The sequence below is a fragment of the Streptomyces sp. NPDC021224 genome (assembly GCF_044332905.1).
In the GTDB taxonomy this organism is placed as follows: domain Bacteria; phylum Actinomycetota; class Actinomycetes; order Streptomycetales; family Streptomycetaceae; genus Actinacidiphila.
Window position 1 is genome coordinate 972,264 of sequence record NZ_JBIRPW010000001.1, and the last position, 57,671, is coordinate 1,029,934.

At 69.1% G+C, this 57,671-nt stretch carries 43 protein-coding genes and 2 pseudogenes (2 of these 45 cut by a window edge); 26 read left to right on the forward strand and 19 right to left on the reverse strand.

The genetic code is table 11. The features are described 5' to 3' along the window. From ACH4PY_RS04315 to ACH4PY_RS04335, 5 genes are all read left to right on the forward strand, one after another. On the forward strand, nucleotides 1-1,095 hold the 3' end of the coding sequence (locus ACH4PY_RS04315; RefSeq protein WP_398175712.1) for a CHAT domain-containing protein. Its footprint begins 4,284 nt before the window's first position; only the last 1,095 of its 5,379 coding nucleotides appear in the window; its start codon lies off the left edge, out of view; the stop codon is at nucleotides 1,093-1,095. A 28-nt stretch (nucleotides 1,096-1,123) separates the two neighbouring features. After that, on the forward strand, nucleotides 1,124-1,414 hold the full coding sequence (locus ACH4PY_RS04320) for a hypothetical protein (protein ID WP_398175714.1): 291 nt from the start codon (nucleotides 1,124-1,126) through the stop codon (nucleotides 1,412-1,414). Continuing rightward, on the forward strand, nucleotides 1,389-2,030 hold the full coding sequence (locus tag ACH4PY_RS04325; protein ID WP_398175716.1) for a hypothetical protein: 642 nt from the start codon (nucleotides 1,389-1,391) through the stop codon (nucleotides 2,028-2,030). The genes ACH4PY_RS04320 and ACH4PY_RS04325 overlap by 26 nt, the downstream gene beginning before the upstream one ends. A gap of 169 nt (nucleotides 2,031-2,199) precedes the next feature. After that, nucleotides 2,200-2,874: a hypothetical protein gene (locus tag ACH4PY_RS04330; RefSeq protein ID WP_398175718.1), complete on the forward strand. Its 675-nt coding sequence runs from the start codon at nucleotides 2,200-2,202 to the stop codon at nucleotides 2,872-2,874. A gap of 67 nt (nucleotides 2,875-2,941) precedes the next feature. Beyond that, entirely contained in the window at nucleotides 2,942-3,280 is a 339-nt protein-coding gene (locus ACH4PY_RS04335; protein WP_398175720.1) for a hypothetical protein, read from the forward strand. A gap of 142 nt (nucleotides 3,281-3,422) precedes the next feature. Here the strand turns inward: ACH4PY_RS04335 and ACH4PY_RS04340 are convergent, their stop codons facing one another. Further along, nucleotides 3,423-4,049, reverse strand: coding sequence for a TetR/AcrR family transcriptional regulator (locus ACH4PY_RS04340; RefSeq protein WP_398175722.1), 627 nt, complete (start codon nucleotides 4,047-4,049; stop codon nucleotides 3,423-3,425). Nucleotides 4,050-4,179: 130 nt separating this feature from the next. On the opposite strand from ACH4PY_RS04340, the gene ACH4PY_RS04345 reads away from it, so the two are divergent. Further along, nucleotides 4,180-4,926, forward strand: coding sequence for an SDR family NAD(P)-dependent oxidoreductase (locus ACH4PY_RS04345; RefSeq protein WP_398175724.1), 747 nt, complete (start codon nucleotides 4,180-4,182; stop codon nucleotides 4,924-4,926). Nucleotides 4,927-5,041: 115 nt separating this feature from the next. After that, nucleotides 5,042-5,422, forward strand: a complete 381-nt coding sequence (locus ACH4PY_RS04350; RefSeq protein ID WP_398175726.1) for a nuclear transport factor 2 family protein — start codon at nucleotides 5,042-5,044, stop codon at nucleotides 5,420-5,422. A gap of 104 nt (nucleotides 5,423-5,526) precedes the next feature. Here ACH4PY_RS04350 and ACH4PY_RS04355 read toward each other — a convergent pair whose 3' ends face one another. Continuing rightward, on the reverse strand, nucleotides 5,527-6,537 hold the full coding sequence (locus ACH4PY_RS04355) for an ADP-ribosylglycohydrolase family protein (protein WP_398175728.1): 1,011 nt from the start codon (nucleotides 6,535-6,537) through the stop codon (nucleotides 5,527-5,529). A 429-nt stretch (nucleotides 6,538-6,966) separates the two neighbouring features. Here ACH4PY_RS04355 and ACH4PY_RS04360 point away from each other — a divergent pair, with 429 nt between their 5' ends. Continuing rightward, the gene (locus ACH4PY_RS04360) at nucleotides 6,967-8,061 is read left to right on the forward strand and encodes a hypothetical protein (protein WP_398175730.1); all 1,095 of its coding nucleotides are present in this window, start codon (nucleotides 6,967-6,969) and stop codon (nucleotides 8,059-8,061) included. Between the two features lie 234 nt (nucleotides 8,062-8,295). On the opposite strand, the gene ACH4PY_RS04365 is transcribed toward ACH4PY_RS04360, so the two are convergent. Continuing rightward, nucleotides 8,296-8,823 (reverse strand): hypothetical protein, encoded by a 528-nt coding sequence (locus tag ACH4PY_RS04365; RefSeq protein WP_398175732.1) that lies wholly within the window; start codon nucleotides 8,821-8,823, stop codon nucleotides 8,296-8,298. Nucleotides 8,824-8,953: 130 nt separating this feature from the next. Between ACH4PY_RS04365 and ACH4PY_RS04370 the strand changes: the two genes are divergently transcribed. After that, nucleotides 8,954-9,277: a hypothetical protein gene (locus ACH4PY_RS04370; protein WP_398175734.1), complete on the forward strand. Its 324-nt coding sequence runs from the start codon at nucleotides 8,954-8,956 to the stop codon at nucleotides 9,275-9,277. A gap of 4 nt (nucleotides 9,278-9,281) precedes the next feature. On the opposite strand, the gene ACH4PY_RS04375 is transcribed toward ACH4PY_RS04370, so the two are convergent. Both ACH4PY_RS04375 and ACH4PY_RS04380 read right to left on the reverse strand, forming a co-directional pair. Then, complete coding sequence (locus tag ACH4PY_RS04375) at nucleotides 9,282-9,398, reverse strand: S1 RNA-binding domain-containing protein (protein WP_398175736.1); 117 nt, start codon at nucleotides 9,396-9,398, stop codon at nucleotides 9,282-9,284. Between the two features lie 445 nt (nucleotides 9,399-9,843). Next, a complete protein-coding gene (locus ACH4PY_RS04380; protein ID WP_398175738.1) occupies nucleotides 9,844-11,346 on the reverse strand; it encodes a SulP family inorganic anion transporter in 1,503 nt (500 codons plus the stop codon). A 253-nt stretch (nucleotides 11,347-11,599) separates the two neighbouring features. Between ACH4PY_RS04380 and ACH4PY_RS04385 the strand changes: the two genes are divergently transcribed. Further along, nucleotides 11,600-12,001, forward strand: a complete 402-nt coding sequence (locus ACH4PY_RS04385; RefSeq protein ID WP_398176088.1) for a MerR family transcriptional regulator — start codon at nucleotides 11,600-11,602, stop codon at nucleotides 11,999-12,001. 72 nt (nucleotides 12,002-12,073) lie between these two features. On the opposite strand, the gene ACH4PY_RS04390 is transcribed toward ACH4PY_RS04385, so the two are convergent. Further along, entirely contained in the window at nucleotides 12,074-12,289 is a 216-nt protein-coding gene (locus tag ACH4PY_RS04390; protein ID WP_398175740.1) for a hypothetical protein, read from the reverse strand. Between the two features lie 154 nt (nucleotides 12,290-12,443). Then, nucleotides 12,444-12,818 carry a MerR family transcriptional regulator gene (locus tag ACH4PY_RS04395; protein ID WP_398175742.1) on the reverse strand — a complete coding sequence of 125 codons (375 nt, stop codon included), beginning with the start codon at nucleotides 12,816-12,818 and terminating at the stop codon, nucleotides 12,444-12,446. A 64-nt stretch (nucleotides 12,819-12,882) separates the two neighbouring features. Between ACH4PY_RS04395 and ACH4PY_RS04400 the strand changes: the two genes are divergently transcribed. The 4 genes from ACH4PY_RS04400 to ACH4PY_RS04415 all read left to right on the forward strand — a co-directional run bounded on the left by ACH4PY_RS04400 (nucleotide 12,883) and on the right by ACH4PY_RS04415 (nucleotide 19,892). After that, nucleotides 12,883-13,218 (forward strand): putative quinol monooxygenase, encoded by a 336-nt coding sequence (locus ACH4PY_RS04400; protein ID WP_398175744.1) that lies wholly within the window; start codon nucleotides 12,883-12,885, stop codon nucleotides 13,216-13,218. 65 nt (nucleotides 13,219-13,283) lie between these two features. Further along, the gene (locus ACH4PY_RS04405; RefSeq protein WP_398175746.1) at nucleotides 13,284-14,129 is read left to right on the forward strand and encodes an MBL fold metallo-hydrolase; all 846 of its coding nucleotides are present in this window, start codon (nucleotides 13,284-13,286) and stop codon (nucleotides 14,127-14,129) included. A 622-nt stretch (nucleotides 14,130-14,751) separates the two neighbouring features. After that, entirely contained in the window at nucleotides 14,752-18,060 is a 3,309-nt protein-coding gene (locus ACH4PY_RS04410) for a type ISP restriction/modification enzyme (protein ID WP_398175748.1), read from the forward strand. Between the two features lie 179 nt (nucleotides 18,061-18,239). Then, complete coding sequence (locus ACH4PY_RS04415; RefSeq protein ID WP_398175750.1) at nucleotides 18,240-19,892, forward strand: N-6 DNA methylase; 1,653 nt, start codon at nucleotides 18,240-18,242, stop codon at nucleotides 19,890-19,892. A gap of 48 nt (nucleotides 19,893-19,940) precedes the next feature. Here the strand turns inward: ACH4PY_RS04415 and ACH4PY_RS04420 are convergent. Next, a pseudogene (locus ACH4PY_RS04420) lies at nucleotides 19,941-20,201 on the reverse strand (3'-5' exonuclease); the annotation flags it as partial. Nucleotides 20,202-20,329: 128 nt separating this feature from the next. Between ACH4PY_RS04420 and ACH4PY_RS04425 the strand changes: the two are divergent. Then, a complete protein-coding gene (locus ACH4PY_RS04425; protein WP_398175752.1) occupies nucleotides 20,330-20,866 on the forward strand; it encodes a hypothetical protein in 537 nt (178 codons plus the stop codon). Here ACH4PY_RS04425 and ACH4PY_RS04430 read toward each other — a convergent pair. Then, nucleotides 20,823-21,614, reverse strand: coding sequence for an IS5 family transposase (locus tag ACH4PY_RS04430; protein ID WP_398175754.1), 792 nt, complete (start codon nucleotides 21,612-21,614; stop codon nucleotides 20,823-20,825). The genes ACH4PY_RS04425 and ACH4PY_RS04430 overlap by 44 nt on opposite strands. A gap of 292 nt (nucleotides 21,615-21,906) precedes the next feature. Between ACH4PY_RS04430 and ACH4PY_RS04435 the strand changes: the two genes are divergently transcribed. Further along, nucleotides 21,907-22,104, forward strand: coding sequence for a hypothetical protein (locus ACH4PY_RS04435; RefSeq protein WP_398175756.1), 198 nt, complete (start codon nucleotides 21,907-21,909; stop codon nucleotides 22,102-22,104). A 61-nt stretch (nucleotides 22,105-22,165) separates the two neighbouring features. On the opposite strand, the pseudogene ACH4PY_RS04440 reads toward ACH4PY_RS04435, so the two are convergent. From ACH4PY_RS04440 to ACH4PY_RS04450, 3 genes and pseudogenes are all read right to left on the reverse strand, one after another. Then, nucleotides 22,166-24,028: pseudogene (locus tag ACH4PY_RS04440) on the reverse strand (UvrD-helicase domain-containing protein); the annotation flags it as partial. 33 nt (nucleotides 24,029-24,061) lie between these two features. Next, nucleotides 24,062-25,315, reverse strand: a complete 1,254-nt coding sequence (locus tag ACH4PY_RS04445; RefSeq protein WP_398175758.1) for an McrC family protein — start codon at nucleotides 25,313-25,315, stop codon at nucleotides 24,062-24,064. Further along, nucleotides 25,312-27,138: a DUF4357 domain-containing protein gene (locus ACH4PY_RS04450; RefSeq protein WP_398175760.1), complete on the reverse strand. Its 1,827-nt coding sequence runs from the start codon at nucleotides 27,136-27,138 to the stop codon at nucleotides 25,312-25,314. Before ACH4PY_RS04450 ends, ACH4PY_RS04445 begins: the two co-directional genes overlap by 4 nt. A gap of 324 nt (nucleotides 27,139-27,462) precedes the next feature. On the opposite strand from ACH4PY_RS04450, the gene ACH4PY_RS04455 reads away from it, so the two are divergent. From ACH4PY_RS04455 to ACH4PY_RS04475, 5 genes are all read left to right on the forward strand, one after another. Next, nucleotides 27,463-28,875, forward strand: a complete 1,413-nt coding sequence (locus ACH4PY_RS04455) for a sigma-70 family RNA polymerase sigma factor (protein ID WP_398175762.1) — start codon at nucleotides 27,463-27,465, stop codon at nucleotides 28,873-28,875. A gap of 71 nt (nucleotides 28,876-28,946) precedes the next feature. Beyond that, nucleotides 28,947-32,096 (forward strand): helicase-related protein, encoded by a 3,150-nt coding sequence (locus ACH4PY_RS04460; protein ID WP_398175764.1) that lies wholly within the window; start codon nucleotides 28,947-28,949, stop codon nucleotides 32,094-32,096. Further along, nucleotides 32,093-33,976: a DrmB family protein gene (drmB, locus tag ACH4PY_RS04465; RefSeq protein ID WP_398175766.1), complete on the forward strand. Its 1,884-nt coding sequence runs from the start codon at nucleotides 32,093-32,095 to the stop codon at nucleotides 33,974-33,976. Before ACH4PY_RS04460 ends, drmB begins: the two co-directional genes overlap by 4 nt. Beyond that, a complete protein-coding gene (locus tag ACH4PY_RS04470) occupies nucleotides 33,973-35,082 on the forward strand; it encodes a hypothetical protein (protein ID WP_398175768.1) in 1,110 nt (369 codons plus the stop codon). The genes drmB and ACH4PY_RS04470 overlap by 4 nt, the downstream gene beginning before the upstream one ends. Nucleotides 35,083-35,380: 298 nt before the next feature. Then, nucleotides 35,381-36,631, forward strand: coding sequence for a hypothetical protein (locus ACH4PY_RS04475; protein WP_398175770.1), 1,251 nt, complete (start codon nucleotides 35,381-35,383; stop codon nucleotides 36,629-36,631). A 217-nt stretch (nucleotides 36,632-36,848) separates the two neighbouring features. Here the strand turns inward: ACH4PY_RS04475 and ACH4PY_RS04480 are convergent, their stop codons facing one another. Next, nucleotides 36,849-37,262, reverse strand: a complete 414-nt coding sequence (locus tag ACH4PY_RS04480; protein ID WP_398175772.1) for an ATP-binding protein — start codon at nucleotides 37,260-37,262, stop codon at nucleotides 36,849-36,851. Nucleotides 37,263-37,510: 248 nt separating this feature from the next. Here ACH4PY_RS04480 and ACH4PY_RS04485 point away from each other — a divergent pair, with 248 nt between their 5' ends. Beyond that, entirely contained in the window at nucleotides 37,511-38,359 is an 849-nt protein-coding gene (locus tag ACH4PY_RS04485; protein WP_398175774.1) for a helix-turn-helix domain-containing protein, read from the forward strand. 10 nt (nucleotides 38,360-38,369) lie between these two features. Next, on the forward strand, nucleotides 38,370-38,561 hold the full coding sequence (locus ACH4PY_RS04490) for a hypothetical protein (RefSeq protein ID WP_398175776.1): 192 nt from the start codon (nucleotides 38,370-38,372) through the stop codon (nucleotides 38,559-38,561). A gap of 155 nt (nucleotides 38,562-38,716) precedes the next feature. Here ACH4PY_RS04490 and ACH4PY_RS04495 read toward each other — a convergent pair whose 3' ends face one another. From ACH4PY_RS04495 to ACH4PY_RS04515, 5 genes are all read right to left on the reverse strand, one after another. After that, nucleotides 38,717-39,253, reverse strand: coding sequence for a hypothetical protein (locus ACH4PY_RS04495; RefSeq protein WP_398175778.1), 537 nt, complete (start codon nucleotides 39,251-39,253; stop codon nucleotides 38,717-38,719). 115 nt (nucleotides 39,254-39,368) lie between these two features. Beyond that, nucleotides 39,369-40,073: a hypothetical protein gene (locus ACH4PY_RS04500; RefSeq protein ID WP_398175780.1), complete on the reverse strand. Its 705-nt coding sequence runs from the start codon at nucleotides 40,071-40,073 to the stop codon at nucleotides 39,369-39,371. Beyond that, nucleotides 40,057-44,229, reverse strand: coding sequence for an Eco57I restriction-modification methylase domain-containing protein (locus ACH4PY_RS04505; protein ID WP_398175782.1), 4,173 nt, complete (start codon nucleotides 44,227-44,229; stop codon nucleotides 40,057-40,059). The genes ACH4PY_RS04500 and ACH4PY_RS04505 overlap by 17 nt, the downstream gene beginning before the upstream one ends. After that, nucleotides 44,229-47,171, reverse strand: a complete 2,943-nt coding sequence (locus ACH4PY_RS04510; RefSeq protein WP_398175784.1) for a helicase-related protein — start codon at nucleotides 47,169-47,171, stop codon at nucleotides 44,229-44,231. Before ACH4PY_RS04510 ends, ACH4PY_RS04505 begins: the two co-directional genes overlap by 1 nt. Nucleotides 47,172-47,207: 36 nt before the next feature. Continuing rightward, a complete protein-coding gene (locus ACH4PY_RS04515) occupies nucleotides 47,208-53,558 on the reverse strand; it encodes a protein kinase (RefSeq protein ID WP_398175786.1) in 6,351 nt (2,116 codons plus the stop codon). Nucleotides 53,559-54,136: 578 nt separating this feature from the next. Between ACH4PY_RS04515 and ACH4PY_RS04520 the strand changes: the two genes are divergently transcribed. Genes ACH4PY_RS04520 through ACH4PY_RS04530 form a run of 3 tightly spaced genes read left to right on the forward strand, consistent with a single transcriptional unit; the run spans nucleotide 54,137 to nucleotide 57,638 of the window. Then, complete coding sequence (locus ACH4PY_RS04520) at nucleotides 54,137-56,083, forward strand: UvrD-helicase domain-containing protein (protein WP_398175788.1); 1,947 nt, start codon at nucleotides 54,137-54,139, stop codon at nucleotides 56,081-56,083. Between the two features lie 32 nt (nucleotides 56,084-56,115). Continuing rightward, on the forward strand, nucleotides 56,116-56,790 hold the full coding sequence (locus ACH4PY_RS04525; protein ID WP_398175790.1) for an HAD family hydrolase: 675 nt from the start codon (nucleotides 56,116-56,118) through the stop codon (nucleotides 56,788-56,790). Next, the gene (locus tag ACH4PY_RS04530; protein ID WP_398175792.1) at nucleotides 56,787-57,638 is read left to right on the forward strand and encodes a DUF1932 domain-containing protein; all 852 of its coding nucleotides are present in this window, start codon (nucleotides 56,787-56,789) and stop codon (nucleotides 57,636-57,638) included. Before ACH4PY_RS04525 ends, ACH4PY_RS04530 begins: the two co-directional genes overlap by 4 nt. 22 nt (nucleotides 57,639-57,660) lie before the next feature. On the opposite strand, the gene ACH4PY_RS04535 is transcribed toward ACH4PY_RS04530, so the two are convergent. Then, nucleotides 57,661-57,671, reverse strand: partial view of a guanylate kinase gene (locus ACH4PY_RS04535; protein ID WP_398175794.1) — the 3' end only. It continues 550 nt past the right edge of the window; 11 of the gene's 561 nt are visible here — the last part of the coding sequence; its start codon lies off the right edge, out of view — the gene reads right to left on this strand; it ends in the stop codon at nucleotides 57,661-57,663.

Genomic DNA, 57,671 nt, shown 5'->3' on the forward strand with positions numbered 1-57,671 from the left:
CAGTGGCGCTGCGACGCGCTCCTGGTCACCGGCGAGGGCGTCGATGTCGTCGCGCTGCCGGAACTCTCCATCGCCGCGTGCGTCGACCAGGCCAACGTGTACCTGGCCGCACTGCACGACCACGAAGCCGCCATCCACGAACTGCTCGCGGCACGCCGTGAAGCCCGGCGCACGGGCGGGTCGGCCGCCCACCGGCGCTACGACGCGGCCAAGGATGTGCTGACTGCCGCCTCCCGAGCCGTCGAAGAGGCCGTCACCCACTGCCTGCGATGGCTGTGGGACACGGTGGCGGGCCCCGTCGCCGAGTATCTGGGGGTGCGCCGGGGAGAGGAACGCAGAGTGTGGTGGTGCCCGACCGGCCCGCTCGCACTGCTGCCGCTGCACGCCGCCGGGCACCCCGGCGATCCCGAACGCACACTGCACGAACGCGTCATCTCCTCCTACTCGCCGACCCTTCGGGCACTGGTGGGCGCGCACCGCCCTCCCGCCACGGCACCGGCGGACGCGCGGATGCTCGTCGTCGCCCTGCCGGACGTTCCGGGCCTGCCGCCACTGCCGAACGCGGCGCGGGAGAGCGACCACCTGCGGGAACTCTTCCCGCCGTCCGATATCACGGTCCTGACGGGCGCCGCCGCCACCTGCGACGACGTCGTGGCCGCCCTGGCCGGACACCGGTGGGTGCACTTCAGCTGTCACGGGGTGCAGGACACGACGGCCCCGGCGGAGAGCTGCCTGCTGCTTGCCGACGGTCCGCTCACCGTGGGCCGCCTCATCTCCGAACGGCCGTCGGGGGAGTTCGCCTTCCTCTGCGCCTGCCGGACGGCGTCCGGCGGCCCCACCCTGCTGAACGAGTCGATCACGCTGGCCTCGGCCCTGCACCATGCTGGGTACCAGCACGTCGTCGCCACGCTGTGGCCGGTGTTCGACGCGGTGGCAGCGGATCTGGCCGCGGCGGTGTACGGCACGCTGACCGAGACGGGCAGCTTCCAGGCGGCCGGTTCCGCCAGGGCACTGCACACCGCCATGCGTGCGCTGCGTGCGCGTTACCCCCGACAACCGAGCGTCTGGGCCCCGTTCGTGCACATCGGAGTGTGAAGTGCCCCGGGGCGGGAGAGGAACACAGGTGCTGCCTTATACCGAGACCACGGACGCCACCTATCCGGAAGCCGCCGCGCGCACCTTCGTCGTCGAGAGCTACGGCGCCGGCGTCGACCTCCTGCGCGGCCCGTGCCCGCGGTGCTTCGCCTTCATCGACATCCCGTACTTCCGGGAAACGATCAAATCCGGCACGGCCTTCGGCGAGGAGCCGGACGACCCGCGCGGCGAGCCCGTGATCTGTACCTGCGACGAGGAGCACGAGGGCCGGCCGGCGGACAGGAAGGGCTGCGGTGCCTACTGGAACTTCGTCATCTGAGCCGGTCCGTCGCCCGCGCGCGGGCCGACCCGCGACCCCCGGGGATCTCGCCCGCGCCCTGCACCGCGACCGGCTCCTGCGCTCGGAACTCGACCGCGTCCGCTCGGCCGCCGTCGCCTGGCGCAACGGCCTGGGCGCACTGCTGGCCGGGCTCATCGGCTTCGGACTGATCAGAGGCCGCTCCGACATCGGTGAACTCACGCCGACGACGGGAGTCTGGGTCGGCGTCCTGCTGCTGGCAGCCCTGCTGGTGGGAGCGACCGGCGGCCTGATGCTGCTTCGCGCGGCCCACGGCCACCCCCACGCGGTGGCGACTGCCCGGCTGCCCCCGGCGGCGGTCCTCGACCACCAGGAGGCCGTCACCTCCGCCCGTCTGCTCCGCGCGGGCACCGCGGCCACCCTCACCTGCGCGGCACTGCTCGCCGCCGGCGTCGCGCTGACGTGGTACGGCCCGTCCCGCGCCGAGTCCCTCCAGATCGAACAGTCCGACGGCACGACCCTGTGCGGCCAGGTGATCCGCGCCGCCGACGGCACCCTCGTCCTCCACACCCCGTCCGGCGACCGCACCGTCGACCTGCGCGCGACGGTGGGCCTGAGAGCGGTTCCCTCGTGCTGACGCCCCGGCGCCGCGTTCGAAACCGAGGAGGAGTTTCAGGCACTGCCGGCGCGCCATCCGCGGGTGCTGGACTTCGGCACTCTCTCGGACGGCCGTCCGCTCAGACTGGTGCTGGTGGCGCGGGAGATGGGCTGTACCGACGAGCGCGGACGGCGGTTCCGTGTACGCGTTGGACCATCTGTTCGTCGACGCCGACGCGGTGCCTACGCTGGTGAAGGTCAACCGGGCGGCCGATACGCGCATCCGGCGGGAGGTGGTGGGTCAGATGCTCGACTACGCCGTCGAGCTGGCCCACTACCGGGGCGGAGGAGACCTCCGTGTCCTCGTCCCGCGCATCCACGGCGAGGTCGCGATCGGCGCCGAGTCCCCCGCAGCCCGTCGCGCGGCACAGCGGACCACGAGGGTCGACATGGACACGGTGACAAGGACTCGGCTCACACCGGACCACCGGCGGATCGTGACCGCGCTGCTCGATCATGCCTCGGCTCACGGGCGGCTCCAGGGCGGCACCGCCGAGTACCCCAGCGTATCCGTCTATTACCCGGCCTCCGGCCGTCTGGTGCCGGGCTGGACGATCTCCCTGCACGAAAGCCCCGCCAGGGAGGAGATCTCCTTCAGCTTCGGGTCGATCACCCACCAACTCGGTGTCGAGAGCCCAGCCGCGTTCGCTGCCTCGCTTCCTGCGACGCCTCTCCTGGCGAAGGGGCTGGATGCGCAGAGGGAAAGGAGCTACAAGGGGTGGCTGTCCGTCCCGTCGACCGACTTCGCCGACGAGCCGGCCGCGGTGGACGTGATCCTGGCCGCGATCCGGGGACTCCGGGCCGACAGCGGGTTCGCCCCGTGAGCCCGCGGCCCGGCCTGCCACGGAGCGCCGACGGCCTGCCCCCGACGCCCGGGTGCCGGGGCACGTCATGAGGGCCACGGACGATGACGAGGCAGCCAGGGTCCTGACGTATCTGGCGGTGATCCAGATCCGGACCATGGCCCGGCGGCGGGAGCCCTTCCACCCGTGGATGGGCGACGACTACATCGCCTGCATCGCCTGGCTTGCCGATCTCGTGCACAACCTCGCAGGACCCCGGGCACGACCGAAGCCGTGGCACCTCCGCCGGAAGCGCCGCCATCCCGTGGCGGAGACCTGGGCGGTCGCGGGAGAGACGGGCCGGAAGTGGATCCTCGACAGCCTGGAGAAGGAAGGACTCGGATGGGACCCGCCGCAGGGGCTCGGCCGAGGCGACGGCCGGCCGTGAGCGGGGCCGGTCGCCGACGTCGGCGACCGGCCGCTGCCTGGCGGACCGGTGGAGACCCGTCCCGTCCCCACCGAGGGGGCTCCTCCGGGGCAGAGGGCGCGCTCACCGTGTGCGGGGTGGGCGGGCGCGCGCCGCCCGTGGGCTAACCGGGAGCCCCGGCCCGGTCAGGGAGCGCGGCGCCGCCCGGCACCGCGCGCAGGGCGACGTCGACGGTGGCGTGCAGTGCCTCGCGCCCCGCGCCGGCGGCCGCATGGACGGCGTTGCCCTCGCTGACGACCATGACGTACCGGGCCAGGGCGACCGGGTCGGTGCCCGCGGGCAGGTCGCCCTCGGCGGCCGCGCGGGCGAGGCGGCCGGCCAGCGCCTGCTCACCCGCCAGCCGCCTGCCGGCGAGGAAGGCGGCGATGTGGCCGCCGTCGCCGCCCTGGGCGAGGGCGCCCTGCACGGACAGGCACCCGGGGGGCCGGTCGGGGCGGGTGAGCGCGTCGGCGTTGGCCCGGAGGAAGGCCTCGACGACCGCGTAGGCGGTGGGCTCGGCGAGCGCCTCGCGGGCGTAGGCCATCTCCGCCTCCGCGTAGCGGTCGACGGCCCGGTGGAACAGCGACTCCTTGTTGCCGAAGGCCGCGTACATGCTCGTCCGGTTGATGCCCATGGCCGCGGTGAGGTCGCTCAGGGACGCACCCTCGTACCCCCGGCGCCAGAAGACCTCCATCGCCCGGTCCAGTGCCGCGTCCGCGTCGAAGCCCCGTGGCCTGCCGCGCTCCGCCATGGTGACCTCCGCGCCCTCGTCCTCGGCCCGCTCAAATATTAACCGACCGGTACGGAAATAGTGCGGGCGGTGCCCCGGTTATTCAGTACCGAACGGTGCGGAAATCGCGCCACGACCGAGGAGTACGACCATGGGACAGCTCGACGGCAAGACCGCCCTCGTGACCGGTGCGACCTCCGGCATCGGACTGGCCGCCGCCCGGCGGCTCGCCGAGGAGGGCGCGCACGTCTTCCTCACCGGCCGTAGGCAGCAGGCGCTGGACGAGGCGGTGGCCTCGATCGGCGACCGCGCCACCGGAGTGCGCGCGGACGTCTCGAACCTCGACGACCTCGACCACCTGTTCACGGCGATCGGGCAGGACGCGGGCCTGGACGTCGTGTTCGCCAACGCCGGCGGCGGCGAGTTCGCGGCGCTGCCCGACATCACCTGGCAGCACTACGCCGACACGTTCCACACCAACGTCGGGGGCACCCTCTTCACCGTGCAGAAGGCGCTGCCCCTGCTGCGGCCGGGGGCCTCGATCATCCTGACCAGCTCCAACATCGACACCAAGGGCGCCGCGTCGTTCAGCGTCTACGCCGCCACCAAGGCCGCGATCCGCTCGTTCACCCGCAGCTGGGCCGCCGAGCTGGTGGACCGCCGGATCCGGGTCAACAGCATCGCCCCCGGCCCGATCGAGACACCGGGACTGAGCGGCCTGGCCGGTGACCCCGCCGCGGCCGAGCAGCTGCTGAAGGGCCTGGCCGCGGGAGTGCCGATGCACCGCCTCGGCAGCCCGGAGGAGATCGCCGGGACGGTGCTCTTCCTCGCCTCCGACGCCAGCAGCTACATGACCGGCGCCGAGATCTACGTCGACGGCGGCGCGAGCCAGATCTGACCCGGCCGCGCCGGCGGGCCACCCTCTGACCTGCCCCGTAGCGTGGAAGACGCCGAGCGCCGACCGGGCCCCGACCCGGTCGGCGCCCCCGGCGACAACTCCGAAGGAGAGCACCATGTCCGCACCGCCACCGCCGTCCGTACCGCCCACCGTGACCGACCTGCTGGCCGCCAACCTCCACGCGGTCTTCGGCAACCGCGACGCCGCCTCACGCCGGGCCGCCATCGCGCGGATCTACACCGACGACGTCACGTTCACCGACCCCGAGGGCGTCACCACCGGCTGGGACGCACTCGAGGACAAGGCACGCACACTGCTCGACAAGGCCCCGCCCGGCTCGGCCTTCACCGAGGACGGGCCGCCCTACACCGGGCAGGACCGTGGGGCGCTCGCCTGGGCTTTCGGCCCCGAAGGCCACCCCCTGGCGCGGGGAATCGACGTCATCACCGTCCGCGGCGGAAGGATCGCCACGGTGCTGACGCTGCTCACCGCCTGAGCCATGGGCCGCCCTCGCGGCCGCCGGCAGCGAGGGCGGCCCGCGGCACCCGGGCCGACCCCACGGAGACGACGGCGGTGGCCCGTTCCGCGACGGCCCCGCCGTCAGTCGTCCCAGGCGGCGCCGAGCGCGAGCAGCCGGTCGCGGTACTCGATGTCCCGTACCCACTCCGCCGGCCACGCGTCGGCGCCGTGGTGGGCACCGGCGAAGGCCCCGGCGAGGGCGGCGACCGAGTCGGAGTCGCCGGAGGAGTACGCGGCCCGCCGAACCACCGACGGCGGGTCGTCGGGCAGCAGCAGGAAGCAGTACAGGCCGGTGGCGAAGGCCTCCTCGGCGATCCAGCCCGCCCCCGTGGCCGAGCACGGGTCGGCCTCCACGTCCGGCGCGCGCAACGCGCTCTCCACCCGGTCCAGCACCGCGAGGCACTCGTCCCAGCCGCGGGCGGCGAAGGACGTACGGTCCGGGTCCTGCGCGCGGTCGGCGAGGTTCCCCAGCCAGTCGGCTCGGTAGTCACCGCGGCTCGCGTGCGCGTACGCGCGCAGCGCGGGCAGCAGTTCGCCGGGAGCGGCGCCCTGGGCCAGCAGCCGTACGGTGTACGCGGTCAGGTCGCTGGCGGCCAGCGCGGTGGGATGCCCGTGCGTGAGGGCCGACTGCAACTGGGCCGCCCCGGAACGCTGCCGCCCGTCCAGCCCGGGGACCAGCCCCAGCGGCGCGACGCGCATGTTCGCCCCGCACCCCTTGGAGCCGACGTCACTGGCCGCCTGCCACGCACCGCCACGGCTCAGCCGCTCGCACGAGCGCAGACACGTCCCCCCGGGCGCACGGTTGTTCTCCGGCGAGAAGTACCACTCGACGAAACGCGCGCGGACCGGCGGCTCCATCCGGCCGGCCGTCAGCGGACCCCCGCCCAGCGCCTCGACCAGCCCCTCGCCCAGGGCCAGCGTCATCTGCGTGTCGTCCGTGACGTACGCCCGCCCCGAGGAGAGCGGCAACGGCATGGTCCGCCACAGCCCGTACTTCGCGGCGATCTGCGCCATGCCGTTGAACTCCGTCGGAAACCCCATGGCGTCCCCGACAGCCAACCCCACCAGAGCCCCCGTAGCAGCCCGCTTCACGCCGCCCCCTTCCGCCTGCCTGCCCCACCCCTCCTGACCAACCTATCCGCCACCACCGACAGAAGCCCCCGGCTGCTCGACGGGCGCCGCACCCGCAATTCCGCCCACCGACCCCGCCTCGGGCGCGGCCGACCGTGCGATCGACGGTGTCGACAAGAGCCGTCAGCTCCGCCCACCGGCCGTGGCGCAACGTCGTGAGGACCTCGTTCGGCAGCTGCTTCCGAAGAGCCCTGCACGCGATCCCCTTATTCGCACGGCGTGCAGCAACGGAACGTCGCCGACGTCCACTGCCGAAGGCCGCGACAGGCCAACGCACGGCGACGGCCCTTCTTCGGCGAAGGGCCGTCGCCGGATGATGTCCCCGGGTACTACTGAGTGGGCCCACGCTCGTTGCTCACAGCCGGGAAGCCATAGCGACAGCGGGAACGAGTGACCGATCAGCCGATCTTCGTCCTGGGACAGGAAGTACAGGCTTTGGAACCTGCGGCATTCGAGAGCGAGGCGGAGTTCCAGGCGCTGTTGGCCCGCCATCCGAGGGTGCTGGACTTCGGCAGTCTGGTGGACGGTCGCCCGCTCAGACTGGTGCTGGTCGCGCGGGAGATGGGGGTTCCGACGAGCGTGGAGGGTGGTTCGGCGTACTCGTTGGACCATCTGTTCGTCGATGCCGACGGAGTGCCGTCACTGGTGGAGGTCAAACGGGCGACCGATACCCGTATCCGGCGGGAGGTGGTGGGCCAAATGCTCGACTACGCCGCGAACGGGGCGCGCTACTGGAACCGGTCACTGCTCCAGCGCTCTTTCGAGGCGACCTGCCTCGAAGACGGCCGATCGCCCGAAGAGGCGTACGGCGAGTTCGTGGGCGACCGCTCTCCCGACGAGTTCTGGGCCGAGGTCGAGGCACGCCTGTCCGCCGGGCAGATGCGGCTCCTGTTCGTGGCAGATCGCATTCCGTTGGAGCTCAGGGCGATCGTCGAGTTCCTGAACCGCCAGATGCGGCAGACGGACGTCTATGCCGTCGAGCGGACCCAGTACCGCGGTGGCGGAGACCTCCGCGTTCTCGTCCCGCGCATCCACGGTGAGGTCGCGGCTGTCGCGAAGTCCCCCGCCGCCCGTGCGGCACAGCGGACCACGAAGGCCGACATGGACACGGTGATACGGACTCGGCTCACCCCGGACCACCGGCGGATCGTCACCGCGCTGCTCGACGACGCCTCGGCCGGCGGACGGCTCCAGGGCGGCGTCGCCAAGTACCCGAGTATGTCCTGCTCCTACCCGGTCTCGGGTCGACAGGTGCCGCTCTGGACGATTTCGCTGCACGACAGCCCGGCCAAGGAAGAGATCTCCTTCAGCTTCGGATCGATCACCCACCATCTCGGTGCCGAGAGCGCTGCGGCGTTCGCTGCCTCGCTTCCCGCAACACCTCTCCTGGCGAAGGGGCTGGATGTGCAGAAGGAGAGGAGCTACAGGGGGTGGTTGTCGGTCCCGTTGACCGACTTTGCCGACGAGCCCACCGCGGTGACGTGATCCTGAGCGCGGTCCGGCAGCTCATGGCCGACGGCGGACATGCTCCGTGAACGATCGGACGAGGCCTCGCGCGTCGGCGCGGAGGGGCGTCGGCGTCAGGTAGGTCGTGACGCTGCGAACGCGGACCGGCAGCGCCCGGGGCGCGCCCTGAGGTTCACACGGATGCGGGCCGGATTCGAACGATGCCGCAGGCGCAGGACGTGGCGGGAGCGCGTTGCAGGACCCGCGGCCCGATCAGAGGACGTGGTGGCCGTCCACGTTCCACCGGTGGGGGAGGGGCGACTCGCAGAAGACGCAGACGTAGTCCTCCTCGCGTACGACGTTGACCTCACCGCAGCCGGGGCAGCGGCGGAAGACCACCTCGTGGCCGAAGCGTCCGGGGTGTGCGATGCCGGCCCGGTCGAGGGCTGCGGCGACCGCCGGCCATGAGCTGGGGTCCGGGCAGTAGCCGGTCGACTGGTTGCTGACCTCGGTGACCGACCACCGTTCTGCGGACCGGCGAAAGCTCATCTCGCCCGCGCCGAGGACCCGTGCTCCACCGGCGCACGCCACGTGCTCGCTCCGGCGTGGTGCCAGACGCAGCAGGCCGTCGACCCCGATGACGAAGGTGAAGGGCTCCGTCCGCTCTGCCGGCTCTTGCGCGGCGAGCCAGCGGGCGAGGTCGTCGGGGGTACGGATGCTGTGGCCCTCGTCGCCGGGCCGCACACCGGCCTTCAGCTCGGCCGGCCCCACGTACTGGTAACTCCCTCGCCCGGCGGTCATCTCGTCACGCTATCCGCGCCCGGAGCCGGAGGTGATCGAATTACCCCCCGGCTGGGCCCGGCGGCGGGCACGCCATGGTTGCACCGCTCCCCGGACCGGCCTCGGGGCACCGCCCCGCTACCCTCCGGGTGTGGACCACGACAGACCACTCCTCCGCCTCGTCTTCCCCGGCCTCGTCGCCGAGCTGGTCGCGCTGCTCGAAGCCGAGGGCGAGCGCGAACTCGCCACCTGCGCCCGGGATCTGCGCTTCGGCGAGTGCGGCTGCGGGGACAACTTCTGTCAGAGCATCCGTACGGCTGATCATCAGGACGGGCAACCGTACGGTGAGGGGCACCGCTGTGTGCCGCTCTCGCCCGCGCGGGGGATGCTGAACCTGGACGTCGTGCACGGGCGGATCGTGTACGTCGAAATCCTCGACCAGCCGCCGCTGGTACGCCGCGAGGCGGAAGCCTGACTCCTCACGGGGACCCGGCCGGCGGCGCCTGCCGTTGGCACAGGGCTATCCGGCGGCGGGCCGGGTCGATCTCGGTCACGACGACCGTCATCTCCTCGCCGACCCGGACGACGTCCGACACCGCTTTTCCCGGTCCGGGCGGACCTGGAGAGCACGCTCGACATGGTCGAGAACGTCGTCGGCCGGTTCCCGCCGCAGGCCGACCGCGGCGGCCGGGGACACGGAAAGCGCCATGGGCGCGACCGTAGCAACCCTTATGCCCGGCCGACGTCGTGTGTGGCGAAGTGGTGCCGGACCCCGTGCGGGCAGGTGTACGCGCGCACGGGGACCTCGCCACCCTGGCGGCCCCGTTGGCACGCGTCATCGCCGTCGTCGCGGTGCGTTCCAGCGCCCCGGCTCACGTCCCGGCCGTCCTGCGCGCACTTGCTCACCTTGAGGGCGCCCTGCTGCCTCGCCGTACGTCGCTCCCGACCCTGCCCGCCGATCACGCACGGCGGCGGCGGGGACGGTCTTCCCGAGAAAACCCCCGACACCACGGGTGACCGGCTGCGGTGCGGCGGAGCCGGTCAGTGGCCGGCGGCGAGTTCGCCGGTGAGGTTGCCGTGCATCCTGGCGCTGTCGCGGTTGAGGCCGACGATCTCGACGGTCTTGCCGCGGGCGGCGTACTTCGTGGTGATCGCGTCGAGGGCGGCGACGGAGGAGGCGTCCCAGACGTGGGCGTCGGTGAGGTCGATCACGATGGTGGAGGGGTCACCGGCGTAGTCGAAGCGGGTGACCAGGTCGTTGGCGGACGCGAAGAACAGCTCGCCGGTGACGGCGTAGACGACCTGGCCGCCGTCGGGGTCGGTGACGGAGGTGACGTCGGTGAGGTGGGCGACGCGGCGGGCGAAGATCACCATGGCGGTGATGCTGCCGACGACGACGCCGATGGACAGGTTGCTGGTGGCGACGACGCAGGCGACGGTGACGGCCGTCACCACGGTCTCGCCGACCGGCATCCGCTTCAGCGTCGACGGCTTGATCGAGTGCCAGTCGAAGGTGCCGACCGACACCAGGACCATGACAGCGACGAGGGCGGCCATGGGGATGTGGGAGACGACCGGTCCGAGGACGATGCACAGGATCAGCAGGAAGAACCCGGCCAGGAACGTCGACAGGCGGGTGCGGGCGCCGTTCTTGACGTTGATCATGGTCTGGCCGATCATCGCGCAGCCGCCCATGCCGCCGAAGAACCCGGTGACGATGTTGGCGATGCCCTGACCGATGGACTCGCGGGTCTTGTCGGAGGGGGTGTCGGTGATGTCGTCGACGAGCTTGGCCGTCATCAGTGACTCCATCAGCCCGACCAGTGCCATGGCCAGCGCGTACGGCGCGATGACGGTCAGGGTGTGGACGTCGTACGGCACGTCCGGCAGGCCCGGCACGGGCAGCGATGAGGGGAGCCTGCCCTTGTCGCCGACTGTGGGCACGGCGATGCCGGCCGCCACGGTGATGACGGTGAGGATCACGATCGACACCAGCGGCGCGGGTACGGCCTTGGTCAGGCGGGGGAAGAGCAGCATCGTTGCCAGACCGGCCACGACCAGGGGGTAGACCTCCCACGGGACGTCGTGGAGGTTGGGGATCTGCGCGGTGAACAGCAGGATGCCGAGCGCGTTGACGAAGCCGACCATCACCGCGCGTGGCACGAACCGCATCAGCCTGGCCACTCCCAGCGCGCCCAGGGCGATCTGGAAGACCCCGGCGAGGATCACCGTCGCGATGAGGTAGCCAAGCCCGTGGTGGCGGACGACGGGGGCCACGACCAGGGCGACGGCGCCGGTGGAGGCGGAGATCATCGCGGGGCGGCCGCCGACGAACGCGATCACCATCGCCATCGTGCACGCGGCGAACAGCCCGACCTTCGGGTCGACCCCGGCGATCACGGAGAACGAGATCGCCTCGGGGATCAGTGCCAGGCCCACGACCAGTCCGGCCAGGACTTCGACGCGGAAGACCTTCGGCGTCAGCCACACGGGACGGGGCAGGCCGCGCAGGCGCGCGGGCAGGGTCGGGGGAGGTGTCTGCAAGACCAGGTGACCTGTCGTGCTCGGGCGCTGCCCGTCAGGGCTGCGCGGCCAGAATGCGCAGGGCCGGGCGGCGGTGCGCGGGTCGCCCGTCGGCGGGGCGACATCGGCCCTTTTGCGGGTGGCACCCTCGCATGTCGGTACGAGGGACGAGCCCTTCGACGTCGACAACCCTACCCTAACGTTAGAGTAGAGATACGTGAGGGGCTGTACGGTAAGCGGCGCCGCAGGAGGAGAAGGGGTCGGGGGCGCGATCGTGGACAGCAGGCACATGCAGATCGGCGAGGTCGCCGAACGGACCGAGCTGTCCCTGCGGACGATCCGCCACTACGAGGAGACCGGACTGGTCGTCCCCTCTGCCCGTTCCCAGGGCGGCTTCCGTCTCTACACCGAGTCCGACATCGCTCGCCTCATGGTCATCCGCCGTATGAAGCCTCTGGGCTTCACCTTGGACGAGATGCGCGATCTGCTGGAAGCGACCGATCGCCTCGACGCACCTGACACGCCCACTGCCGAGCGCGAAGCCGTCCTCGAACGGGTCAGGGCCTACGAGCACGCGGCCGCGAAGAAGATCGAAGAGCTGCGAGTCCAGCTGGCCAGAGCCGAGGACTTCGCCGCAGCGCTTCGCGGCCGACTGGAGCAGAACACCCGCGCCTGACCCCGTGGGGGTCGTCGTCGCCGGGCTGGTCGCCGCGGGAGACCGCGTCGTCCTCGGCGCTGGTCTTCCGGCTCAGCGCTGGTCTTCCGGGGTGCGGTGGATGCGCCACGCGCCGAAAGCCGCTCCGAGGATCACACCGGCCCCCAGGGCGATGCCCAGCAGGACGTCGCTACGCGTGAGTGCCGCCGCGAGCAGAGAGGTCATCAGGGCGGCGACGAACGCGTACATGAAGACGATGAAGCCCGCGGCGAGGCGGCGGTCTCGTAGCGGCGGGATGCCACCGTTCATGTGTCCTGCCCCCCCGTGGTCGTGGCCGTGTCCGCGCCCGAGCGCTGCGGCTGCGCTTCGCCGCCCTCCCGTCGTCTGCCCCGACCGGAGGCCGCAAACAGGTGAGACGCGGGAGGCTGAGTCCTGGTGGGGCCGGCTTGGGACGCAGACCGGTTCAGGCGGGTGAGGGTGCGGTGGGCCGGGATGCCCGGGCTGAGGCGTCGAGGAGGTCGCCGAGGGACGCGCGCGCGTGCTGCAGGTCGGTGATGCGGTTGTCGAGGTCGAGCAGTTGGGTGCGCAGGTGGTCCTGGACGCAGGCGTCGAGCGCGGGGCCGTCGCCGATGAAGCAGGGCATCAGGTCCCGGATGACGCGGGTGGGGAGACCGGCGGCCAGGAGGGTGCGGATCTGCGTGACGGTGGTCGGCGCGTCGGCGGTGTAATGGCGGTGCCCGCCGCTGGTGCGATGCGAGGTGAGCAGGCCCTGGTCCTCGTAGTAGCGCAGCAGGCGGACGCTCACGCCCGTCTCCCGGGCCAGGTCGCCGATCTTCATGTGACCCACCTCACGGGCGCCGACCTTGAACCTCACATCAATGGCAGATCCTAGCGTGGGCGGCATGACAGCAGACCGAGCACCCGTCTCCCTCTACGGATTCCTTCGCCCGAAGCCGGAACGCGCCGCCGAAGTGCGGGAGTTCCTCAGCACTCTCGTCGAGCCCACCCGACAGGAGGAGGGCAACCTGGAGTACCACCTGCACGCCCACGACGACGGCCGGCTCTTCCTGTACGAGGTCTGGCGCTCCCAGGAGGATCTGGACCGGCACAACGCGACCCCTCCCCTGCGCGCCTTCCTGGACAACCTGCCGGACTTCCTCGAAGAGGCCCCCGAGGGCTACTTCGACACGATGGTCAGCCCGTATCCCCGGCCGGCGACGCGCAGTCCGCAGCTCTGAAGAGGGGGCCCCGCATGACAGGCTGTTGATGTGCCGGTGCCGTCAAGTGGCAGGTGGGAGAGCAGATGTCGTCATCCGAGCCGGTCGTGTCCGTCGCGGGCGGGCAACTCCCGATCTGCCGCACCTGCGGGGTGCAATACGGGGCACCCCGCCCCGACTGTCCGATCTGCCTGGACGAGCGGCAGTACGTCGGCTGGGAAGGCCAGCAGTGGACCACGCTGGCCGAGTTGAGGAAGGCGGGCCACCGCGGTCGGATCGACGAGGAGGGTCCCGGTGTCGTCGGAGTGGGTGCGGCGCCGTCGATCGCGGTCGGACAGCGTGCTCTGCTCATCCGCTCACCGTCCGGCAATGTGCTGTGGGACTGTGTGGGCTACCTCGACGACGAACTCGCCGCGCAGATCGAGGAGCTGGGCGGAATCCGCGCGATCGCCGTCAGCCACCCGCACTTCTACGGCGTGATGACCGAGTGGGGCCGGGCCTTCGACGCCCCGGTGTACGTCCACGAAGCCGATCGCGCATGGGTCGGACGTCCCGATCCGCTGATCGAGTACTGGACGGGCGACACCCACCCGATCGCGCCCGGCATGACACTGATCAACGCCGGCACGCACTTCGCCGGCGGCACGGTGCTGCACTGGTCCGACGACCCGGAAGGCCGTGGCGCGCTGTTCAGCGGCGACATCTTCATGGTGGTGATGGACCGGCGCTGGGTCAGCTTCATGTACAGCTTCCCCAACTTCGTCCCGGAGCGGCCGAGCACCGTCCGCCGCGCCCTCGAGCTGGTCGAGCCCTTCGCTTTCGAACGCATCTACGGGGCGTTCTGGGGGCGCGTCGTCAGCACTGAGGGGTCGGCGGCGGTCCGGCGTTCCGCTGACCGCTACCTGAGCTTCGTACAGGACGACGGCTCGTAGCGCTCAGCCGCCCGGACGGCGGACCTTCTCCCGACGTCATCGTCCGGGGCAGCCGAATCAACGGAGACCGTGGACGGGTCGTTCGATCCGGCTGCCGGCACCCAGTCGTCGGGCGGGCCCCTTCGAAAGTCTGCGGGGCGGTGCTCGGTGAGGATGCCGGTCAGCCGGATCCAGGTCTCGCAGTCCAGGCTGCCCGCGGCGGGCGGGCGTCCGATTCGGAAGACCGCCCCTCACCCGCAGTTTCACAGTCGGGGTGGCGGGATTTGAACCCACGGCCTCTTCGTCCCGAATGAGGCCCTGCCCGCCCGCTGACCTGCGGGGTTTGTGAAACTGCAGGTCAGGGGGTAGGTGGGGGTTGGTCTGAATGCGTCTCGGGAGGCGGTCCTTCCATGATCGTCTCCCAATTTTCTCCCAGAGAATTCGCACCCTGACCTGCTCGATCGCGCCTATTGGGCTCCGGTGGGGGCAAATCAGCCTGACGCGGTCTTCACGCCATGCCGTTGTGACCTTACATTCGGTAATGGGTGTGTGCCGGGGATGAGCCGCGGCACCCTCGAAGGCAAGGTGCGGCCGACAGGTCCGTACCGATGCCTCCGGCCGTCTTTGCCCGTCAGGGGGCGGGATGGTGTCACGGACGGGGCAGCGCGGCACGTACGAAGAGGCCGTTCTTGCGGCGGTTTCGGCTTTCGGTGGCGAGGTGACACCGAAGTTGAAGGGCAGCGGCTGGAAGGAAGACCAACTACGTGGCCCACTGGAGGGCCTGATCCGAGCTGCCGGCCGGAACCTGGGGCTCGACCTCACGTTGATCGGTGAGGTCCCACTCGTTGATCTGCGCGCGCGACTCGACTACGCGGTCTCGGTGGACGGCGCGCTGGTCGGGTACATCGAACTGAAGCGACCGGGCTACGGCGCAGATCCGACGACTTTCACGGGGGAGAACGCCGCGCAGTGGCAGAAGCTGCGGTTGCTTCCCAACGTCCTCTACTGCGACGGCAACGAGTTCGGTCTGTACCGGAGCGGTCGGCTGGTCGGCGGGATCGCCAGGATGAAGGGTTCGGTTCTGTCTGCGGGGTCACGGCTGGCCCCCGCAGACGGGACCTTGTCCCGAATCCTGCATGACTTCCTCTCCTGGCAGCCGCAGCCTCCTCGCGGTACCGGCCAGCTGGTCCGCTCGGTTGCGAAACTCTGCCGGCTCCTCTGCGACGAGGTAGCTGAGGCCATCGCACTGGAGAAGGCAGGTCGACGGCGACGCGTCTTTCTTGAGATCGCTGAAGAGTGGCGCCGACTGCTCTTCCCCGAGACGACCGAGGAGGAGTTCATCGAGCAGTTCGGCCAGACCGTGGTGTTCGCGCTGCTGTTGGCCAGAGTCGAAGGCATCGCCTTCGAGGGCGAGTCGGTGCACGGCATCGCTATGAAGCTCGGGAAAAGACATTCGCTGATGGGCAAAGCCCTCGACGTCCTCACCGAGGAGTCCGCGGCGGTCGGGCTGTCCACCACCCTGGACACTCTCCTGCGGGTGATTGGTGCCGTCGACTGGGGCCGTCTCGACGACGGCTCGGGCGACTCCTACCTGCTCCTCTACGAGGACTTCCTCCAGATCTACGACCGGGATCTTCGCAAGCGGACCGGCTCCTACTACACGCCGCACGGCATCGTCGAGGCCATGGTGCGCCTGACCGAGGTCATCCTGGAGCGGTCTTTCGGTATCGCCTCCGGTTTCGCGTCTCCCGAAGTTGTCGTTGTCGACCCCGCAATGGGCACCGGCACCTTCCTCCTATCTGTCCTGAAGCGAGCGGCGGCCACGATCGCCGAAGATGAAGGCCCCGGGGCGCTCGGCCCCCAACTGCGGCAGATGGTCGGACAACGTCTCATCGGCTTCGAGCGTCAGATCGGCCCCTACGCTGTTGCCGACCTCCGCATGCACGCGCTTCTGAAGGACTACCGATCCGCGGCCCCCAAGGAGGGACTGCGGCTCCTGGTGGCAGACACCCTCGACAATCCGAGGGCCGAGTTCAACTGGATTCCCCACACCTACCGGCCGCTCGCGGAGTCCCGTCGGCAAGCCAACAAGGTCAAGCGGGACGAGCGCGTCATGGTGGTCATCGGCAACCCACCGCATGACACCGTCTCCCGCGGTGCCGGCAAGTGGATCGAAACCGGCGATTCCAACGTCGGGGAGCCGGCTCCACTCGACGATTTCCGACTGGCCGGCAACGGTACGTACGAGTCCAAGATGACCAACCTGTACGTCTATTTCTGGCGCTGGGGCACCTGGAAGGTGTTCGACGCCCACAAGGACGCCCCGTTCGGCGTGGTCGCTTACCTCACTCCCAAAGCGTGGCTGAAGGGGCGTGCCTTCGCGGGCATGCGCCGCTATCTGCGGCGGTCCGCCGACGAGGGTTGGATCATCGACCTTTCCCCGGAAGGGCAGCGACCGGACAACGCGACCCGCCTCTTCCCAGATGTGGCCCAGGAGTTGTGCATTGCTGTCTTCGTACGTCGCCGGGACAGCCGAGGCAGTACTCCAGCCGCCGTGCACTATATGCAAGTAGACGGGCACCGCGACGAGAAGACCGAACGCCTGCTGACCGTCACTCTGGACGATCCCCAATGGCAGGATTGCGCAGGGGGCCTCACGGATCCCTTCCTGCCCGAGGGCAGTGATCTGTGGGAGAGCTCACCACAGCTCAAGGACCTGATGCCGTGGTCCTCCCGCGGGGTCACGCCGGGACGGGTCTGGGTTTACGCGCCGGACAAGGCCACCCTTCGGGAAAGGTGGCGCCTGTTCCTCGGCGCCGACGGCGAAGAGCGCAGAGCGCTGCTGGGGGAGGCCAGAGACCGCACGATCGACAGTCGTGTGGCACCACTCCCAGGGATGACGGCATACGACACGACTCCGCTGCGGACGGAACAGCGGGAGCAACCTGAACCGGTCGAGGTGGGCTACCGCTCCTTCGATCGCCAGCTGATCATCCCGGACCACAGACTCATGGTGGTCGGCCGTCCGGACCTCTGGGCGGTACGGGGGCCAGGCCAGATGTTCACCGTGGAGCAGAACGCTCACGCAGTGGTGAGCGGCCCTGCCCTGGTGTTCAGCGATCTCATCCCGGACATGCACTACTTCAACGGCCGCAGCGGATGCGTTCGGCCGCTGTACCGCGACGGTCGGGGAGACATGCCGAACGTCGCACCTGGCTTGCTCGACCTGCTCTCGCAGCGTCTGTCCACGGCGGTCATCCCGGAGGATTTCCTGGCCTACGTGGCGGCCGTAGCCTCTCATCCTGCCTACACGCTCCGATTTCTCGACGATCTCAAGGACCCGGGCGCCCGCATCCCCCTCACCGTCGACGCCAACGTGTGGCGGGAAGCGATCCGCATCGGTCGCCGCATCCTGTGGCTGCACAGCTACGGTGAGAGGTACGCGGACCCCGCCCAGGGCCGGCCAGCTGAACGTCCTCGCCTTACGCCGAACCGTCCCCGATGCATCGTCGAGATCCCGGACACCGATGAAGGCATGCCCGAGGCACTGCGTTACGAGCCGGAGGCCGAGCGACTCTGGGTCGGTTCTGGCTGCATCGCCCCGGTGTCTCGGTCGACGCGGGAGTACGAGGTCTCCGGCATGAACGTCGTCGACAAGTGGTTCGGGTACCGCCGACGGAAGCCGGCGGGCAAGCGCCGTCTGGAATTGGATGGAGTTGTTGCCCAAAGCTGGTCGCCCGACTGGACCACCCAACTTCTCGACCTGCTCAACGTGCTAGGCCTTTTGGTGCAGGAGGAGTCGGGTCAACGGGAGCTGCTGGATGCCATCTGCGCAGGCCCCATGGTGTCGATGGAGGAGCTGACGGAACTGGGCATCCTTCCTGTTGTGGCGAGTGCCCGTCGCCCGGTAAAAGTCCGGCCTCGAGGCCAGGGCGATCCTCCCCGGCTTTGACCTTGACCGGGATCTCGACAGGTTGCGCTGGCGAGGGTTCTCCGCTGTCCACGTGTCTATGCTTCCTGCGACGCGCTGAATCGGACCGCCTGGGCGCGCGAGATGGCCAACAGAACGTGTGTATTCTGTCAACGTACTCGGATCTCGAAGAATCGTTGCGATCCGTGTACGCTGGCACTATGACGGACAAGGTTGCTTCCCCGGTCGATCCTCTTGTCACCGGTTCCGAGATCGCTCGGCTGGCCGGCGTCACTCGGGCAGCCGTCTCCAACTGGCGTCGGCGCTACGAGGACTTCCCCGCTCCCGCGGGAGGCGCCGCGAACAGCCCGCTCTATGCACTGGCCGAGGTCCAGGAGTGGCTGGACAAGCAGCGCAAAGGCCAGGAAGTCTCACCCGAGGTCGAGTTGTGGCAGGCTATGAGGGCTGTCTACGGGGAACAGATGCTCGTGGGTCTGGCGGAGGTGGCCGAGGCGCTGGTCGGAGACCACGAGTCGGCGCTGCCGGACGATCTTGTCGACCGACTGCAGACGCTTGCCCAGACTGAAGCGCCCATCGACCTCGTGAACGGTCTGACCGAGCGGTTCGTGGACTCAGCTCGGAGGGCGGGCTCGGACCAGGTGACCTCCGAGCGCGTCGTACGTGCAGTCCGTCACTTCGCACCTCAGCTGCCGGCCGATGCCACCGTTTTCGACCCTGCTTGCGGAATCGGGGTGCTGCTCTTGTCCGTCGCCTCGGAGGCGGGGATGCGTTGCTGCGGCCAGGACATGGATGCTGACAGCGTCCGCTTCGCACAGCTCCGCGCCAGAATTATCGGGCGACCAGGAATGCGCGTTGTGGCAGGCGATTCCTTGCGCGCAGATGAGTGGTCGGACCTGAAGGCGGGTCTGGTTGTCTGCGACCCCCCGGCCGGCGTGACCGAGTGGGGGCGAGAGGATCTGCTGCTCGACTCACGTTGGGAACTTGGTACCCCGTCTAAGGCTGAGGGGGAGCTGGCGTGGCTCCAGCATGCCTACGCTCACACCGAACCCGGCGGTCAGGTTCTGATGGTCATGCCAGCTTCAGTTGCCTACCGCAAGGCCGGTCGACGCATTCGGGCAGAACTCGTACGCCGGGGCGTCGTGCGTCAAGTCGTCGCTCTGCCTCCGGGGACGGCGACATCCCATGCGCTGCCCGTCCACCTCTGGTGCCTGCAGCGTCCCGAAAAACCTGGGGCTACGGACACGAACCACACCGTGCGTATGGTCGATTTGACGGGCAACAGTCCCGATGGGCCTTTGGAACCACGTCCCGACCAAGTCGCCGACGTCCCACTGATCGAGCTCCTCGACGACGTCGTGGATCTGACACCCGGCAGCCATCTTCGTGCCCGCCACCGCGACTATCCCGGCGAATATGCTGTCCTGCGCAGGCAACTCTCGGACGAGCTCCGTCGGCTTGCCACGATTCTGCCCGAGCTTGCGCCTGGCGGGGGACCGGGTTCACTGGACGGCACCAGCGCCAGCGTCGCGGACCTCGCGCGTGCGGGACTCGTCGCGTATGACGGCACGGAACCAGTATCGGCCAGCGAGCAACTCGACACGGACTACTTGCAGGGTTTCATGCGCAGTTCGGCCAACGCCCGCCGATCCACAAGCGCCAGTGGGACCTACCGTTTCGACGGCAGAGGTGCACGTATCCCTCGCATGGGCATCGACTTGCAGCGTCAGTACGGTTCGGCCTTCCAGGCTCTGTCCGCGTTCGAGGAAGGAACGCGGAAGGTAGGCGAACTGAGTCGGCAGCTCGCCGAAGTCGCCCGTGACGGCCTCGCCTCGGGCGCCCTCGCGCCCGAGTAGTAGTAAGAGGCCGTGCGCGGCTTCGGCAGCGGACCTGAACGGATCTGTTCAGGCAGAGCGTGGTAGGAACGGACTGGGAGCGCCGCTCCACGTCACGCTCAGGGCTTCGCGAGCGCGAGTGCAGGCGACGAAGAGGAGGCACCGCTCGCGTAGCAGATCGGCATCGTGCTGCAAGGCGTCCACCTCACGTGGGGTGACCTGACGGACGAAGGGAAGTGCGCCGTCGCTGACGCCGAGGACGGACACTGCCCGGAACTCCAGGCCCTTCATCGCGTGCATCGTCGCCAGTCTGACTCCCTCGCTATCCGGCGCCACCTGCCCCTTAGTCGCTGTTGTCGTTCCGAACTTGGGAGCGGTATTTTCGCTGGTCAGGCATAGGTTCGGTGGTTCGGTGGGAGTTGTGGTCTGTCGGGTTGTCGATCGCTGGGGAGGCCGGGATGCCGTCGGTTGTAGGGCTGTTGGAAGAGCGCGAGCTGGGTGCTCGCCGTCGGGTGGATGAGTTGCGTGAGGAGGCCGACCGGATCCAGGCCGAGTTGGCCGTGGCCGAGGTGGAATGGCGGGAGTGGGTGATCGCCCGCAGGCGGGTCGATACAGTGCTGGCTCCCGGCGGCGGCGATGCCGCCGAGGCGGAGATCATCCCGGGTGTGCGGGACGCGGACGCGCCGCCGGCACCCGGGGATGCGGTGAAGCCGAAGTCGCAGGTGCCGGTGTGGCGTGAGGGTCTTGCCTGGTCGGTGCTGTCGGTGGACTACCAGCGCATTCTCACCGCGCTCGCGGACCGGGCCCGGCTCCATCAAGGGCCGCTGACGTGCCAGGAGATGGCCGCGGTGTTCGGCATGGACGTGGTGCCGGCACGGGTGGAGGCGCTGCGGTCGAAGGCGAAACGCCTGGTCGCGCGGGGCTGGCTGGCTGAGCCCGCGCCGGGCCGGTTCACGCCGGCTGCGGGCGTGGCCGGGCCAGGCGGCGCGTCATGACCATGGTCATCGACCAGTAGACGATCGCCTCGGCGCAGGTGGTGCGGCGTTCGTAATCGCGGGACAGCCGGCGGGTGCGCATCAGCCAGGCGTTCGTCCGCTCCACGATCCACCGCTTGGGCAGCACTACAAAGCCCTTCCGGTCGTCGCTGCGTTTGACGATGGCCAGGACCAGAGCGAGCGTGGCCAGGCAGTGCTCGATGAGGCTGCCGGTGTAGCCGCCGTCGGCCCAGACCAGCTCCAGCCGGTGGCAGGCGTCGGCGACCTGCTCGAGCAGGACCTTCGCGGCGGTGCGGTCGCCGATATCCGCCGCGGTTACCATCACGCCCAGCAGCAGGCCGAGCGTGTCGACCACGATGTGCCTTTTCCGCCCGTTGATGAGCTTGCCGCCGTCGAACCCGCGGCTGTCAGTACCCACGACGGCGTCCGCCTTGACCGACTGCGAGTCGATCACGCCGGCCGTCGGCTCCACGTCCCGGCCCTCCCTCATCCGGACCCGGCCGCGCAACCGGTCGTGGAACTCCTTGACCATGCCGTGGTCGCGCCAGCGGCGGAAGAACGCGTAGACCCGGTCCCACGGCGGAAAGTCCGCGGGCATGGCTCGCCACTTGATCCCGTTGTCGACCAGGTAGCGGACCGCGTCCAGTATCGCGCGGTGGCAGTACGCCTCCGGCTGCCCGCCCCGCCCCCGCATCCAGCCCGGCACCGGCAGCAACGGCCGCACCACCGCCCACTCCGCGTCCGTCATGTCCGACGGATACCGCCGCCGCCGAGACCCGTTGTCAGCGGCGTTTCCGAACCGGTGAGCCAGACAGTCACACCCCCGGGTGACCGAACTGGACTGCCCAGCCACTGACACGGAACACTCCAACACCGGGGCCTCCTGATGTTGCTCGGTGATTCGACACCAACGAGCTGTTCAGAAGGCCCCACCCCTACACTTCGCACCGCTCGCGCTCACTCCATAGGGAACCCTCGTTCGAAGTCACAAGATCGAAAGGCGTCAGCGGGTAGCCTGGGCTCGAACGAGGGGTGGGCAGATGATCGGCGTTGACTTGTTCATAGCCTTGACGATCTACGTGGGCATGGCAGGGCTAGTGAGCGGCATACTTGCGATGGCCGCCCCGAAAGATGTCAGCATGTGCAACCGACTGGCTGGGGGACTCCGGGCCGGCGTCGTGCTGTTCCTCATCCCCATCGTTCTGATTCTGTTGATGGCCATTTTCTCGGCCAATTGAGGAAGCCGCGTCAGAACTCCCGTTCGACGTGCACCTTCCAGGTCCGGAACGACAACAGCGCCTTAACCCTCAGTACCGGGATTCCGGCAGCCTTGAGTTTGTCCTCGGCCGCGTCCAGGGAGAGGTTGAAGCGTGCGCAGACGCCGATCTCACGTGGCGCTAGACCCTCGTCAAGCAACGTTCGGATCCGGTCGACCAGGCGCTCAGCCTCCTCCTGTCGCGTTGCGTATCCCTCGGCCTGGGGGCTGCGCCCATGCAGCAGAGAGCGGTATCCCGCCAGCGAGTCCGCGCCCTCGCCTTCGAGCGTCTCGACGGTCACGGGCGCGAGGAGTCGCGCCGACCAGGCCAGGATCTCCTCAGTGGAACGGTAGTTGACACGCAGCCGGAAGCTACGGCCGGCCGTTGGGACGCCCAGGGAGCCGAGCGATACCCGGGAGTCGTAGATTCGCTGGTGAGGATCGCCCGTGACGAACAGGTCGTCGGGACCAGGAGACACGGCGGCGCGCAGCACGCGCCACTGTGTGGGGTGCAGGTCCTGTGCCTCGTCGACAACGACGTGGGCGTATGGAGCCTGCGCGTCGATGAGGAGGTCTGCAGCATCGGCGCAGATCCGCAGGTGTGTTGTCTCGCCGCGGTCGCGCAGCATCTGTTCGAACCGCTCGACGCCGCTCCATACTTCCCGCCTGCGCGCCGGGCCGAGCCCCGTGCCACGGCCGCGGCGGCTCGCGCCAAGGTAGGTGTCGAGATCGCGGATGTTCTGACCGAGGATGACGTGCCGGTACTCCTGGGCCAGGAACTGGCTGGTGCACGGCAGATCGAGCTGCTTGACAGTCTTCTCCCACAGCTGCCGTTGTTCGCGGTCGCCCACTGGTTTTGGCACAGCCGCCGACTTCGCGCGCACGACGCCGTTCGCATAGGCATCGACCGTCGTCACGTCCACTCTGGCCAGCAGCTTCTCCTCATCCGCGAGGAGCAGGCTGAGCATGTCACGAAGCCCTGAGGCCAGCGCGTTCGTGTACGTGGTGAGCAGAATGCGGCCGTCTTGGGACCGCTGAAGCAGGTGTTTGACCCGATGCAGAGCTGCCACGGTCTTGCCGGTTCCGGGGCCACCGGTGACCTGGACAGGGCCCCCGTACGAGGTGCGGTAGGCGACACGCCGCTGGGAGGGGTGGAGGAACACCCGCCAGGCATCGAAGGGCTTCTCAAGGATGTCCTCCAACTCCTGCGGTCCGCTGACGAGGCGGATGCGTGCCTGGGTGTTGGCGATCACCGTGGCCAGGTCCTCGACCGGCTCCGCGGGCGCATCGGCGGGCCGACGGACGGCCACGACGTCCCTGTAGACCTCCTCGGGGCTGAACCCCTCAGCGAGGTACTGCAGTACCTCCAGCTGATCTTCCGGGAGGAGCGTGGAGAACGCCTCCAGTTGGGCCTTGTCGACCAGTGAGCGTGCGGCGCGCAATACCTGGTCGTCGATGCCGAGCTCGTGCAGAGTCCTGTCGGAGACGTCCGCGAGGAGCAGCCGGGGGGCCGTGCGTGCGGCACTCTCGTACAGGGGCGTCAGCTCATCCAAGGCGACGGCATTGCGTACTTCCAGTGCCCTGGTCGCAGAGTTGGCGCTGAACAGACGCTTCGCTGCCCAGGAATAGGCGTCGTCGTGCGGCAGGACCTTGACCAGGAGGAATGTATCGCTGCCGTCGTCGGGCGCCAGGACGACGCCCCGCCAGAAGTCGGTGATCCGAATGGTCCGGATGCGCGGGTCACGGGCGTTCTCGACGGACTCGAGGTGGAGACCCTTGTCCGCAGTGAGCTCGGCTGCGGTCAAGGCCTGGAATTTCGCCATGGCCTTGCGTACTCCGGCCCGGACGGGCTTCTCCTGGGTGTCGTAGCCGTCCCAGAAGTTCTGGGCGAAGGCGAGCCTGGGCATGAGGTCCCCTCCCTCTCTCTACCTGACGGTGTCTCATCGTTCCGGATATGAAGCGGCAGTGGCCAGCCGTTCCGCGATCCGCCGGAGGGCCGACAGGAGCTGTCCGGGTTCGCGGGAGAGGTCGAGACTGTGCTGATACAGCCGCACTCCCCGTCTGCCCGGCGCTGTTGTCGTGCCGTGCACCTCGTGGAAGCGCTCGGGCTGCCGCCCGGCCGCGTACACCAGATGCGCCTCACGCAGACCGAGCACGGTGGCGTACGCGAGCGCCTGGTACAGGTCGGCGTTGAGCAGCCCGTCCGCCTTCTCGATTTTGTACTTGGCGTCGACGACCGCAAGGGGCGTGCGACCGTCGCCGGTGCGTACGACCAGGTCGGGGCGCACGCGTACGAGACGCGCGGTGTCGAGGTGGTGAAGGTCCTGGAAGTACGCGGTCAGGCCATGCTCGTGGAGAGCCGTACGGAGGCCGACTGTGACGAAGTCCTCGAACAACTTGTTCATGTCGAGCAGGAAGCCGTCGATGCTGAGCGGGTCGGCCCCGAACGGCCGGTGCTCGGGCGAACTCCCGCGGAGGACAGCCTCGGCCAACCGCAGCGCAGGTTGGTAGCGGGAGTTCAGGCGTGACGGCAGCCACCGGGGCAATTCGTCCCCTCTTACCAATGGCAGCGCGTCGGCGAGACGTGTGCGGTGGTGGGCCAGGCGTTGCCGGACGGGGCCGGGAACGCCCGGCAGCCGCAGCAACTGTTCCGTGGCAGCCCGCAGTATGCGGTTCTCGGCCGTGTCGGCGGTGTAGGCGTCGTACGCGATCTCCACGGGCGGTGTTCGGCCGAAGTGGCGCCGGATCTGCGCGGCCTCACGCAGCCGCCCGCGCACGACCAGTGCGGACTCCTCGACTTCTCGGTAGCCCTGGAGGATTCCCTGCCGCAGCGCTCCGTCGATCTGTCGCTCCACGGCATGGGCGAGTGCGGGGACGACATCGTCGTACGCACCGGTATCGACCGCGCCTTCCCTGCTGTCGCGCCAGGCTCGTGCCGGGTCGAGACTGAACCCCAGGAGGAAGAACAACCGGCTCACAGGGGTCTTGGTCGTGATCCGCACGACTGGGCCGCGGGGTAGGCGCACGGCGCCAACCCGACTGCCCGCTCGCAGCAGCCAGTGGCCTTCCCGGCCCGGGTCCGGGGCTGCACTTTGCAGGATGCCGGACGCCGCAAGAGCTCGTCCGGCTTCAGCGTCGAGCGGGACGGAGACCGCTGGGCCGTACTCGTGCAGTGTCACCTCGGTGACGGTCATGGGCGTTGTTCGCGCAGCGAGTCGATGCCGTAGCGGGCGGCAACGTCGAGGCCCTCGCCGTAGTGATACTCCTCGAGCAGCGGAAGGATCTTCGTTCGCCAGGCCCGTTCGAGGCCGCCGTCGCGGTACACGCCCGGTCGCATGAGGTACGAGGGGCCGATGGCGAAGTCGGCGTCGTCGATCCGCGCGTTGAGTGCGTCAAGGAGGTAGGCGGGCTCCGGATCCCTCCCCTCGCGCTTCAGCCAGCGCACGAGCAGGCCGGCGGTCGGCTCAGCGCGCGGAGACAGCTCCACGAAGGCGAATCGACGCCTCATCGCCGCATCGACGAGGGCGATCGAGCGGTCGGCGGTGTTCATCGTCCCGATCACGAACAGGTTCGGCGGCAGCGCGAAGTCGTCTCCGGAGTAGGTGAGGCGAACGGACCTCGTTCGGTACTCCAGGAGGAAGTACAGCTCGCCGAAGACCTTCGCCAGGTTGGCGCGGTTGATCTCGTCGATGATCAGGAAGTGCGGGATGTGCCGGCTGCCTTCACGGGAGGCGAGATCGGCGAGTTCCCGCAGCGGGCCGGCCGTCAGCCGGAAGGCGACATCGCGCGTCTCGGGATCCTCCACCGGGCGGAAGCCCTCGAAGAAGTCCTCATACGCGTACGAGGGGTGGAACTGCACGATCTTGACCTGCTCCGGGCCACCGCCGAGGTACTCGGCCAGCTTCATCGCCAGGTACGTCTTGCCCGTGCCCGGCGGACCGTAGAAGACCAGTTGCCCCTCGTCGGAGAGCAGCTCACGCATTTCCTCCAGCCAGGAGCGGTCGTGGACGAGGAGGTCGGCCGCCAGCGCGTCGGTGACGGGCGGCAGCGACAACTCCCGCTGCACCAGCCGCTCCTCAGCCGAGCGCCCACCACTGTCGCCGGCCGGCACCGGATCGGTGCCGTCCGCGGCCCCGGTGAGCCCGTCCAGTGCGTCCAGGACACCGGTCAGGTCGACGACGTCATGCTGGACGGAGAGCTTCTGCTGCACTTCCTCGGGCAGGTCTTCGTAGGCGTGGCTCCGCGGCAGCCAAGCGACGGTCCGCCGCAGATTGGACAGGCCGCCCGGCGACGAGGTCTGCACGCTGTCACCGGTGATCCGGCCGATGTGCAATCGGCCGTCGCCGATCGTGGCCACGGTGTCGCCGACGCGCATCTGCGTGAGGAACGCGTGCAGCTCGTCGACAAGACCTCGCTTCTGGTTGTAGGAGGCCGCCCCCTCGTACCCGTCCTCCACGTAGCGCCGCAGCGCGCTCTTCGTCGGATCGGTCTCCGCCAGCGGCGGCAGGTGCGCGGCCCCGAGTGAGACCAGGCCCTCCTTGAGCCACAGCTGTCGCAGCAGGTTGTGCCCCGAGACGTTGGAGCCGCGCACCAGCCACGCCTTGCGCGGGGCGCGCCAGCCCGTGGACAGGTAGTCGGCGAGCGGGTGGCCTTCGGACGTCCGCCAGGACTCCGGGCCGGAAGCGTCGTAGCCGTAGACCAAGGCGGCGGCAGCTGAGGAGGAGTTGCACACGATGTCCTGGGTCACCACCCAACACGGCGGTGCCTCAGGACTGGCGGGGTCGGCAGGCGCGTCGGTGAGGCTGCCCCTCGCACGCAGATCCGCACGAATCCGGCGTGCGTGGTCGCCGAGCCCAGGCCACGCCTCGGCGGCCACCACCGAACCCTCCTCCAGGAGGAACCGGTGGGTGCCGTTGCCGCCGAACTGATTGAGCAGATGTCCACGCGCCTCCCCACCGTTTTTGGGAAGCTTGATGCGGAATTCGGGGGTTCCGGCGAGGTGGTCGGAGTGCGGCATAGGTGGCCTTCCGTGTAGGTCGCGGCATGCGCGAACGCCAACCACCTTACCTGTTGACACTGTCAAGTCACTCGCGAGGCAATATCTGTTGACGATGTTCACGGATCGGCCTAGTGTGTGGCTGCGCCAGGCTTGCTCGTCCGAGCGGCCCCGGCGCCTGGTCGCTGGAGTGGGGGCGCTATGGGTGGGGACTCGAGAGCTGCAGTCGAACGGAGCGCGATAGAGGCGGAGTTGCCGTTCGTCATTGAGAGGCTGAAGCGATGTGCGTCTCCTAGGGGTGTTGTGAGCCAGCGCGCATTCGCTCTGGAGGCGGGGCGACTCGGTTTGAGCACCGAGGAGCAGCAGCGGAGGCTTCGCAACGGCCTTACCGCCGTTGGCATTCATGTGAAACCTCCTCGCCGAGGAGGCTTCGGCCATCACGCCGCACCTGCCTCCGATCCGGAGTCGTGGGCCGCGACGCCGTCGAAGAAGACGCCCGCTCCACCGGCTTCCGGTTCTCTGCCCGGGCTTGGGGCAACCGAGTCGGCCAGGCGTTTGGCGCAGGCGCGTCGCATGCTTGCCCGGTACGCCGACGTCGACGGTGCCGTCAGCAAGCTCGCCCACGATGGTGTTGCACGACTCCATCGGCTCAGTCCCGCCGAAGTGCGGGAGCTGATGGCTGACTTCCCGATCACCCGCCCCGGAGTGCCCCGTGTGCGCCCCGAACCGATGGAGGGCCGTGTCGGCGGCCCTGCTCCGTCCGCACCTGCTCCGACGTTCCGATCCGCACGCAAGATGCCGCCATCCGCTCGTCTCAGCGGGCGAGTTGCCTCCTCCGCTGTGGACTCGGGACTGGCCGATGCCGTCAGCGCCGCCCGAGCGGTGCTGGAAGAGGACCGGTGGCGCCGGAACCCGGCAAAAGTGGTCCTCAAGGCAGAGGAGGAGGTCGGCCTGGCCGTGCTTCTGCGCGGCGGTACTCGTCTCCTCAGCCGCGATGTTCCCGAGGGTGAGATCACAGGGTTACCTCGCGACAGCGAGCGGTGGCGCGCATACGAGTGCCTCGTCCTGCACAACCACCTGCTCGTGTGGAAGATAGCGCAGGGGTATCAAGGGCGCGGGCTGGACACCGAGGACGTCGTGCAGCACGGGAGCATCGGGCTGCTGCGTGCGGTGCGCAAGTTCGATGCCACCAAGGGCTTCAAGTTCTCCACCTACGCGACGTGGTGGATCAGGCAGGGCATCACCCGGGCCATCGCCGACGAGGGCACCCTGATACGCCTGCCCGTGCACCTCCACGAAAAGGTGAGCAAAGTCGCTGTAGCCGAGCGCAAGCTGCTCGGAGAAGGTCGGGCCAGGACCGTCGAGAACGTGGCCTACGTCACCGGCTTCACCTTCGCAGAGGTGGAGAAGCTGCGCAGGATCAGCCGGCCCACCGATTCCCTGGACCGGATCATCGGTGACGACACCACCTTCGGTGACCTGGTTATCGGGCCGAGCCGACTGCCAGGACCCCTCACTGTGCTGCTCCGCAAGGAGTTCCAGGCGCGCCTGCGGCATGTCCTGGAACACCTCCCGGAGCGTGAGCGCCACGTCCTCATCAGGCGTACCGGTCTTGACGGCGACGAGGCAGACACGCTGGAAGACATTGGCGTCGTCTTCGGCGTCACCCGTGAGCGCATCCGTCAGATCGAATCGAAGGCCAAGCCGAAGCTGCGCGACGAGCTGGCCCGCCATGGGCTCGTGCGGTCGTCCCACTGAAGGCGCCCGCCTTCCGACGGACGAGCGCCGTCACCCTCAGCACCTGACCCCTGATCCGAAGGAACCCGCCCATGGACCCGCGCCAAGAGCTGGTCGACTACCTCTCCCGGCAGCTCGTCGGGCCCGCCGACGGCGACGACGAGGTGCTCGACGCGCCGCCCGACCGGCAGTACCTGATGGGCACGCTCTACCCCCAACAGGCAGATCTTCAGCGGCAGCTCGCCCGCGCGGCCGACGACCCCGACGCGCCCGGGACTGAGCAGGAGGCTCCGGACGTGGACCCGGCCTCGGACCCCGTGCCCGAGACCAACAGCTGGCTTCCCGCCTCCCTCGGGGTCAGCTTCTACACCGATGCTGAAGGCATCGAGGTGACCAGCACAGCTGCCCGCTACGAGACGTCGAGGAGCGAAGCGGGACGCGGGCGGGGCTGGCGGCGGATCCCCCTCCCGTCCGAGACGCACACGATCGGCCCCGAGCGGGAGACCGTGTCCGTCCTCGAAGGCCGCGCGGAGATTCGGGTGCGCCGCCGCTCCTACGGCGACGGCACGCTGGTCACGGTGGCGCTGGTCAACGCTGCCCACCACGACGGCTCCGACGGCAAAGCGCCCAACTGGGACGACATGCTGTTCCAGTGCGGACTCACTGTCCGCCCGGTCGGCAGAGTCGTGCTTCCGTATCCCAGCGTCCGGCTCGCCAGCCGTGACCCTGAGGAGTGCGAACTCCGCCTCCAGTACGCCCACGTCGTCACCCATGCGGTGGGCCACGGCTGCGCGGTGCGCGAGGACCGCGTGGAGGGCAGCGGCGTCGTACTCCTCGCCTGCGAAGCCCTGCCGCGCGCCGAAGTGCCCGCCATCCGAGCCGGCGGTCCGCTCGACGCCCCCGCCCTCACGATCGCCCACCTGGCCGACCCGTCAGTCGGCGCCGATCAACTCCGCGAGGAGCTGGTTGAGTTCGCCGCCTCCTACCACGCCTGGTACGTGGGCCAGCGATCGCTGGAGGTGCCGGCCTGGGGGCAGGATGCGGCAGAGCGGATCCTCGGCCGCATCCACGACGCGGTCGCCCGCATCGAAGCGGGCGTGCGCACGCTGTGCGACCCGAACCGCCCCGAACTCCTCGACGCCTTCCGCATCGCCCAGCGCGCCATGCTGCTGCAGATGCGGCACTCCGCGGCCGACCAGGCGGGCGGACGCTGGAATCGTTCGGACGCCGTGGCCACCGACCCGCCCGTGGATCGCGAGGCCACCTGGCGCCCCTTCCAGCTGGCCTTCTTCCTCCTCGCTCTCGACGGCGTGGCCGATCCCGGCCACCGCGACCGCGAGACCACCGATCTGCTCTGGTTCCCCACCGGTGGAGGCAAGACAGAGGCTTATCTGCTCCTGGCCGCTTTCGCGATCGCCCTGCGACGGATCCGCGGCCAAGGCGGAGGCACCGCCGTACTCAGCCGCTACACCCTCAGCCTGCTCACGACCCAGCAGTTCCAGCGCGCCGCCACCACGATCTGCGCGCTGGAATACCTGCGGCGGAGGGAACCCGGACTAGGTCTCGGCGATGAGCCGATCACCGTCGGCCTGTGGGTCGGAGAGACCACCACTCCCAACAAGTTCCAGACGGCCAAGGACACCTTCGACCAGCAGCGCGAGGCCACTCACCCCGAGGACGTCTTCATCCTTGACCGCTGCCCGTGGTGCGGCACGCGCATCCTGCCGCCGACCCACTCCAGCGTCCGCTCCGACTACGGAGTCCGGGCTGAAGCTGACGACTTCGCCTTCTTCTGCACCCGTGACGAGTGCGCCTTCCACGATGTCCTGCCTGTTGCCGTCGTCGACCAGCACCTCTACCGGCACCCGCCCACCTTCGTCCTCGGCACCGTTGACAAGTTCGCCCGCCTCGCCTGGGAGCGTGACTCCGGACACCTCTTCGGAGCCGGCGTCGGCAACCCGCCCCCGTCCCTGATCATCCAGGACGAGCTGCACCTGCTCACGGGACCCCTCGGCACCACCGTCGGTCTCTACGAGGCGGCCGTTCTGGAGCTGTGCACCGACCAGAACGGCCGGCCGCCCAAGATCGTCGCTGCCACGGCCACCATCCGCCGGTCCGCCGAACAGGTGCGTGCGCTGCACCACCAGGACGTCCAGCTCTTCCCGCCGTCGGGACTCGATGCCCGGGACAGCTTCTTCGCCGTCCCCGACTCCGGCCGCCCGGGCCGCCTCTACCTTGGTGTCATGGCGCAGGGCCATACCGCGGGCCGCGGTGCAGTGGCCACCACGGCAGCCATGCTCCAGGGCGTCCACCAGCTTCCGGAGGAGCACCGCGACGACTACTGGACGCTCGTCGCCTACCATCACAGCCTGCGTGAACTCGGCCGCACCGTCACCGCGGCCGGCGACGACATTCCCGCGCAGCTCCGCGGACTCGACGAGGGCGCCGGAGTCCGCACGCTCGACGACCGCAACGTGCAGGAACTGACCAGCAACCTGCCGCGTGCCGAACAGCCGATCCTGCTGGACCGTCTCGAGAAGCCCTGGACGGATCCCCAGTCGGTCTCGTTCCTGCCGTGCACCAACATGCTCTCCGTCGGCGTTGACGTGAAACGGCTCGCCTACCTGCTCATGCAGGGCCAGCCCAAGACCACCGCCGAGTACATCCAGGCCACCAGCCGCGTCGGCCGACACCACGTACCGGGACTCGTCGTCACCTACTTCAACGCCACTCGGCCGCGTGACCGGTCCCACTACGAGACGTTCCTCGACTACCACCGCGCCCTCTACCGATGCGTCGAGCCCGCCAGCGTCACCCCTTGGTCACGGCCCGCGCGTCGGCGCGCCCTGCACGCCGCCCTTGTCATCCTGGTTCGCCACCGGCTCGGCTTGGCCGCCGAGAACCAGGCCGGACGGATCACTCTTCACAGGAGCGAGGCCGAACGGATCGCCGACGCCCTTGCGGAGCGCGCCGCGATAGCCGAGAGCGGTGCCTCGGGAACGAAGCGCGCCGCGGTACGAGCCGACGTCCGCACCGAGCTGGGCTACCTCCTCGACGACTGGTGCCAGCAGGCCAAGACGGCTGCCGGCGAGGGCAAGGACCTCTACTACCGCAGCCAGGGCAAGGGCCAGCACAACCTGCTCAAGACCTTCGAGCAGCGCTACGGCCTGTGGGAGACCCTCAACTCCATGCGCAGCGTGGACCGCGAATGCCAGATCACCGTGACGGGAGCGGGAAAGTGAAGCGCAAACTCCGGGTCCGCCAGGCGCAGACGGTGCTGCCGTTCGGCGTCGGCGCAGTGCTCGACGTCCAGGGCGAATCGTTCGTCGCCGCCGGTATCGAGACCTGGCCGCAGGCGAAGACCCCGGTCCCGTCCGAGCGGCTGGCCGCCAAGCTGGGAGTCACAGGCCTCTTCGCCGCACCCCACACCCTCAACGACCGTTACGACAAGCCCGACAGCCCTGGGGTTCCCTACGTGCGATTCCCCGGCTGGCTCTTCTGCGGCGCCTGCCGGACCATGGTGCGCTTCCTGCGGGAGAACGAGAAGCCCGGTGAGCCGCCTGTCTGCACCTCCTGCGCGGCAGCACCCCGCCTCGCCCCGATGCGGTTCGTCCGTATCTGCCCGGACGGGCACCTCGACGACGTGGACTGGTGGTACTGGGCACATTCCCGCCTCGAACCGGAACAGCGGGCTGCCTGCTCCGAGGCGAAGCAGGCATGGAAGGCGCGCCGTCTCAGCTTCCGGGTCGCCGACCGCGCGTCCGGACTCCAAGCGCTCTCGGTGCGCTGCGGTGCGACCAGGCCGGACGGCAAGCCGTGTGGCGCCGAGCGCGACCTGCTCGACATCCTCGGGCCGCAGGGTGGACGCTGCTCGGGCCGCAACCCCTGGCAGCGCTGGAACGAGCACGCCACGTGCGGCCAGCAGGCCCACATCGTGCAGCGCACCGCCGGCAACGTCTACTACCCGGTCGTCTACTCGGCCCTCGACATCCCCCAGGCCGCCGGGCCGCCGCGTGCCGAGCAGGACGCAGCAGGGGCCGTACGCGGCCATGACTGCTGGCCACTCCTGCTCGATGCACTCGGTACCTCGCGGGCCGAGATTTTTCGCGGCCTGATCAAGGAAGACACAGACGCCCCCGACAGCCTCATCGACCAGCTCGTCGCGGAGGCCACGGGCACATCGGCCGTAGCGTCCGGCGGTGGACCGGACTCCAAGAAGATCGACCTGAGCCGCGACGAGTGGAACGCCTTCGATGCTGTCGAGATCCCCGAGCCGACGAAGGAGTTCGCGATCCGTCGTACCGGCCTCGGGCTCGACGGTGAGACGGAGGAGCCTTGGGCAACCCTTGACGCGCACGTCGGCGGCATCATCCTCGCCGAGCGCCTCCGCGAGGTGCGGGCACTGACCGGGTTCCGTCGTCACTCACCGGGCGGCACCCTGGTGCCGGCCGACACCAGCGGGCGCCTGCGCTGGCTGCCTGCCACCGAGGTCTACGGCGAAGGCATCGTCCTCACTCTCGACGAGCAACGCCTGGCCGCCTGGGAAGGCGACCCCCGCGTTCAGGCCCACGTCCACGGGGTCCGTACGGATCTCGACGCGTCGTTCCGGGAGGAACAGCTCGCCGAGACCGTGGGCAGCGAGCTCTCACCCCGCTTCCTGCTCCTGCACACCCTCGCCCATCTCCTCATCCGCCAGCTCTCCTTCGACTCCGGCTACACCACGGCGAGCCTGCGCGAGCGGGTGTACGGCCGCCCCGAGTACGGCCAGCACGGACTGCTGATCTACACGGCTGCCGGCGATGCGGAAGGCACCCTGGGCGGTCTGGTCCGGCAGGGTGAGGCCCCGCACTTCGCGGAGACCCTCATCCGGATGCTGGAAGCCGCCGCCTGGTGCTCCGCCGACCCGCTGTGCGCCGAGCACACCGGGCAAGGCTTCGGAAACCTCAACCGCGCCGCCTGCCACGCCTGCTCCCTGCTGCCCGAGACGAGCTGCCAGACCGGCAACACCCTGCTCGACCGCGCCCTGATCGTCGGCTCCGCCGGCGTGCCCGGCTACTTCGCCGACGTCCTCACTGCGAGCCGCGAATACGCAGCCGCAACGGTTCTGGGGTCACACGCATGACCACTGCAAAGTCCCCCGTTCTCCACCCGGACCTCACGTCGGCCCAGCGCGACTGCCTGGACGCTCTCCCGCTCATGGGCCACCATGTCGTCAACGGCCCGCCCGGCAGCGGCAAGAGCCTGCTGGCCGCGCATCGTGCCGTCCACCTCGCCCTTACCGGTCGCCCCACCTTGCTGCTGTCGCGCTCCAACCTCCTGCGACGGCTCCTGGGCGACACCCTTCAGGGCATCACGGTCCCCGGCGCACCCGTAGAAGCCGCTACCGTCCACAGCTGGATCCTGCGCCGCTTCGGCCGCGACGCACCACGCACCGAGGACGGCTGGTTCGACTGGGCGGCCCTTACCCACCGAGCCGCCGGCACCTTCGCCGCCGACGCGTCCCCACCCCACCTCGTCATCGACGAGGGCCAGGATCTGCCGCCGGGCTTCTTCCGGCTGGCCCGTCTGGCCGCCGCCTCGGTCACGGTGTTCGCCGACGAGTGCCAGCGCCTCACCGAGACGAACTCCACCCTCGCTGAGATCACTAACGCACTCGGCCGCTCCACCGGGCGCGTAGAGGTTGTCGGCAACCACCGCAACTCCCGCGAGATCGCCTCCCTTGCAGAGCACTTCCGCACCGGCGGACCCGTGCCCGAGATGCCTGCGCATAGCGGTTCGCTGCCTGTCATCCGTCACTACGCGGGCGTCAAGGCCCTCGCCGATGACATCGCCACCATGGCCGGAGCGCAGCCGCGCCACCGCGTCGGCGTCATCGTCAACTCACTCCGCACAGCCGCCGACCTGATGCGACACCTAGAACGCGCCGGCCTCGCCCACGAGCCGCAGCTCTACCGCTCGGCGGCGCCCTCCGGCCGCTACCGCGACCTCGACCTCGCCCGTCCCGGCGTCGTCCTCGTCCACCGCGCCAGCGCCAAGGGCCTCGACTTCGACACGGTAGTCATCGCCGACACGGAGACCGACAGCGTTACCGACCCCACCGCGGCATCCCTGCGCATGGCCTACTACGTCATGATCACACGGGCGCGCGAACGGCTGGTGCTCGGCTGGCAGGGAAGCCATTTGCCGCGCCAGCTGGAAGGACTGCGGGGGTGCGTGACCATGCGCTGATGACCCGAGCTGCGACCGGGCCACTCCGCGACGGTCACGATCGCATAAGCGAACGGCCACGGAACGCTACCTTCCCAGCGCGCCACGTCAGCGGCTGATTCGCTGATGCTGGTGTCGACGGGACGGGACGAGGATGCGAACGGGGCGAGACCACATGCGTGTTGCACGATGGGCTGTAGCGACCGCGGCTGCGGGTGCTCTCCTTGGGGGCTGCGGCGGCGGGTCCGGCGGCGGGCCGCATCCGCCCGTCCCTGATTCGCGGAGAAGTCCGTCCGCGCCCGCACTCACCCGGCTGACGGTGCCGTCCGTCTACGACAGTGGCAAGGGATGGCAGCAGACCCTCAACTGGGTACCGCAGCAGGTCAAAACGCTCCCGTTCACCGAGGCCCCCAAGGCCGGCATCGTGGCCTACATGACCGCTGCCGAGAACGGCTACACCGTGCAGGCGCGCGACGCGGCGTCCGGGGCGGTCCGTTGGACGTCCGCGCCCTGGAACCCGCCGATCGCGATGGACGACGGCAGCGGCCAGAGCTCCGATAGCGTCGAGATCCCCGACCTGGTGAGGGTGACGCAGGGCGGGGCGGAGTACGTCGTCGCGTGGGCGCACGGAATGGAGGGCAAGGACGAACTCCACAAGGGCAAGGAGGTCGTGCAGGTCGACGTCTACGCCGCGACCGCCAAGGGCGGGCGGGTCGAACCCGTGCGGTCGGTCGCCGTGCCGGTGCAGGACGCCGGCAACCAACTCCAGGTGCGGGACGGCGGCGACGGACTGCTCATCACCTGGGGCGGCGGCATCACGGCCACCACCTACGGTGCGTCGGTGGATGTGTCCACCGGACATGTCACCCAGTACGGGGACGCCGACAAACTCCTGTCCCAGTGCGCCGACACGCTCTGCTATGGCAGCGATATCGTCGCTACGACCGGCAAAGGGCCGGTAGTCGACGTGGGCGGCACCTTCGCGCTGGCTGGCGGCTGGCTCAGCGGCGACGTGGTGGTGGACGGCGCCGAGGCGCGAACACGGAACAGCTCGTGGGCCCTTCCGGTGCTCCTCGCCCCGGGCGGCAATCTGATCGCAGGACTGCCCGACCCGAGCGACAGCGATCCACACGGGCACATCTGGTCCGTTCTGGACGCTGAGACCGGCCGGGTGCGGGTGAGCCTTTCCTGCTCGGTCGACAGATTGACGCCCGGCGGTGACTCCTCGGCACCGTACAACGTCGTCACCTCACCCGACGGCCGCTACGTCGTGGTCGGTCCGCTTGCCTTCGACCTTCAGCGCGGGACCGGCCGCTGCTTCGCGGGCGATGGCGACGCCAAGGAGCTGCTGCTCGCCTCGGTATCGGACGACGGCACGGCCTACGGCTTCACCGACGAGGATGACGTCGACACCCAGGCCGCCGCTGTCTCGGTATCACTGATCACCGGCACCACTGCTGCTCTCCCTGCGGGCACCCAGATCCCGATCTACGTCCTCCCCACCGTAGGCGTCTTTGTGACCCGCGAGGACGATGGGGATATTTTGATCTCTGGCCGCCGCTCCCGCTGACCATTGCGCCGGCGCCCAGCCCGCGGTGGTCCCGGAAAGCATCTCCGGCAGCCTTGGGGGAGGGTGCGCCGACCGCGCCGGACCGACCTGGACCAAGTCCCGCGCTGACGGTTCCAGTCGTCGGCGCTCACCCGCGTCCAACGAGTGCCCGCCCTTGGCCGAGTTGGTGGCGCACCCCTGTCCGGCCGGGGGCAGGGACGTTGGGCCGCTCCCCTCCTCAGCCGGGGAGGCGGAGTCCGGCGATGACGGAGGTGCCGCGGGTGGGGCGGGGGCGGACGGTCCAGGTGGTGGCGAGGTGGTTGACGAGGAGGAGGCCGCGGCCGGTTTCGGCGTCGGGGGTGGGGTGAGTGAGGTGGGGTGTGCGTGTGCCGTTGCCGGGGTCGGAGACGGCGAGCCAGTAGTGGCCGTCGGCGGGCCACAGGACGAGCTCGACCAGCTCGTCCTCCTCGGGCCGGGCGCCGTACCGGATGGCGTTGGTGAGCAACTCGCTGGTGAGCAGGCCGAGGTCGTCCCCGAGCCGGGGCCGCAAGGGCTGCGGGAGGGCTTCGGCGACGGCGCGCCGGGCGCGGGCGACGGAGGCGGGGTGCGCAGGGAAGCGCCACAGGGAGGGCACGAGGGGGATGTCGGGCATGGCGAACTCCATGGTGAGGTGTTCGGGATCCGCCGGTGGCATGCCGCCCTGGTCGCGGGCTCACCCGTCCCAGGGCGGACGGGCATGCTCGCGCGGTGCGCTTCCGGCGTCGCGGTGTGTAGCAGTGCGCTGTACTGACCGTAGGGCACCACGGGGTAAAATTGCTATCCGATCTCGTAAACTCACCCCATGTCGTCGCTACGTCCCGCCGGAGGGCAGACTGACGGGACGTCAACGAAAGGATCGGGATGGCTCCCAGGACAGCACCCAGCGAGCGGCAGAAGCGCCTGGGCAACGAGTTGAAGCGGCTGCGCATGGGGGCCGACATGTCCGCGGAATTCGCCGCCGGGCTACTCGGAGTCGACCGCGGCAAGATCTCGAACATCGAGTCCGGCCAGCGTGCCATCAGCGAGGAGAGACTGCGCACGCTCGCGTGCAACTGCGAATGCACCGACGAGAAGTACATCGAAGCGCTGGTCGAACTGGCGCGCCCCAGCAGAGGCTGGTGGGAGCGCTACCGGGGCAGCCTTCCGCAAGGGCTGCTGGACATCGCGGAGTTGGAGGCGGCCAGCCCGCGCATGCGGGTCTGGAACACCGTGCACATCCCCGGCCTTCTCCAGACCTCCGACCACGCCCTGGCCATCTTCCGCGTCGCCATTCCTCCGCTGCCCGAGCACGAGATCGGACTGCGCCTCGCACACCGTGCAGAACGCCAGCAGTCGATCCTCGGCGACAAGCCAGCAGATTACGTGGCCATCGTGCACGAGGCAGCCCTCAGGATGCGGTTCGGCTCAGGCGAGATCGCCCGGCGGCAGCTGACGTACCTGACCGAGATGTCGGAGCGGGCCAACATCACCGTGGTGGTGGTCCCCTTCCACAAGGGAGGCTTCCCCGGGGCGGGCCAGACGGTCCTCTACGCTGAAGGTTCCGTACCGCAACTGGACACGGTGCAGGTGGACAACTCGCACGGACCGGCGTTCGTGTACGCGGACGGCCAGCTCGCGAAATACCGAGCCCAACTGGACTGGTTGGAAGACCTGGCACTGTCGCCGGAGGAGTCGCGGGACTTCATCCGCGACATCGCGCACCACCTGTGAGGAGCACTCGATGGCCGACATCACCTGGGAAGCCCCCTTCTGCGCCGAAGGCAACTCCTGCTTCCGCCTCGGCACCGACGCCGACGGCAACGCCTACATAGCCGTCAACGGCCAAGAAGACCATTACCTCACCGACACCGCGGAAGCCCTCCGCACCCTCATCACCGACATCAAAGCCGGCAAGGCCGACCACCTGCTGTAGTAGCAACGTCCGCATGGTCCAGTTGTCCCGAAAGCGGTGGCCGGTGGGCAGGCGGGATCGTAGCCATGTACCGTCAAGTACGGGCAGGGGGCGGACTGCTGCGAAGCCGAGGCCGGAAGCAGGGCACCGAGTGGCGCCCCGAAAACGGGCTGGCCTCATCCTTCGCGGGGGCGTCGGGCCACGTCGGGTGCGGCGTAACCGAGGGCTGCGCGGTTGATGCCGCGGTCGGCGAGGTCGGGGACGGGGGTGGGCTTCGGCGTCTGCGTGGTCTTCGCCTGGGTCTTCTTCCGCGTGGTCTTCGCAGCGGCCTTCCTGCCACCCGCCCGTGGGGCGACTTTCGCCTTCGCCTTCGCGGCGTTTTTGGCGGCTGGCGTGCCGCGTGCCGCGTACTTCTTCCGCAACAGTGAGAGCTGCTCGCGTTCCTGCTTGGTCTGGTCGGCGGGAAGGGCGTTGACGAGAGCCTGAGCCTGGCTGAGCCAATAACGCGCCTGATGCCAGCGCCTGGCGTTGATCGCCGAGCGTATCGTCCCCATGGTCTGCCGTAGCGCGTTGAGCTTCGCCACCTGCCGCCGGGGCATCGGGAACTCGGCCCCGCTCGCACGACGTTGCACGGCAGCCCGGGTACCCCAGTCGGTCCCCGATGTGAGGACGACGACGGAGCGAGGGTTGCTGGACTGGCTGCGACGTACCACGAGGCGCTCCTTCCGCGAGCGATGATTCGCCCCGAGCGGCGGCCCGTACGGCGGTCACCCAGGGGCGGGGGCAGTCGGGCCGGGGCATCCTGGTCCGCCCATCTGCAAGCCGGCGTTACGGCGCCGAATCCCCCGAGTCAGGACCGAGCTGCGCCTCGTCCCCGTGATCCTCGCCGACCCAGCTCGACGGGGGAGGTCCGAAGATGGCGCGTGCCGACCTAATCGTCAGGCGCCCGATGACATGGTTACCGCCCGCGCCGAGCGCCGCACCGATACCTAGGGGCACCTGCTTGCCCAGCACGAGTACACCCTGCTTGGTCCCGTATTTGGTGATGAACCGCCCACCCAGCACGTTGTTGACCCGCTTGATCGCACTCATGGGAATCGCACCGACGATGCGCCGTGCCCAGTAGGGGCCAGTGCGCCCGACGGCTTTGTCCAGAGCCTTAACCGCTCCGTCACCGAGGAGGACGGTCAGCACTAGAAGCTTGCGTCGCTCGAAGTCCTCGGGATGCAGGTCATGGACCTCGGCCAGCGACAGCGTGTACAGCACCGATGCCTCGGTGAAGAGCATGGCATCAGCCAGCGCCGTCGGTATCCCGGCACCGGGCACGACCGCTGCCGCGCCGGATGCTCCTCCGGATGCGGTGATGCTGGCGAGGAAGTAGCGGTCCAACCGGCGTATCAACTCCTGTGGAGAGTCGCCGGAGTGGACTCTACGCAGGCGCTCGACTTGCTTCTTCGCCAGCGGCTGCTGGGCGACCAACGCCCTGTCGAGGCCCCTTTGGACCAGGCTCTTGGCGTCATCGACCTTGCTCATGGGAGTTCTGGTCCTCTCGGTTCGTGAACGCGTTGAGGGCGTCGGTTCCCTCGGGCGCCGGGTGGCGCGGGCCGTGGCCGGGAGGCGGATTGAGGGTTGAGCGGTATCCGCCGGGCTTGCCCTCGGTAAGCGGGGTCTCCAGCGTTAGCCCGGCGGCGCCCATGCGGTCGTACTCGGCAAGGATCAGGTCCTTGGTGCGGTAGGTGCCGTACTTCTCTTGATCCTTGCGCTTGACGATCGGGAACGTGTCGAGGATGTATGAGGCGTCGTCGCGGTCGATCCCGTAGAGGTGGAAGAAGAGAGCGTCAAGCTCGGCGCGGAGGACTGTGCGGCGGTCATCATCCCAGTGGAAAGGGTGACCGGTATCGCCGAGATCACGAGCGAAGGGAGCCATATCGTGCCCCGTATAGGTGAGTTCCAGTAGGCGGGGAACGATCGAATTCGCGTGTTGAGCGAGCTGGCTCGGGCTCAAGAAAGGAAGTTGCTCGAACTGGAAGAAATTGAGGTTCGTCCCTCCGAGCTTTTGGCGCAGCACGTAGTCCAAGGCCAGGGTGAGGCAGTGACTGTAGAGGAGCCCTGGCTGCTCTGTTTTGCTCGGAATCAAAATATTTCCGGAGTCGCCTAGGCCTCCCAGAGGAAAAGCGAATGCGATGGCGGTCCGCTCATCCGTGGCTCGGCAAATCTTGCGGAACCCCAGAATCCAGTCGCGGTGCCAACCCTTGCCCGCGAGGCGGGAGGTGATGCCAGGTTCCTTGATCTCCTGACCGTTCTTGTCGAATTTTCCCGTGGGGATGTCATTCTCCGGTACCCAGTAGCGGGGCAGGGGAACTGCGCTGGCGTCCTGCTTTTCTGCGAGGCCGAGGTCTCTGACGGAGCCGTCCTTGACGTAAGTAGCCCAGCGATGGTCGTAGTGGTGGAGCATCTTCGCTTCGTATAGCGGGAGGAGGCGCTCCCCTTCTCGGACCAGGGCGTTACCGTCGAGTTGCCAGCCATCACTGAGGAGGTTGTCGAAGGTCTCGCCGTTCGGGGCGGATGGCCGGAAAAGGTGGGAATCGCTGGTCATATTGAACAGACCCTGCATGAAGCTCACACCCCAGGGGTTTCCTTTGTCTCTGTAAGAATCGTTGACCAGAACGGGGACACGGCGGTAGATGCCGAGTGTGATTTCCGCATCTCGGCGCGAGCGGAAAATTGAGCATGTTCCGGTGTTGGGGTTGAGGAGTGTGATCTCTTCCGGAGTGAGAGGGAAGGTGTTCTCAGGGTCGGTAAGTTCTGCGGGATCATGGAGGAAGAAGCCAAACCGGGCAGCTTGTTCAGGGATTTCAGAGCCAGTCAAAGAAAGCACGCAGAATTTGAACGACCTATGGACACCGGGAAATAGGGGTGTTGCGTTCTCGAAGTCGAAGAGTGCTGCTAGCGACTTGTGCTCGACTAGGTCTTTGAAGAAGAACTGCGTCGTCGCATCGGTGGCGATTCCAGTCGGGACGATGAGCCCGATACGGCCACGCGGTGCACCCAGGCGGCGGTCCTGTTCTGCAAAGATGGTGTCAGTCTTGATGCGCCCTCGGCCGCAGAGAGGGTAGAGCCCGGAAGTGCTTGCGAAGTGTCGCGTGCCATCGATTTCCCGCTTGGCATCCTGGTACCTGCGATAGAGATCTGGGTCGTCGGTGATGAGTTGAGTGATCAGCTTCTTGCGGCGGGCTCCCGCCGCCTCAGCGATCTGCTGAGATCGTGCAGCGAAGAATTCCTGCTCTTTCAGTTCAAGGTGCTCCCACGGCGGGTTCCCCACCACTGCGTGGAACCCGCCGGCCCAGCCCGTCCCCGGCTGGATGCCCGCGCCTGATTCCGAGACCGCGAAGACCTCCGGGAACTCCAAGTGCCAGTGGAAGAAGTGGTACTGGTCGCGCAGCCGCAGGATCTCACCGTGCGTCGTGTTCGGGACGGCGGACTGGTCACGGAAGCGCAAGGCGCGGAAGACCTGGTCGGTCGGGGCCTCGGGCGCACCCTCGTGCTTGGGCCAGACGAAGGCGGCACACCACGCGTCGGCCGCGTGTAGGTCCTGGACGTAGAACGTGGACTCGACGTACGTCCGGTACGCGTCCTCCTGGGCGTGGACGTCTTCCAGGCGCTCGGCGCGAGCAGCGGTGATGCGGGTCAGTTCGGCGGCGTACTTCTCGTTGCTGGGCAACCTCCTCACATCGAAACTTAGCTCGTCCTGGCCGCTTCGCTGTGACTTGTTCCGCTTGACCAGCCCAGCCGCGTACTTCTTGTCGTCGCCCTCGATGGGCTTGAACGCGTCGTCCGGCACCCCTTCGGCGAGGAGCTTCGGCGTGGCGCCGATGAGGCCGTTGCCGTGTCGGATATGCGCGTCCAGGAAGCCCAGGGCCTTGCCCGGCTCCAGGGCCTCCAGCCACAGGGAGACCTTCGCCAGGTCCACCGCCATCGGGTTGAGGTCTACCCCGTAGATACAGCGAGCGACCACTTCGTGAAGCGCATGGCGCACCGCATCGACCGTCGGCTCGGGGTTGCGCTCCCGCACGGACGCCACGCGCTTGGCGATGCGGCGGGCCGAGGCGACGAGGAAGTGGCCGGAGCCACACGCCGGGTCGCAGACGGTCAGCGAGAGCAGCTCGGAGACGATGGCGTTGGCCGGGTCAGCGTGGCCGGCTTCGGCGGCGGTCTTCTCGCCGCGCTTGACCGCGTCGTCTATCACCGGATCGAGCGTCGTGTCGAGCAGGCATTCGATGAGCGAGGACGGAGTGTAGTAACTGCCCGTCGTCTTGCGGCTGTTCCCTGCGACCTCGATCAGTTCGAAGCTGCGGTCCGTCGCGGAGTGCTTGGGCTCCAGCTCCAGCAGGGACTCGTAGACCGAGCCCAGCTCCTCGGCGTCCAGGTGGCGGTAGTCGACGGAGCGCCAGCGGCGGGCGCCCGGGTCACGTACCTGGGCGAGGTGGCGGACGGCGGTCAGCAGCGCCTCGTTGGACAGCTTCAGGCCGTCGAGCGGCGCGTCCGCCTCCGTGTGGGAGAACAGGCCGCCGAGGCCGGGCAGGCCCAATTCGGGGCGGCCGCCCTCGGCGCCGAGGGCATCCAGAACGATCCGCAGCGCCTCGTACTGGTCGCCGTGGGCCGTGCCTTGACGGCGCCGGGCACGCTCACGCAGCCGGGCGGAGGAGAAGTATCGTTCGTACGCCTCCCGCTGCCGATCGCCAGCCGCCGGGTCGAGCAGCGCCTCCCGGTCCTCGGCGACGAAGACGAACAGCAGCCGGTAGACGAGCCGCAGCAGGGCGTCCCGGAGGGCCTTCGGGTCGGTGTCCTCGCGCAGCCGGGCGTTGTCCGGGTGGCGCAGGAAACCGGTACCGAGTGTGGTCAGCGCGTTCTGCACGCCCAGCCGCAGCTGGTCCAGGGCACGGGCGCCCGAAGTGACGGCCTCGGTACGCCACTTCTCCAACCAGCACCCCGACGCCGCCGCCCCCTCCGGCACCGTGAACCGGGACGCGTGCAGCACGTAGTACAGCAGCACGAACTCGCTGAATAGTTCACCGTCGAAGATGGCCTCAAGGTCGAACTCGACGTACGCGGCGGTCGCGAATGACGACGAGTCCCGCAGCAACCGCAGGCGGCGGCCGTTGGTGAGCACCGCCCACAGGTGGGCCTCGGCGCGGTTGAGGCAGTCCTGGAGCATGGACTGCGCCGGGAGCTGGCCGGGGGCCGGGCGCTTGTCGAGCTCCTGGTTCCAGCGCAGGAGATGCACTAGGGCCGGGCCGTGGCGGTGGGAGACCGGGAAACGCTTCTCCGGGTCGGAATCGGCGGGGATGCCGACGGGGCCGACCTCCGTGAGCGCGCCGAAGTCCAGCTTGCGGAAGAGCTGGGCGAGCCAGTCGGTGCCGGCCCGGCCGGTGGGGTCGGCGGCGGGCGCACCCGTCGTGGGGTCGGAGGGAAGGGCGGCGCGCAGGTCGCGCCAGAGAGGCTTGAGGTATTCCCAGGCGCGCTCGGCCTCGTCTCGTACGGGCACCGACGCGGGCAGCCCGTAGTCGGCGGGCTTGGTGCCCGGCAGGTTCCGCGCCTCGGAGATGCGCAGCAGCATGTCGGAGGGGAGCAGGCCGCCGACCGTGGTGACGGCGGTGAAGGCCAGAGCGGTATGGGTTGCGGCGGGCATCAGGCTTCGGCTCCGGACACGGTAGAGGCGGCGGGGGCGGCAGGCGGCAGGTAGACGTAGACACCGAGAACGTCCGCCGGCTCCTGCGGGACGACCGTCAGGCCGCGGACGATTTCCTGTCCTGCCCTGCGGACCCGACGGTGGGAGGCGTCGAGTTCTGCCGCCAGGCCGGTGCCGTACTCGGTGAGATGGGCGGACAGGTCCGGCAGGCCGTCCAGGGCGCGCGTGATGTGGTTACGGGCCGACAGCTCGTGGGTGTTGGCCGTTGCGCGGGCTGAGAGGAGGGCGGTCGCAGCGTCGTCGTCCAGCCAGCGGGCGCGCGACGGCATGCCCTCGTAAGCCAGGAGACGGGCGTCCTCGGCGACGACCTGCCGCTCACCGGTACGCGACGGCAGGGTGAGGTGGAAGCGGTAGCGGACCAGCAGGAGCGTGGTGCGAGTGGCGACCGCGTCCGTGGTCACCACACCGCAGCGGCGGGCGGGGCGGGGGCCGGGCGTGTTCGCGTCCAGCGCCGAGTCCAGGACGTACGCGGCGATGGCACCGATCGCCGGGTCGGTGCGGACCAGGGCGGCCTCGCCGCGACCGATCGCCGGAGTGGTGCGGAACGGGATCTCGCGGTCCTCCTCGACGAGCCGGCCGCCGAGAGTGGCGGCAAGCGCGTCACGCAGGCCGGCCGGGGCGCCGCCCGGCTGGGCGGTGAAGTCGCCACTCCCGTCGCGCGGGGCGCGGACCAGCGCGTCCAGTTCCCGCAGCGCCTCCAGAGCGAAGTCCCGGACCTCTTCGGCACCGCCGAGAGCGGCTCGTACGGCCGCAACCTCGCGGGCCACTTCCTCCGGGTGGATGGCACGCTGGGCGTACTTGGAGCGGGAGGTCCGCTCCCGCTCGGCAGCCGAGCTCCACTCGCGCTCGATCCGGTCGAATGACTCCTGGTGGCCGTCCAGATCGAACAGACTGTCCTGACTGCCCTGCCTTCCGTGCAGCAGCAGCCATTCCACGAGGGCGTCGGTGACGCCGGAGGCGGTCTCGTCGGGTACGGAGACGGAGATGCCCAGGTCCTTCTTGATCTGCCGGTGCTTGGCGAACAGCACCTCAAGGACCTTGCCGTCGATGCCGTTGTCCTCGCCGAACATGGTGATGACACGCACCTGGTCGCGCTTCTGGCCGTAGCGGTCGACGCGGCCTTCGCGCTGGTCGTGGCGGGTCGGATTCCATGCCAGGTCGTAGTGGACGACGGCGTCGAAGTGGTGCTGGAGGTTGACGCCCTCGGACAGGCAGTCGGTGGCGATCAGCACGCGCCGGGCGGCCGGGTCGCCGGCCTCCTCAGCGGACCCGGCGGCGAGCTGCTCGATGCGCTCCAGCCGCTGCTGAGGGGAGACGGTGCCTGTCACAGCGGCGACCCTGGTCTTCTTGCCGAGCTTGCCGTCGAGCTGCTCGGAAAGGTACTCGGCGGTGGGGATGTAGCGGCAGAAGACGATCGGGTTGTAGCCCTCGGCGATCAGGCTCTTCAGATGCCGGGTGAGGGCCTTCAGCTTCGCGTCCTGGGCCGGACCGACGAGCTTCTCCGCCCGCTCGGCGAGTTCGAGCAGCCGCGCGCCCGCCTCTTCGGTCTCCGCGGCACCCGGAGCGACGTCCATGCCCTCCAGCCGGTCGTTGTCCGTGGAGTCGGCGGCCACTGACGCACCCAACAGGTCCGCCTCACGCGCGGTGCGGGCTGCGGCGGACTCGGAGCGGGTCTTCAGCGTCTGCGCAGCGGCGGCCGGTGAGGACACCATCGAGCGCAGCAGCGCGATCACCGACCACCAGGCGATGCGGGCCTCCCGCACTCCCTGCTCGCCGGCAGCCTGGACGCGGTCGCGCGCGTAGGCGATGGCGTCGTCGAGCAGCGCCCGGTAGTCAGGGGTCAGTTTGTACGGTTCATCCTTCGTCCAGCGGTCGGACGGGAAGGCGGTCCGCTCGGCGAGAGAGTCGTCGGCGAGGCCGTCCTCCCTGGTGAGGTATTCGCGGACGTCGGCGCGCTTGCGGGCCACGAAATGCTCGGCAAGCCTGGCCCGTCCGGCCGGGATCTCCAGATCCTGGGTCGCGAGCTCGGGCCGGACCAGGCCGAGCAGGTTGCGGAACGCTGACTCCTTGCCCGAGTGCGGAGTCGCGGTCAGCAGCAGTAGATGGCGGTCGGCGTCCGCGGAGACCCTCCGCAGGAGTTCGTAACGCAGCTGGTTGGCTCCAGGGGACGCTGCGTCGTCAGCGGCCACGCATGTGTGGGCCTCGTCGACGATGACCAGGTCGGGGCAGTGCCGTACGAAGTCCTCACGGTGGCGGGTCGACTTGATGAAGTCAGTGGAGATGATCGTGAACGGGTGCTTGTCGAACAGGGACTGGCCCAGCTCCAGGCCCCGCTCCAGGCGGGACACCGTGGAGGCGAGGACCAGTTCGGCGTCGATGCCGAACTTCTCGCGCAGCTCGCTCTGCCACTGTTCGGCCAGGGCGGGGGAGCACAGCACCGCGAGCCGGGTCGCCTCTCCCTGCGCGAGCAGTTCCTTGGCGATCAGACCCGCCTCGACCGTCTTACCGATACCGACGTCGTCCGAGATCAGCAGCCGCACCGTGCGTTGCCGCAGCGCCATCAGCAGCGGAACCAGTTGGTAGGCACGGGGCTCGACCGCGATGGAGGCGAGCGAGCGGAACGGGCCCGCGCCGGACCGGAACCCGATGCGCAGCGCTGTGCGGAGCAGGCCGGCGGCGCGCTGGTCGCCCAGGTCGTCCGGGCTGGGCGCTGCGAACTCGGCCGCACGCACTTCCTCGAACGCCGGGAACACCGCCGCGATGTCGTCCTCGCTCCCACCCAGGGGGCGCAGCACCAGCATGTCGGGGGCGCTCTCGGGCAGTACCACCCACTCGCGTCCGCGGGCTGCAACCAGCGAGCCGGCTGTGTACGTGAGGCTCATGACGTGTCTCAGTTCCTAGAGGTGCTGGTGGGTCGATCAGCGGATAGTGAAGTAGGCGGCGTTGTTGGTCGTGATGGCGTCCCAGTCCGCGTCCGTCGGGAACCGAAGGACATCCCAGCCCGCGTCCTCCAAGCGGTACCCGGCCTCGACATCGCGGGTGGAGTCCGGCCTGTTGCCGGGGATATCGACGAACACGGCGAGGTTGGCACCGTCCAGGTGGAAGACGAGGTCGGGACAGGCTCCAGCCGTCTGGACGAGGGCGTTGACTTCGTCCGGCAGCCGGTAGCCCTTTGCCTTGAGCCAGCCGACCAGATCCCCGCCCGCGACGAGGGCCGCCAGATCCGCTTCGAGCGGGCTCAGCGGTGACGCCAGGGCGGCATCGGGCTCTGCATCCGGGCCGGCCGGCGTCGGAGTCAGCCTGCGGAAGCGTTCGCTGCGGGACTCGCCGCGGTCCTCCCGCTCGGTACGAGCGCCGGCCAGTCGGGCGAGCAGCGGGCGAGCAGCATGCCGGCTCAGCTGGCGGTGGTGCGCCTGGTTGGCGTAGGTGAGCACGCAGGCGTAGCAGCCGCGGGCGCACTTCTCGTGGTCCGTCGGCCCACCCTCGTCCTTCCCGGTCTCCGCGTCGAAGTGGCAGATCTCCAGGGCCGTGCGTGCGGCCTCGGCGAGGGCGCCCTTCTCGTGCTGGATCCGGCGCAGGACACCGGCGCCGCCTTCGGCGGCCTCGGTGAACAGCATGCGGCGGCGCGGGCCGTCGTCCGGAGGCAGCAGCTCCGCGGTCAGTTCGGAGTCCTCCAGCTCGAATGCCGCCTCGATGCCGCGCTCCAGCGCGTACAGGAATGACAGGGCCACCGGTTCGGGCTGCGGCTCGTCCAGGGTGACCACGAGGATGTTGCGTCGGTCCTCGACATAGGGCAGGACCCGCTTCTTGCGGCGCTTTTCGTTGCCGTCCTGGTCGACGACCGGCATCCCGGTGCCCTCGATGGCGTCCGCGGCGGCCCGGTCATTGAGCCAGCGCCCGTCGCCGAGATCCAGCCAGTAGCCGTCCGGCTCGCCCTGCTTGTCGCGGACGCGACCGAGATTGGTGATGCGGACGGTCGCGGAGTCGCCGTAGTCGACGTCGAGGACATGACTCCCGTCGGCTTCGCTCACGTGGGAGGTGAGACGTCCGGTGCGGGCACCGTGATCCTGGAACGCATAGGAGGTCTCCAGGCGGAAACCGGCCCGGCGGCGTTCCTCCTCGTCGGAGGAGATCCGCTCGCGCGGGGTGGTGTACACGGTGTGCATGTGGAGCAGGCCGGTGCGCTTGCCCGTCAGCGGCTCACCGCACATCACGCAGATGTCGGCGCCGACCCTGACGTCGTAGTGGTAGCCGCAGCCGTCGCAGCGCCTTGCCTCCGCCGTCGCCATGTCACCTGAAGCATCAGGCGGCAGTTGGACCCGGGTCACCTGGTACCGGGCGCCCTCGTGGTAAATCAGTGCGCCGGGGCCGAACTCGCGGATCGCGAGAAACCGCGGGCGCTGCAGGTAGTCGCCGTCGGCGTTGCGGCGGTTGCCGGAGCGCGGGATGTACGCGGCCAGCGGAAGGCGCGGGAAGCTGTAGCCGGGCAGGAACCCCTCGGACGCCAGATAGCGGTACGGATTGAAGTCGCTCATCACGGACTTGCTGTCCGTGGAGCGGTTCAGCAGCAGGTTCGTCTGGGTCTCGGCCTCACGGCGGCGGGAGCGCGCCCGGCCCTGCTCGCCCGGAGTGAGGCTGTGGTCGACGACGCGCTTGTTCTGCTCGTACTGGTCGAGAACGGCGGCCCGGAACAGCTGGCGCCACCGGTCGAAAGAGGCATCGAACTTGTCGGGGGCACGTTCAATCCGGTCCTCGATCCATTCGTCGTACCACCAGGTCGTCGCCTGGAAGTCCGCAATCAACGGGTTGAGGACGGAACGGGCGGCGGCGACCGCGCGACGGCGGGCGTCCTCGTCCAGGGACAGGTCACGAACGTGGGCGAGCAGCGGCAGCGGCATGTGCGGGTCGGGGCGGTCGCCGGTCTCCGGGTCGTAGGCGACGTCGATGACGTCGGGAATCGCGGCGCCCAGCTTCATGCCGGTCTCCGCCAGCCAGATGCCCTGCAGGTGCGAGCGGACCAGATCCTCATTGGCAAGGTCTAGGCGCGGCGGGGCCACCTGCCCGGCCACCATGTCCTGGGAGCGGCGGAAGTAGTACTGGTCGTGGCTGTTGCCCGTCGCGCAGTAGGTGGCCACCAGCGCGGGCTGGCCGCTGCGCCCGGCCCGTCCGGACCGCTGGGCGTAGTTGGCCGGAGTCGGCGGCACATTGCGCATCAGGACGGCGTTGAGCGAGGAGATGTCCACGCCCAGTTCCATCGTGGGCGAGCAGTAGAGAAGGGGCAGTTCGGCCTTCCTGAACTGCCTCTCGCGCTCCAGTCGGTCCTCCGGCGTGACCTGCGCGGTGTGCTCCCGCGCGAACAGGCCGGCCAGCTCGGCCGCCGCAGTCTTGTACAGGTCGCGGAAGAAAGGGTTGACGCGCGGACCTTCACCGCTGCTGTACGTGCGCGCCAGCGGGTCGACTGCGCCTCGCTCGCCGTTGCCGGCCCGCCAGATCAGGGCTGCGGCCGACACCCGGTAGCCGATGCGCTTGTCCGTCGCGCGGCGGCGGAAGGCAGGCCCTGAACGTTCCGGGGCCACCTCCACCTCGTTGACCAGTTGCGCGTCCCGCAGCACCTTCAGCAGATCCTCGATGACGCATTGGACGTCGTCCTGCGGCAGGTCGCGAAGTTCCGGCATGTTCCGCCGGAGATACTTGCCGAACTTGCCGAGGGGCGACAGGAACAGCGCGGAACGCTCCATACCGGGCCGCGAGCCGTACGGATAGGCGGCGCCGACGGCTGGCCGGTCGCTCTCACCGAGCACCCACGGCCCGGTGAGGCGCTCCTCGCTCGCCCTCTGCAGGGTGTCGAAGTCGTCACGGAAGTACTGCACGTCGATCGCGAGCGCACGCCGCATGAAGTCGAGCAGCGTGCGGGCCACCTCCTCGCGCAGCGCCGGGTCTGCGTTACGCAGAACAGCGTGGGCGGACTGCCAGCGCTCGGGCTTCTCAGCGATCCAGCGCAGGTCTTCGTAATCGATTCGCAGCAGTCCCGTCTGTTCCAGGTTCGGCATCGTGACGCGCCAACCGCGCTCCAGGTCGCGGTAGAGGCGGAACCCGACGACGTCACGGAATGCCTTGACGGCCCGCCTCTCCATGGACGGCGCCAGGTCCGTCCCGGCCGCGTACTCAAGCGGCGAGAGGCCCATCACCCCGGTGACGGCCTCGGCGAGGTCGTCGTGGTGCAGCCCCTCCTCGCCCGCGCGCACCGCGGCCTGGTGGAGGGCGCCGCGCAGCTGGGTCACCTGCGCGAAGTCGTTGAAGTGGCCTGCCTGCAGCGAGGCGTCCTGCCGGTTGTCGACGAAGGTGAGCAGCTTGCGTGCCTCCTTGCCGAGGCTCTCCGCGGGCACCGCCCGCAGGGACTTCACAATCGACGCGGAGATCAAGGAGGTGGCCGAGGAGCGCCCTTCCTGGTCCAGGGTGGCCAGTTTGGCGAAGTCGCGGCCTCGGGTCTGCTCGTAGGAGACCTGGCAGTGCACGCAGAAGAGGAACGGGGCCGGGACGAATGCCGCCACCAGGCCCTCGGTCGACTCGTTTCCGAATGCGTCCACAACGACGCGTTTGGGCACCCGGGGCCGATACGACTTCTTGACAACCGTCATGCCCTGTGCGTCCGGCTCCAGCCAGGACTCCGGCAACCGTCGGTCGTCCACGGCCTTCTGCGCATCGGCCGGCCACTCGTAGTCCTCACCGGGCATGCCCAGGTACAGGTAGCCCTCGCCGTCGCGGCCTCCTGACGCGGCGGTGTTCCGTCGCGGTTCGTACCGGAACGTGCCACTCTCGTCGATGCGCCAGACAGTCAGGTACTCCTGACCGCACTCGCGGCAGAAGGCCAGAGGGAACAGCGGCTTGCCGTCGCTGCCCGGCTGCTCCAGTTGGTAGGTGCGCGTCAGCGGCCGGGTGAGCGGGTCCTCGAGCGTCGTGTAGACCGTGTCGCCCTTGGAGAGGAACTGGTGCAACCGGAACGCGAACAGCGGCCGTTCCGTCACCGGATGCTTGGCTTGCGAACCCGCCTCCAGAGTCGTCCGGATCGCCTCACGCACGGTCCCCTCGGAGACCCCGGACTGTTTGCTGAGCTCGGCTGCGGCCGTCTCGATGGTTACCGGGTCACAGCGGCGCAGCCGCTCCGTACCCTCCTCGCGCTGGAGACCGAACCGGGACTCGATCCAGCGGGCCAGCGGATCCTTCGTCAGCGCCTCATACGAACGGGGAGCCGCCGGCACCCGCAACCGCTCGGCCGGCACCTGCGCGGGGGCTTCCTCGGTCGCCCGGACCAGGGTCTCGCCGATGACCCGCTTCGGCAGCAGCGTCGTACCGAACAACCGCCCGGCGACCTTGGCCACTTCACGCTGCTGTTCATCCCAGGAGCCCTCGGTGGACATGGTCGCCGAGGTGCCGATGCACTGCAGGGCGGCTGACGCCCGGCAGGCCTCACGGACCCGCCGAATCAGGTACGCGACATCCGCGCCCTGTCGGCCCCGGTAGGTGTGCAATTCGTCGAAGACGAGGAACTGCAGGCCTTCGGCCATGCGGATCAGGCTGGAGCGGTCGTCCGGCCGGGTCAGCATCAACTCCAGCATCACGTAGTTGGTCAGCAGGATGTCCGGAGGGTTCCTGCGCAGCTCCCGGCGCTGTTCGTCGGACTCCTGGCCTGTATAGCGGGCGAAGGTGACCGGCTCGCGACCTGCCCCGAAGCCGTGGCGCAGATACTTCTCCAGCTCCATCAGCTGCGAGTTGGCGAGAGCGTTCATCGGATAGACAACGATCGCGCGTACCCGGCCTCCCGCAAGGGGTCCAGCCGCCTGGCGCTCCTTCAGCACTCGATCCACTATCGGAACGATGTACGCCAGCGACTTGCCCGAACCGGTGCCTGTGGTGAGCACATAGGAGTCGCCCGCCTGCGCGGCCTCGATGGCCTCCCGTTGATGGCGGTGGAAGGTCAGCGGCCGGCCGTCCGGGCGGAGGGAGCTCTCCTTCTTCCCCGCCTGGAAGATCTCCGCACATCTGGGGTGCAGCACCCCGTCCCGCACCAGGTCGGTGACCAGCCCACCGTCGGCGAAGAACGGGTTCAGCGAAAGCCACGGGTCGGGCCACTGCGACTTCGCCGCAAGGTCCTCGTTGACGAAACCCTCGATCCGGGCGTCCCGCACCACCGTCGCGCTCTTGGTGAAATTCTCGTACTCCCTGACAAGGTCGGCGTGGATACCGAAGACGTCCATCGCCTCCGGCAGCCGCGGTTCCCTGCGTGGCATGGGCGCGGGCGCAGCGGGGGCAGCCGCGGGCAGCAGGGCACGCAGCCGCGCCACCGGGTCCATCACCTGCCAGTGCGGAGCGAGCAGGGCGGCCGTGTCGTCCGGCGCGAGCGCGAGCGGGACCAGTACCTCACGGACCAGAGCGGCGTTCTCGGGCCGCAACTCCGCGTCCTTCTCCAGGAGGCGATTCACCAGCCGGACCAACTCGGAGGGCAGATCCGGGCGCACGAGGGTCAGCTGCGGCGGAAGCTCATGCTGGTGCTGTTCGGACAGCTCATAGGGGGTCCTTGCGGAGAATGGCGGCCGCCCTATCAGCAACTCGTACAGAATGCAGCCGAGCGCGTAGAGGTCGGCCAAGGCGGAGACCCGCTCGGCACGGAACTGTTCGGGCGCCATGTAGCGGGCCGTGCCGACACTGACGCCGGTGCTGGTCAAGCGCGTCTGATCGGGGTCGTCGACGATCGAACCCATGCCGAAGTCGAGGACCTTGAGAGTGCCGTCGCGGGTCAGCATCACATTGGCCGGCTTCAGATCTCGGTGAACGACCCCGGCAGTGTGCGCGGCAGTGAGGCCCGCGGCGATCTGCGCCCCGATCGCGGCGACCCAGGAGATCGGGAGCTGCGGCTCCTCGTCGATGAGGTCCGCCAGCGGATTGCCGTCCAGTAGCTCCATGGCCAGAAAGGGCAGTCCGCTGCCGCCCTGCGTCTGATCTACGCCACCGTCGATCAACAGGGTCAGGTTCGGATGCCCCTGGGAGAGCATCCGCATGATCCGCACTTCGCGGCGGAAGCGGGCTACTTCCTTTCCGGCCCCCGATGTGTCGACGGCGATACCGGTCCGGCCGCGGAGAACTGTCTTGACCGCGACCTCGCGGTGCGGAGAGTTCGGGGCTGCCTGGAGGTCTTCGGCGCGGTGCACCTCGCCCATGTTCCCGCGTCCCACGATCCCGGTGATCCGGAACCGTCCGTCAACCGTCTCCATACCTAGCGACTCTCCCCCGCTTACATCATGGTGTGCAAGGTTGCCTGAACCCCGCGCCGAGTGTACACCTAAGTGTCGTATCTGATGCCCCGATAGCACGTTGACGTCGTCAACAAGTAAGAAGTAGCTCTTGGGTGTACGGAATGCAGCCCTGTGGGGGTGAAGCCGAAACGGCGATCGGGATCGACCATCTGCGAGGCCCGCGCGAAGCCTCGGTGTGGGCCTCGCTCGAATCTCAGGCAACCCCAGACGCGGTGGTCGTGCACCAGCTGGGCTTCCTTCACCGTATCTCCACAATCGTCGTCTCGCCCAGGTCTGGGCGGGATTCAGTCGACTCTCCAGCCCCCGTGCGTTTGTCCCACGGCCCCGCGATGTCGGCGCAGGCTCGGTGGGCAGAGCGGTCTGTCGCTGCCATCGCACAGCGTCGTATGATCGTTGCTCCGTGTGAGAGGGGTGGGGCTGTGGGGGCGGACGCGCGGCATAGGGAGCGGGAATTACGGGAGCGGTGGCAGGCCGCGCAGGGCGTCGTCCGGAGGTGGGAGCGGGCGAGTGCGGGGAGGCGGCAGGTCGCTGCTCAGTTGCTCACGCTGACCGGCAAGGGGGGTTGGCGGCTGCTGGTCGACCGCAGCTGGCCCGGCGGGGCGGGGGCGGGCGCGTACATGGTGCTCGTCGGTCCCGGCGGGATCTTTGTCCTCGATGTCGAGGACTGGCAGGCCGAACCGCAGGTTGTCGACGGCAGGCTCCACGTGGCCGGTGAGTCCCGGGACGACGACATCCAGCGGCTCCTGCACGTGACGCGCAGCGTCGAGGAGGCGTCGGCGGAGCTGGGGATGTCGCCGGTGGCTGTGCACCCGCTCATGGTCTTCGCGGGGAGGCAGCTCGACGCGGCGCCGCTGGGGAGAGTGCATCTTCTCGGGGAACGTGAGGTCGGCCCATGGCTCATGTCCCGCAGTAGGCGGCTACTCCCGGCCTCAGTGCGCACCCACGCCGAGCACATTGAGCGGACCCTACGGGAGTACGAGAGCGTGTCGGTGGAAGAGGCTCCGCAGCCAGCGGTTACGGGGCCGTACGACGCCGAACCGCTCGGGCTCTTCGATGTCGACGCGATGCGGGAAGCCGCTCTCGACGAGGCCCTGCGCGCGCCCATCGAGAGCTGGATGACGTTCCTCCACCCCGACCAGGTCGCGCTGGTCCGCCGCAACTGGGGAGGCCCGGCACGGATCAGCGGCCCTGCCGGCACCGGTAAGACGGTGGTTGCCCTGCACCGCACGGCCCACCTGGCCCAACGCACGACCGGCCGCGTCCTGTACGTGACCTTCGCGAGCAACCTGCCGCGCGTCCAGCAGACGTTCCTCTCCTCTCTCGCCCCGCACGTCGCCGACCGGGTGGACTTCCACAGCCTGCACGCGTGGGCCCTTGAGTACGTGCGGTCCCAAGGCGTGCAAGTGAATCTGAATGCGGAGAAGGCGGAGACCGCGTTCAGCCTGGCTTGGCGACGGGTCGGCCGCGAAAGCGTGCTGGCTGAACTTGTTCCCCAGCCGCAGTACTGGCACGACGAGATCACGTACGTCATCAAGGGCCGCGGAGTCACTGCCTTCGCAGACTACGTCGCGGTGCGGCGTCGCGGCCGCCATACGATGCTCCGGCGCCCCCACAAGGAGGCGGTGTGGGCGCTCTACGAGGCGTACGAGGCGAACCGTACCGAGCGCGGGGTGCACGACTTCAACGACGTGCTGTCCCTCGCACTGGCCGAAGTCCGGAGCGGCGCCCTGGCGCCGTACGCCGCGGTGATCGCGGACGAGGTACAGGACCTCACCCTTGTCGGGGCCCAGCTCCTCTACGCCCTGGTCGGCGACGCACCGAACGGCCTGCTGCTGGTCGGCGACGGCCAACAGGCCGTCTACCCGGGAGGCTTCCGGCTCTCGGACGCAGGCATCGAGGTCCGCGGCGACCGCGGCCAGGTACTGCGGGTCAACTACCGCAACGCCAAGGCGATTCTCGACGCCGCGCTGGAGGGCGTCGCGGCGGACCCTTTCGAGGACATCGACGGCGAACGCCTTTCGGGGCGCCGCGACGTGGAGTCCGAGCGTCACGACGGAGCGGTGGAGCGGGTCGAGGCGTCGTCGCCGGAGGAGCATGACAAGGCGTTGGTAGAGAGCTTGGCAGGTCTCGACGCCGATCAGCAGGCCGATTCCGCCGTGCTGTGCTCGTCCAAGCGGTTCATGGACCACTACCAGCGGCTGCTGGGCCGGGCCGGCATACCGGTCTTCCTGCTGGAACGCTACGAAGGCCACCCGGTGCCAGGCGTGAAGCTCGGTAGCTACCAGCGTTCGAAGGGACTGGAGTTCAAGCGCGTTTACCTTCCGCGGTGCGAAGCGGCGGCGTCCGGGAGCGGCGGGGACACGGACGCCGACCGCGAGCGTCAGGAACTCGGCCGACGTCGCCTCTTCGTCGCGCAGACGAGGGCGCGTGACTTCCTCTGGGAAGGCAGTGTTGCACCAGCCGATGGCGCTCAACGGAGCTGAACCCGAACGAGGCCGTTCGTTAGGGTGCGGGTGTGCGGCTGCCATTTGTTCTCTTTGACCTCGACAACACGCTCGTCGACCGGCGGGGGACGCTCGCCGGCTGGGCTGCTGCGTTCACCGCTCGGCACGGACTGGGGGACGAGGAACAGGCGTACGTTCTCGGTCTTGTGTCCGAGCGGACGTATTTGTCCACCTTCGGCGCGATTCGTGCTCATTACCGGTTGAGCGCGTCGGCGGAGGAGCTGTGGCGGGCCTACTGCGCGGACATCGCGGCCATGGTGTCCTGTCCCGAAGAGGTCCTTTACGGGTTGGACGAACTCCGCGCGGCCGGCTGGCGGGTGGGGGTCGCGACCAACGGCGCGGTGGACATCCAGCGGGCGAAGTTGAGGGCCACCGGGATCGCGGATCGCGTGGACGGCGTCTTCGTCTCGGAGGAGGCTGACGCGCGCAAGCCGGACGTCCGGCACTTCGCTCTGGCCGCGGCGCGGTGTGGGGGCGTGCTGGGGGACGGCGGCTGGATGGTGGGGGACAGCCCGGTCAACGACATCGGAGGCGGCCACGCGGCGGGGCTGCGTACGATCTGGGTCGACAACGGCCGGTCCTGGAGACCGGAGGTTCCCGTCCCCGACCACACGGTTGCCGACGTCAGCGGCGCCATAGACCACGTGCTTCAGCTGGAGGCAGACCACGTGAGCACCGCCTCATGACGGCGACCGTCGGGCTGCTGCACCCGGGGAGCATGGGGGCCGCCTTTGGCGCGCAGCTGTGTGCTCGCGGTCATACGGTCCTGTGGTGTCCTGACGGTCGGAGCGACGTGACCCGACGTCGGGCGGAAGACGCCGGCTGCCGTCCGGCCGCGCTGGCGGAAGTCGTTGCTCGCTCCGAGGTGCTGCTGTCCCTGTGCCCGCCTGCCGCCGCCGAGGAGGTTGCAGCCGCGGTGGCGGCCATCCGGACCACGAGCGCGGACACGATCTACGTGGAAGCCAATGCGGTGGCGCCGTCACGCGTGCAGCGTCTCGCCGAGCTACTCGCGCCCATGCCGGTGATCGACGCTGCGGTCGTCGGGTCGCCCCCGGTCGGGGGCAAGACGCCGACCTTCTACCTCGCTGGCGCTGAGGAGCAGACCGATCGGATCGTGCAGCTCTTCACGGGGACGGACATCCGGACGCACGTTCTCGGCGACGGCATCGGCGTGGCCTCCGCGCTGAAGCTCGCGTACACCAGCTACCAGAAGGTGTCCCGTGTGCTGGCCGCCGTGGCGTACGGAGCGGCCGACGCGTACGGCGTCGGGGACGAACTGCTGGCGATCGCGGCCAAGCGCACCCGCAGCTACCTCGTCGAGACCGACTACATTCCGAAGACCGCTGCCCGGGCCTGGCGCTGGGGTCCGGAGATCGAGGACGCCGCTGGCCTGCTCGCGGACGCAGGGCTGCCGGATGCCCTCATGCACGCGGCTGCCGCCACGCTCGCCCGGTGGGACGGCAGCAAGGACCGGCAACTCACCCGCGCCGAGGCGCTGGAAGTGCTGCGAGGGGAGCCGGACGACCCGAAGTGAGCCCATCGGCGGGCTTGCTGGGTCAGGGCTGCG

What these genes read in the sequence shown, in the direction of transcription:
- ACH4PY_RS04335 (WP_398175720.1), top strand. Translation starts at nt 2,942, where the DNA reads ATGAGGGCCACGGACGATGACGAGGCAGCCAGGGTCCTGACGTATCTG.
- ACH4PY_RS04340 (WP_398175722.1), bottom strand. Translation starts at nt 4,049, where the DNA reads ATGGCGGAGCGCGGCAGGCCACGGGGCTTCGACGCGGACGCGGCACTG.
- ACH4PY_RS04345 (WP_398175724.1), top strand. Translation starts at nt 4,180, where the DNA reads ATGGGACAGCTCGACGGCAAGACCGCCCTCGTGACCGGTGCGACCTCC.
- ACH4PY_RS04350 (WP_398175726.1), top strand. Translation starts at nt 5,042, where the DNA reads ATGTCCGCACCGCCACCGCCGTCCGTACCGCCCACCGTGACCGACCTG.
- ACH4PY_RS04365 (WP_398175732.1), bottom strand. Translation starts at nt 8,823, where the DNA reads ATGACCGCCGGGCGAGGGAGTTACCAGTACGTGGGGCCGGCCGAGCTG.
- ACH4PY_RS04390 (WP_398175740.1), bottom strand. Translation starts at nt 12,289, where the DNA reads ATGAACGGTGGCATCCCGCCGCTACGAGACCGCCGCCTCGCCGCGGGC.
- ACH4PY_RS04395 (WP_398175742.1), bottom strand. Translation starts at nt 12,818, where the DNA reads ATGAAGATCGGCGACCTGGCCCGGGAGACGGGCGTGAGCGTCCGCCTG.
- ACH4PY_RS04400 (WP_398175744.1), top strand. Translation starts at nt 12,883, where the DNA reads ATGACAGCAGACCGAGCACCCGTCTCCCTCTACGGATTCCTTCGCCCG.
- ACH4PY_RS04405 (WP_398175746.1), top strand. Translation starts at nt 13,284, where the DNA reads ATGTCGTCATCCGAGCCGGTCGTGTCCGTCGCGGGCGGGCAACTCCCG.
- ACH4PY_RS04410 (WP_398175748.1), top strand. Translation starts at nt 14,752, where the DNA reads ATGGTGTCACGGACGGGGCAGCGCGGCACGTACGAAGAGGCCGTTCTT.
- ACH4PY_RS04415 (WP_398175750.1), top strand. Translation starts at nt 18,240, where the DNA reads ATGACGGACAAGGTTGCTTCCCCGGTCGATCCTCTTGTCACCGGTTCC.
- ACH4PY_RS04425 (WP_398175752.1), top strand. Translation starts at nt 20,330, where the DNA reads ATGCCGTCGGTTGTAGGGCTGTTGGAAGAGCGCGAGCTGGGTGCTCGC.
- ACH4PY_RS04430 (WP_398175754.1), bottom strand. Translation starts at nt 21,614, where the DNA reads ATGACGGACGCGGAGTGGGCGGTGGTGCGGCCGTTGCTGCCGGTGCCG.
- ACH4PY_RS04435 (WP_398175756.1), top strand. Translation starts at nt 21,907, where the DNA reads ATGATCGGCGTTGACTTGTTCATAGCCTTGACGATCTACGTGGGCATG.
- ACH4PY_RS04445 (WP_398175758.1), bottom strand. Translation starts at nt 25,315, where the DNA reads ATGACCGTCACCGAGGTGACACTGCACGAGTACGGCCCAGCGGTCTCC.
- ACH4PY_RS04450 (WP_398175760.1), bottom strand. Translation starts at nt 27,138, where the DNA reads ATGCCGCACTCCGACCACCTCGCCGGAACCCCCGAATTCCGCATCAAG.
- ACH4PY_RS04460 (WP_398175764.1), top strand. Translation starts at nt 28,947, where the DNA reads ATGGACCCGCGCCAAGAGCTGGTCGACTACCTCTCCCGGCAGCTCGTC.
- ACH4PY_RS04470 (WP_398175768.1), top strand. Translation starts at nt 33,973, where the DNA reads ATGACCACTGCAAAGTCCCCCGTTCTCCACCCGGACCTCACGTCGGCC.
- ACH4PY_RS04480 (WP_398175772.1), bottom strand. Translation starts at nt 37,262, where the DNA reads ATGCCCGACATCCCCCTCGTGCCCTCCCTGTGGCGCTTCCCTGCGCAC.
- ACH4PY_RS04485 (WP_398175774.1), top strand. Translation starts at nt 37,511, where the DNA reads ATGGCTCCCAGGACAGCACCCAGCGAGCGGCAGAAGCGCCTGGGCAAC.
- ACH4PY_RS04490 (WP_398175776.1), top strand. Translation starts at nt 38,370, where the DNA reads ATGGCCGACATCACCTGGGAAGCCCCCTTCTGCGCCGAAGGCAACTCC.
- ACH4PY_RS04500 (WP_398175780.1), bottom strand. Translation starts at nt 40,073, where the DNA reads ATGAGCAAGGTCGATGACGCCAAGAGCCTGGTCCAAAGGGGCCTCGAC.
- ACH4PY_RS04505 (WP_398175782.1), bottom strand. Translation starts at nt 44,229, where the DNA reads ATGCCCGCCGCAACCCATACCGCTCTGGCCTTCACCGCCGTCACCACG.
- ACH4PY_RS04510 (WP_398175784.1), bottom strand. Translation starts at nt 47,171, where the DNA reads ATGAGCCTCACGTACACAGCCGGCTCGCTGGTTGCAGCCCGCGGACGC.
- ACH4PY_RS04515 (WP_398175786.1), bottom strand. Translation starts at nt 53,558, where the DNA reads ATGGAGACGGTTGACGGACGGTTCCGGATCACCGGGATCGTGGGACGC.
- ACH4PY_RS04530 (WP_398175792.1), top strand. Translation starts at nt 56,787, where the DNA reads ATGACGGCGACCGTCGGGCTGCTGCACCCGGGGAGCATGGGGGCCGCC.